Genomic DNA, 56565 nt, shown 5'->3' with positions numbered 1-56565 from the left:
CGTCTTCCGCCCGGCGTCGATCAGCTCGCCGTCCGGGGTCATGATCTCGAAGTCGCCGCGCACCAGCAGCGGGCCGTCCTCGTAGGGCACGATGCGTGCTGCGTGATCTTCCATGTGGAACCGATTTCCCACTCCTGACCGGCGCAAACGGCCGATGCCCGGCACTCATCGACGCCGGGTGATGGGCGGATCGCCGACGGTCACACAGAACCCGATCGACGTTGTACGATCCGGCCATGACCTTCAGGGAACGGCAGGTCACCCTTGTCGGCCCGGACGGTGTCGCACCCGGCCGGCTCGCCTGGCTGTGGCGCGGCGAGGGCGATGTGGTGATGTCGCTGACCGGCCCGCCCGGCCACGCGGAGGTCACCGGACCCGACCTCTTCACCGCGCTGACGGCGCTGCGCCGCCACCTGGAACCGGCCGGCTGGTCGATCGCGGTCCAGGGCGCCCGTCGCGGCGCCCGTCCCAGCGACACCCACCCCACCCGGGTGTACGTGCCGGACTCCCCCGGTCATCCGCAGATGCTCGCCGACGCCGATCCCGCGCTGCTTAACAGCTAGGCGCCGACCGCCGGAGCCGACGTGACCGTCGTAACAATCATCCGCGGCGGGAAGATCCCGGAGCTGCGAGAACTTGCCAACACCGTGGCTCAGAACCCTACCGTGACCCCGCCCGCAGACGGCCTTCCTCCCGGAGAGTCGCTCCCGCTCGGGCGCCGCTTCCGGATCGTTCTCGTGCTCGGGTTCCTCACCGCGCTCGGCCCGCTGACGATCGACATGTACCTTCCGGCGCTGCCGACGATCACCACCGACCTGCAGACCAGCGCCGCGGCCGTCCAGCTGACGCTCACCGGCACGCTCGTCGGCCTGGCGTTCGGCCAGCTGCTGATCGGCCCGCTGTCCGACGCGGTCGGGCGGCGCTGGCCGCTACTTGCCGGCATCGCGGTTCACGTGCTCGCGTCCGCGCTCTGCGTGGTCGCGCCGAACCTGGTCACGCTCGGCACACTGCGCGTGCTGCAAGGTCTCGGCGCCGCGGCCGCCGCAGTGGTGGCGACCGCCATGGTGCGCGACCTGTTCTCCGGCCTGGCGGCGGCCCGGCTGTTCTCCCGCCTGATGCTTGTCGTCGGCGTCGCGCCGATCCTCGCCCCGACGCTCGGCGGCTGGGTGCTCGGCCTGACCTCGTGGCGCGGCGTGTTCGTGGTGCTCGCCGTGGTCGGCCTGGCGATCATGGTGGCCTCCGCGGTGGTCCTGCCGGAGACGCTGCCGGTCGACCGGCGCCGCAACGGCGGGGTGGTCGGCACGGTCCGTGACTACGGGCGCCTGTTCACCGACCGGGTGTACGTGGGCCTGATCCTGGTAGCCGGCCTCGCGATGGCCGCGCTGTTCGCCTACGTTTCGGGCTCCTCCTTCGTTTTCCAAGATCAGTTCGGCATGAGCGAGCAGCAGTTCGCGTACGTCTTCGCCGGCGGCGCCGTGGGCCTGATCGGCGCCACCCAGTTCAATGTGCGGCTACTGCGCCGCTGGACGCCCCAGCAGATCATGAGCGCCGCGCTGCTGACCGGCATCGGCTTCGGCGTGATCCTGCTGGTCACCGCCGCGACCGGCTTCGGCGGCGTCGTCGGTGTGATCGTCCCGCTGTGGCTCGTGCTCGCCGCTGTCGGCCTGATCATGCCGAACGCACCCGCGCTGGCCCTGTCACGGCACGGCGAGGCGGCCGGCACCGCGGCCGCGCTGCTCGGCGCGGTCCAGTTCGGCGTGGGCGCGCTTGCCGCACCGCTTGTCGGCATGCTCGGCGTCGGCGCGGTCCCGATGGCCGTCGTCGTCCTGGGCGGCATGCTCTCCGCGTCTGCGGTCTTCTTCCTGGTCGTCCAGCCCCACCGGCTCCCGTCCGAGCGGCTGGAACCGGCCATCGCGGTCGCCCACTAGGTCTCCCACAGCCCCCGCCGCGTTCCACGAGAACGCGACGGGGGCTGTTTCACGCGCTGCCACAGCCGGGCTGAACACCCGGGCGTCCCGGCAGGCCCATCTCACGCCGCGCCGCCGCCGGGCCGTCTCGCGCGGCCGTCTCACGCCGCGCCGGCGCCGGGCCGTCTCACGCCGCGTCGCCCCCGCGCCGCCCCACCCAGCCGTCTCACGTGGCGTCGCCGCCGGGCCACCTCACCCGGCCGTCTCATCCGGCCGCCTCACCCAGCGTCGCCGCCGAGCCGCCCCTCCCAGCCGTCTTACGCGGCGTCGCGCCGGGGGAACGTGACCGCGGCGACCACGGCGGCGGCCAGCGCCCAGACCAGGACGGCAACCCCCACATCTGCGGGGTTGCCGGGCAGCCAGTCCTTTTGGAGCAGCGGGCTTGCCACGTAATACACAAGCAGCAGCGACAGCACTGCAGGCACCGGATGGCGGAGCAGCATCGTGACCGCGCCCGCAAGCAGCGTGGTCGCCACCAGATAGCCGATCACCCGTCCACCCACGCCGCTGGTCAGCGCCGTCACCACCGCCACCGGCAGCACGGCGAGCGCGAGCGTCACCGCCTTCGCACCCAGCAGCGGCAGCCTCCGCGGCATGGCCAGCAGCGTGGTCCGGATCTGCCCGCCGCCGTCATGCTCCGACGACACGGCCAACACCCCGAAGATCAGGAAACCTGCCTGGGTGTACGTCAGCGGCAGCGCCCCGGCCTCCCCCACCGCCCATCGCAGCAGCCCGGTAGCGGCCAGCGTCAGCCCGGCCGTCCAGGCAAGCGACGGCAGCGAGACGAGTTTGAGCAGCTCAGCGCGCAGATACGTCATGCGTCGCGCCGCTGGAACAGGTAGCCGCCGATCGCCAGCAGCAGCACGATCCAGCCGGCCATGGTCACGCCCGCGGTCAGCGGCGACATCTCCATCTCGAACGCGCTGCCCCGGATGAACATCCGCGCACCCGCGATGTCCGGCAGGTAGTAGGCCAGATCGGTCACCTTGGTCAGCAGGTAGGAGACGGACACGAACGTGTTGTTGATGATCAGGATGGTAAGCGGCACGATGCCGTTCCGGGCGATCAGCGCGATCGCGAACGAGAACACCGCGAGCAGCACCCAGTAGAGCAGCACCGCCGCGATCCGGCCCGGCTCCAGCGGCGGCATGAACTCCCCGTGCAGCACCTCGTTCAGCGCGAGCACCGCGGCCGTCACCACGACCGCCTGCGCGAGCACCACAAGCGCCAGCGCGCCGAGCTTCGCTGCCAGCAGGCGCAGCCGGTCCGGCATCGCGGTGAGCGTCGCGTGCAGCTGCGTGACGCCGGGCGAGTGCTCACCGGTCGGCGTGTACTCGCTGCTGATCATGACCACGCCGAGCACCATCGGCCCGATCAGCGCGACGCCCAGATCCTGGATGCCCAGGTTGGACACGTCGCCGTAGCTGCCGTCCGCGAGCGCGGCGTGCGTGTACCTCGCGTTGATCAGCACGATCGCCGGGGCCAGCAGCACGCCGATCACCAGCCCGGCCCACGCGGTCGGCAATGCGAGCAGTTTGCGCAGCTCAGCGATCACCACGCCGCACCCGTACCGGCCGTCAGAGCAAAAAAGGCATCCTCAAGGGTACGGTGACCGTCAGTTACCTCGGCAAGCGAACCGGACACCACGACCCTCCCCTTGTCGATCACGACGACGTCGTCCACGGTCTCGGCCAACTCGCCCATCAGGTGGCTGGACAGCAGCACCGTCCGTCCCTCCGCCGCGCTGTCCCGCAGGAAGCCGCGCATCCAGCGGATGCCTGACGGATCCAGCCCGTTGATCGGCTCGTCCAGGATCAGCACCTCCGGATCGCCGAGCAGCGCCGCCGCCAGACCCAGCCGGCGGCTCATCCCGAGCGAGAACCTCCCGGACCTCTTCCGGGCGTCGCCGGTCAGGCCGACCGTCTCCAGCACCTCGTCCGCCCGCGACGCCGCAAGGCCGTTACTCGCCGCCACCCAGCGCAGGTGCGCGCGGGCGGTCCGGGCCCGGTGGGCACCGCTGCCGTCCAGCAGTGCGCCGACCCGGGTGAGCGGCCGGCGCAGATCCCGGTAGCGGGCGCCGCAGACCAGCGCGGTCCCGCCGTCCGGGCGGTCCAGGCCGAGCAGTACACGCAACGTCGACGTCTTGCCGGCCCCGTTCGGGCCGAGGAAGCCGGTTACCCGGCCGGGGCGGGCTTCGAAGCTCACGTCGTACAAAATGCGGCTCTTGCCCTTGCTCTTGTCGAGCCGATCGATGGCGATCATGCATCGAGTCAACCGGCGCGCGGCCACGCGCACATCGGACCGGGATCCGAATCGTCGCCGCGTCTCAGACCTGGGTCTGAGAACTACAGTCGATGCGGTGAGACCCCGCCGCACCCAGTCCCCCGCGCTGATCGTCGCGGCCGTGACCGTGAGCGTGCTGGTCATGGCGATGTGCACGGTCGGCGTCCAGGGCCCGGCCGTCTACGTGATCCCGCCGCTGATCGTCGGCGGCGCGGTCGGCGCCGCCATCTGGACCATCCGGCGGGCCCGCGCCGACCGGGCCGCCTACGAGGCACGGCTGACCGCCTGGGCCGCGACCGAGGCGGTGCTCGCCGAGCGGCTGCACATCGCCCGCGACCTGCACGACATCGTCTCGCACGGCCTCGGCCTGATCACCGTGCGCGCCGCCTCCACCCGGCACCTGCCGAAGTCCGCCGAGGTGACGTCCGCGCTCACCGACATCGAGGAGACCAGCCGCCAGGCGACCGCGGAACTGCGCCGCATGCTTGCCGTGCTGCGCTCCCCGGCCACGCACGCGCCCGTGGACGGCCTCGACGACCTGCCCGGCATCGTCGACAACGCGGCCCGTGCCGGGCTGCGGCCGACCCTTACCGTCGACGCGCTGGGCACTGTGACGCCCGGCGTGCAGGTGGCCGTCGCGCGGACCGTACGCGAGGCGCTCAGCAACACCGCCCGCCATGCCGGCCCGACCGACGTGCGCGTGCACGTCTACCGGGACGGGCCGCACGTGGTGACGACTGTCGCCGATGCCGGACCCGCCCCCGGCTGGCGCGCCGACCCGGGCGCCGGCCACGGTCTGATCGGCCTGCGCGAACGCATCACAAGCCTCGGCGGCGCTCTGACCGCCTCCCCCGTCGACGCCGGCTTCCGCCTGACCGCCCGCATCCCGGACGCCCCATGACCCGCACCGCGCTCGTCGGCGACGCGCGCATCACGGAGGCCGCATGACCCGGGTCCTGCTCGTCGACGACCAGCCGCTGCTCCGCCGCAGCCTCGCGATGATCATCGATAACGAGCCCGCGCTTGAGGTCGTCGGTGAGGCCGCGGACGGGGCACAGGCCGTCGCCCGCGCCCGCGCCACCCGGCCGGACGTGGTCCTGATGGACGTGCGCATGCCGCACCTCGACGGGCTCGAGGCCACCCGCCGGATCTGCGCCGACCCGGTCCTGAACGCCACCCGCGTGCTTGTGCTGAGCATGTTCGAACTCGACGAGTACGTCTACGAGGCACTGCACGCGGGCGCGTCCGGCTTCCTGCTCAAGGACGCCCGGCCGGCCGACCTGATCGATGCGATCCACCGCACGCACGCGGGCGAGGCCCTCTTCGCGCCGTCGATCCTCACCCGGCTGGTCGCGCACTATGTCGGCGCGCCCCGGCCCGGACGCCCGGTTCCGGCGCTGCGCGCGCTCACCGCCCGCGAGGTCGAGGTGCTGACGCTGATCGGCGGCGGCCTCTCCAACGACGAGGTGGCCACCGCGCTCGTCATCTCCGTCAAGACGGTCAAGACCCACATCACCCACCTGCTCGCGAAGCTGGCCGCGCGCGACCGCGCCCAACTGGTGATCGCCGCCTTCAACGCCGGCCTGGTCCGCCCCCGCCCCTGACCCCCGTCGCGATCGGGGTTCCTCAGGCCTGGCAACCGGGTCGCACCTGGGACGCAACCCGGCTGCCACCGAAAGGGCGGAGGGTGTGGGTTCGCAGCAGACCGCGAAACGGAGAATGCATGAGCGTCAGGCGACGGGTGGCGGTGTTCGGCGCCGCCATGCTGTTGGCGCTGCCCGTTGCCGTGGGTCTGGCCGGCGTCGCCGTCGCGGTGCCGGCGGCGCCGAAGTCGTTCGCGGCGGTACGGGCCGGGGCGACGCCGAAGCAGATCGCGCTCACCTGGAAAGCGGTGCCGGACGCGGATCACTACGTGGTGGACGTGCTGCGAAACGACGTGGCGCAGACGCCGGTGTCGCTGCCGGCCGGGACCACGGGACACGTGGTGGACGGATCGGATCCGTGCGTGACCTACAAGGTGCGGGTGAGCGCGGTCGACGCGCTGGGCGGCGGGACCGGGACCGGCTATGTCACGGTCAAGACGCTGGCGCCCGGGGTGGTGCCGGGGATGACCACCGGCCGGTCCGACGCGACGACCGGCACGGTCTACTGGCGCGAGCCTTCGCATCCGGGCTATTCGGCGGTCACCGGGTACCGGCTGCACCTGACCCGGGACTCAGACGACGCGGTGGTGTCCGATCAGGCGGTGACTGAGCTGTCGCACAGTCTGCCGGGGTTGGATCCGGCGCGGACGTACACGCTGCAGGTCACGTCCGTGAACGACTGGGGCGCATGCGCGACGGCCACATCGCCGATCGGGCGGTGGCGTCCGGCGGATCCGGCCGGGCTGACCGCGGTCCGGCGGGCGGGCGCGCCCGGAACTGTAGACGTGTCCTGGACGCCGGCCGCGAGTCAGCCGGCGGCGACCTATTTCCAGCTGGGGTACGGGGTGGGAACGCCGACAACGACCGTGCGGGTGGACGCGCCCGCGACGGCGGCGGTGCTGACACTCGACGCGAGCAAGGCGTGGGCGTTGCAGGTGCGCTCGTACAACGAGTACGGCGGAAGCGGGCTGGCGACAACGACGGTAGGGATGTACGTGGCGCCGCCCGTCTCGGCGTCACCGTCTGCTGTGGGGAGTCCGCCGGCCAGCGCCGGGCCGAGTCCTGAGCCGTCCGCGGGCGTCGTGCCGTCCGCGAGCCCGACGCCGTCGGGGAGCGTTACGCCGTCTGCCAGTCCGACGCCGTCGGAATACCCGGTGCCGTCGCCGTCCGAAAGCCCTGTCCCGTCCGGAAGCCCTGCGCCGTCCGAGAGCCCTGTGCCGTCCGAGAGCCCTGTGCCGTCGGAAAGCTCAACACCGTCCGCGGGCCCGGTGCCCTCGGAGAATCTGCCTTCTGTGATCCCGATGCCGCCGGGAGGTTCTGTGCCTTCTCCGAGCGTGACGCCGTCGGAGAGCCCTATGCCTGTGGACAGCGCTTCGCCGTCCCCGAGTCCCGTCCCCTCGATGAGCCCGGGTGCGCCGGAGACGTCTGCCCCGGCGCCCGCGGAAAGCCCCGCGCCCTCCACCGATCCCACGCCGTCGGTCAGCCCGACCCCCACACCCGTCGTCGGCCCGAGCCCGGCTCCCCCGGCCGACCCGAGCCCGTCGCCGTCCGAGGTTCCGAGCCCGACGCCGTCCGACGACCCGAGCCCTTCGCCGTCCGAAGATCCGAGCCCGACGCCGGCTCCCGGCCAGAACCCGACGCCGTCTGAGCCGAGCCCGGTCGTCTCGACGCCCACGTCCCCCGCCACTCCGTCCGCTGGCTCGAGTCCCGGGCCGAGCGCCACGCCCTCCGAGCCTGCTCCCACGCCCACGCGCGACCTGTCGCGGGACGACACTCCGCCGCAGATCACCGCGGCGCTCTTCCCCGCCCCCGGTGCGAACGGCTGGAACACCGCCCCCACGACCGTCCGGTTCAGCTGTGCCGACAGTGAGTCCGGGGTCGTCTGGTGCCCGGCTGACATCCCGGTCGCGACGGACGGGGCCGGCCAGTCCTTCTCCGGCGTCTCGATCGACCGGGCCGGCAACTCCGCGCTCGCCACGATCAGTGTCAGCCTGGACAGCACCGCGCCTACGCTCACCGCCACCGTCCTGGGTGCGCGGGCCGCGTCCGGCTGGTACACCGCTGCGCCCGTTGTCCACTTCACCTGCGACGATGGCGGTTCCGGCGTCGCCGTCTGCCCGCCCGACCGGCGGATAACCTCCGAGGGCGCGGCGATCACGGTCACCGCCTCCGCCACGGACCTGGCGGGCAACACCGTCACCACCACGATCCGCGACCTGAGGATCGATCTGACCGGCCCGCGGGTCACGGTCACCGGGCTCGCGCCGTTCGGTCCGTACCCCCGGCTGATCGGTGTTTCTCCGGCCTGTGTCACCACGGACACGGTCTCCGGCGTGGCCCGCCGCGCCACGCTCACCGTGACTCCGGGCCCGTCCGGCCGGCTCACCGCCACCTGCTCGGGCGCGGTCGACCGGGCCGGCCGTGCCGCACCCCCGGTCATCGTCACCTACGTCCAGCCGCGACCACGCGGGTAAAGCGACCACACTCGGAAGCCGGCCACGCGGCGAATACAGTGGCACGGTGACCGACACTGACACGCAGCCGCGCATCGGGTTCATGTTCGACAGGGATCGCGCGCCGGAGGAGTTGGCCGGGTTCGCCGCGACAGTCGAGGAGTTGGGCGCGGACGACCTGTGGGTGGTCGAGGATCTCGGCTGGACCGGTGCGATAAGTGCGGCGACAGTCGCGCTCGCCGCGACCCGCACACTGCGGGTCGGCATCGGCATCGCGCCGGTCGCGTTGCGGAACCCGGCTGTGCTCGCGATGGAGCTGGCCACGATCGCCCGCATCTATCCGGAGCGGCTGGTCGCCGGGCTCGGCCACGGGGTGACCGAGTGGATGCGCCAGGTCGGCGCCGCGCCCGCGTCCCCGCTGGCCCGGCTGGAGGAGTCGATCGTCGCCACCCGCGGGCTGCTCGCCGGTGAGACGGTGACGCTGCACGGGCGTGAGGTCACCATCGACGGCGTGCGGCTGGTCCACCCGCCGGCCGTGGTGCCGCCGATCGTCACCGGCGTGGTCAAGCCGAAGTCGCTTGCGCTCTCCGGCCGGGTGGCGGACGGGACGATCATCGCCGAGGGCAACGGACCGGCGGAGCTGGCGGCCGCCCGGGAGCACATCGAAGCGGGCCGCGCCATCGGCGACCGGCCGTCCCACGAGCTGATCGTCTTCGCCTACCTGCACGTGGGTGACGACCCGGGCCGCGCGGCCGCCGAGACCGGCGAGATGGTGTCCGGGCAGGCCGAGTGGCTCGGCGTCGCCCCCGCCGACCTCTTCACACTGATCGGCCCGGCCGCGGACATCCCGGCCAAGGTCGCCGCCCTGCACGCCGCCGGCGCCACGACTGTCGTTCTCCGGCCGCTCGGCTCCGATCCGGATTCGCAGGTCCGCACCGCGCTGGCGGCCCTCTCCGCACGCTGACCACAGATCCCGATTCGCAGAACCACAGCCGTTCGCGCTTCCGCGGTGGTCCGGCCCGGATGCTCCCGACTCTGTTGTCCATTCGCGTCCGGCCGTTTCGGGAACCACGATCGCAGAGCTGGGGCGGGTGAGTCGTTTCGGCTGATCGTTGTGCTTGCGGAGCGGGAGAGCAGCGCGGCTGTCGTCTCAGCTGCTGCGGCTGGGTGCGTGCAAGGACCGGCACCGAGGCCGCGAGTCCGCAGGTGTGCGGGCTGGTCGCGGCACTTCGGCAGGTCTCAGGGCCGAGCACCAATGCGGAACCACACCGGATCGGAATATGTCAGGACACCGCCCACGCTCATGACCCGCCTCGCTGAGGTCCGCGGTCACTGTCGGCGTTCGGGCGCTGCGCGCCCGACATTTCGTTATATAGGAGCCGCCCGGCGCATGGATCCTGACGCCGAAAGATCAAGTAGGGCTCACCTCAAGATCCTTGCGGCTCTGGTGGCCCTTATCCGAGCGCGATAAGGGCCACCAGAGCCGCAAGGATCTTGCATCCCGCCAGATGGACGCGAGATCCCGAACAGCGAACCCATCGCGGCGCGGAGCGTCCGAACTGCCGTGGACCTGGCGCGGCGATACACGAGAACCAAGATCAACTGGCCTTTCGGGCAAGCTCCCGGCTTCGGTGCCAGCCCTTGCCACCACCCAAGCCCAGATCAACCGCCCTCCCGCCAGCCCCCGGCCTCAGTGCCAGCCCTTGCGACCGCTCAAGCCGAGATCAACTGGCCCGCCTGCGACACCCGCTGCCTCGGCGCCGGGTCGTGCGACCGCCCAGACCGCAGCTGCCCTGACCAGCTGCCGCTTAGACGATGACCGCGCTGCCCCGGGCGCCGCGAGACCCCCGACCAGCTGGAACGACCCGCCATACTCCTGGCCGCGATGTCAGCCCTTCGATCGTCAAGCCCCAGACCACCGCACGCGAATGGGCAGCAGAGTCGCTCGCGCGGGCAAATCTCCGGAGGCCGGAGGCGGGGTCAGGACTGCAGCCATTCCTTGGCGAGGAGCTCGTACGAGCGGACCCGGGCAGCATGGTCGTGGGTGATTGTGGTGATCAGGAGTTCGTCGGCGGCGGTGGCATGGCGCAGGGTGTGCAGGCCGGCGGCGACCGTGTCGGGGGAACCGACGAACTGGGTGTCGAGGCGGTCGGCGACGAGCGCCCGGTCCTCGTCGCTCCAGGAGTGGGCGGCGGCCTCCGACGGGCTTGGGAACGGGATGGCGCCGCCTCCACCGCGGATGCTGCGCACCCACAGGCCGTACGGGGAGGCCAGCTCGCGGGCTTCGGCGTCGGTCGGGGCGACGACCACGTCTGCGGAGACGGAGACGTAGGGCGCGTCGAGCACGCCGGGCTTGAACGCGGCCCGGTAGCCCTCCACGGCCTCGAGCACGGTCGCCGGGCTGACGTGGTAGTTGGCCGCGAACGGCAGGCCGAACGCGCCGGCGACCTGGGCGCTCTGCCCGGCGCTGCTGCCGAGGATCCAGACCTGGAGGTCGGCGCCTTCGCCGGGGACCGCGTGCGCGTCGTAGCCGTCCGCGGACACGTACGTACCCCGGAGCAGGTGAAAAAGGTCGTCGACCTGCTCGGCGAAGTCGGGGGACTCCGCGCCGGGCTGCTGCAGCAGTGCGCCGAGGGCGGCGAACCGCGGTGACGCGAGCAGGTGGGAGAACGAGAACAGCTGCGGGATCAGCAGGCCGTCGACGACGCGCGCGCCGGTCGCGGCCGGCGGTGGACCGGCACCTTCCTTCCGTCGTTGCCCCGACCGGCCCAGCCCGAGGTCGATCCGGCCGGGGTAGAGCGCGTCGAGCGTCCCGAAGGCTTCGGCGACGGCGAGTGCGGTCTGGTGACCGACCTGCACGGCGCCGGACCCGACCCGGATGTGCCTGGTGGCGGCCGCGACCGCGCCGATAAGCACTGCGGTGGCGGAGCTGGCGACGCCTGCGGCGAAGTGGTGTTCGGCAAGCCAGTACCTGTGGTAGCCGAACGCCTCCACCTGCCGGGCCAGGTCGAGCGTGTTGCGCAGCGCGTCACCCACCCCGGCGCCGGAGGGTACGGGTGACAGGTCGAGGACTGACAGCTGTGTGCTCATGCGAGGCTCCCGGGGAACGGCCGGCTGGGGATTGATGCGCGCAGCGCGGGTGCGATGTCGCTCTGGAACAGTTCGAGCGTGGCCCGGTGCTGCTTCTCGGTGAGCCCGTCTCGGTCCGCGTGCAGGTGGATGACCTCGTGCCCGAACCGTTCGTGGTACCGCTGCACCTTCTCGATGATCTGTTGCGGGCTGCCGACGAGCGCGGAGCTGCGTTCCACCGCGTCCTCGACGGAGGTGAAGACCGGTGCGACGCCGAGCCGCTGGAACGCCGCCTGCCGGGCCTCGAAGATCGGCCGCCAGACCTCGACCGCCTCCTGTGAGGTCTTGGCCGCGTAGTAGCCCGCGGTTCCGGCGCCGACCAGGGCGTCCGCCGGATCGTGCCCGTAGCGGGCCCACTGTGCGCGGTAGTAGTCGATCAGCTCGGCGTACGGCTCGATCGGGTTGGACACGTTCGCGGAGAAGAGCGGGTCACCGAAGCGTGCGGCCAGGTCGACGGACTCGCGGCTGGTGGCGCTGCCGTGCCAGACGCGGATCGGCTGTTGCAGCGGCCGCGGCCAGGTCTCCGCGTTCTCGAGCGCCGGCCGGAACCGCCCGGACCAGGTCACCGAGTCGGAGCGCCACAGCTGCCGGAACAGCTCGTACGACTCGCGGTTGCGGTCCCACTGATCGTCCGGCGTGACGTGGTAGAGCGTGCGCTGGGCCGCGCCGTTCCCCTTGCCGATGATCAGTTCGAGGCGCCCGCCGGAGAGATGGTCGAGTGTGGAGTAGTCCTCGAAGGCACGCACCGGGTCGAGCAGCGCGAGCGTGGTGACGGCGGTGAAGAGCCGGATCCTGGACGTGCGGGCCGCGATGTGGCTGAGCACGACCGGCGGCGACGAGGAGATGAACGGCCGCTCGTGCCGCTCGCCCACGCCGTACCCGTCGAAGCCCAGTTCCTCGGCGAGCACCGCGTTGTCCACGACGTCCCGGAAGCGTTGCGTGGTCGACTGCCGTACGCCGGTCAGCGGGTCCGGCAGATGCGTAATGAGTGTTATAAGAAGAAATTTCATTACTTGTCGCCACCGTTCAGATAGGCGGAGACCGATGCGGGCGAGGTCTCCGGCAAGCCGAGAAGCGACCGCAATGTTGAGCCCCCGTCGGGGTAGGCAGTGCGGAAGACGCCGCGCTCCTGCAGCAGCGGCACCACCGAGTCGACGAAGTCGTCCAGGCCACCAGGTGTCAGGTGCGGCACCAGGATGAAACCGTCCGCCGCGTCCGACTGGACGAACTCGTTGACCGACTCCGCCACCGCGGCCGGTGTGCCGATGAACGACTGCCGACCGGTCACCTCGATGATCAGGTCCCGGATGCCGAGGCCCTTGGCCGCCGCCAGTTCCCGCCACCGATGCGCCGTGGCGACCGGGTCGTCGTGCAGCCGCGTCCGCCCCTGGGTGATCGACTCAGCGGACACGTCCGGGTCGAACGACGGCAGCGGCCCCTCCGGGTCAAGCGTGGACAGGTCCGCGTTCCACACCTGCTCCAGCAGCCGGATCGCGGTCTGCGGCGTGACCTGCTGCCGCCGGATGTGGTGTGCCTTCTCCTGCGCCTCCGCATCGGTGTCGCCGAGCACGTAGGTGACCGCGGGCAGGATCTTCAGCGACTCCGGCGTCCGCCCGTGCGCCGCCAGCCGCCCCTTCACGTCGGCGTAGAACGCCTGCCCGTCCTCAAGCGTGCTGTGCCGCGAGAAGATCGCGTCGGCCGACGCCGCGGCGAAGTTCCGCCCGGCCGCCGAGTCCCCGGCCTGAATGATGACCGGGTGCCGTTGCGGGCTGCGCGGCACAGTGAAACTGCCGGAGATATCGAACTGGGAACCGCTGAAGGCGAAGGAGCCCGGCGAGGGGGTACGCACGAAGGTGTCACCGGCGGCCACCAGGTCGGACGGCTCCCACGAGTCCCACAGCACCCGCGACGCCGCGATGAACTCCGCCGCCCGGGTGTAGCGGTCCTCGTAGTCGAGGAACCCGCCGCGCCGGAAGTTCTCCCCGGTGAACGCGTTCGGTGTCGTCACCACGTTCCACGCGGCCCGCCCGCCGGACAGATGGTCGAGCGACGCCAGCTGCCGTGCCAGCTCGTACGGCTCGTGGAACGTCGCGTTGAGCGTCCCGGCAAGCCCCAGCCGCGTGGTCACGGCCGCGATCGCCGCAAGCACGGTGAGCGTGTCCGGGCGCCCGACCACGTCCAGGTCGTAGATCTCACCACGCTGCTCCCGCAACCGCAGCCCCTCGGCCAGGAACAGGAAGTCGAACAGGCCCCGCTCAGCCGTCCGGGCCAGGTGCGCGAACGAGGAGAACTCGATCTGCGACCCGGCCGCCGGATCCGTCCACACGGTCGTGTTGTTCACGCCCGGGAAGTGCGCCGCCAGAATGATCTGCTTCGTCATGCCCGGCTCCGCGCATACCTGCTGACCGGCCGCTCAAGACCGAGCGTGGCCCGCAGCGTCGTCCCCGGATACTCACTACGGAACAGCCCTCGCGCACGCAGCTCGGCGGCCAGGTCACTCGCGATGACTGTCAGGTCGTCCGGAAGCACGCCCGGCCGCAACCTGAACCCCTCCAGCCCGGCCGCCTGCCACTCCACGAGCAGATCCGCCAGCTCCCCGGGCGTACCCGCGAAGATCTGGGCATCGGACTCGATCGCATCGAGGGCGTCCAGGCGCTCTCGACGCCGCGCAGCCTCCCCCGGCTTCGGATCAAGGAAAACCACAAGATCACCAAACACCTTCAGCGGTACGCCGTCGGGGCGCTCGGCCCGCACGAGCGCCCTCACCTCGGCAACGATCTCCGCGGCTTGGACGGCCGAGTGCGGCGTCACATAGAGCACGTCCGCCCCGCGCACTCCCAGCCGGTACGGCACGGTCGCGTGCCCGAGCACTGTCACAAGCGGCTGCCCCTGCGGCGGTCGCGGCACGATCGACGGCCCCTTGACGCTGAACCGCTCCCCCACGAAGTCGATGTAGTGAAGCTTCCTGTTGTCCACGAACCGGCCGGTGGCCACGTCCCGGATGATCGCGTCGTCCTCCCAGCTGTCCCAGAGCCGCCGCACCACCTCGATCGCGTCGGCCGCCTCGTCGAACAGCGGGCGGTAGGACTCCGGATCCGACGCGTCGACGGCCGGGACGTCCCGCCGGCCGACGTGCGCCGCCTCCCCGGCCCGCCCGGAAACCTGCGGACGCCACCCGGCCCGGCCCGTGCTGACGTAGTCGAGCGTGGCGATCGCGCTGGCGATGTGGAACGGCTCGGTGTGCGTGGTGGTCACCGTCGGCACGATCCCGATGTGGCTGGTCAGCGGCGCGACCCGGGCGGCGATGAGCGCCGCGTCAAGCCGCCCGCGCACCCGGTCGGTGCGTTCCACTGTCGCGAACGGCGACTCCGACTGCAACCCCAGGGAGTCCTCGATGGTCACGAAGTCGAGCAGCCCGCGCTCGGCAGTCGCGACCAGCCCGGCCCACCAGTCCGCGGTGAAGATCGGGGGTGCGGTGTCGTGCGCGCGCCAGGCGGCCGGATGCCAGCCCGCGCCGTCCAGGGCCACGGCCAGATGAATCATGGTTTACCTCCGGTGACGAGGGCCGGCAGCGCCGCGACCAGCGCCTTCGTGTAGTCGTGCTTCGGGTGGTGGAAGACGTCGCCAACAGGTCCCTGCTCGACGACCGCGCCGTCGTGCATGACCAGGACCCGGTCCGCGAGGTGGTGGACGACGCCGAGGTCGTGCGAGATGAACAGGTAGGCGGTGCCGTCCTGGGCGCGCAGCTCCGCGAGCAGGTCGAGCACCTGCGCCTGGACCGACACGTCGAGCGCGGAGACCGGCTCGTCGCAGATGATCAGAGCGGGCCGGGGTGCGAGCGCCCGCGCGATCGCGACCCGCTGGCGTTGCCCGCCGGACAGCTGCCGCGGATACCGGTCCAGGTGTTCCTCTCCCAGCCCGACCCGGTCGAGAAGCGTCAGCACCTCGGCCCGGCGCGCCCCACGGCCGGGCAGCGCCTCCGCGACGATCCGGCCGACCGGGTAACGCGGGTCGAAGGAGCTGAGCGGGTCCTGCGAGATCAGCTGCAGGCGCCTGCGGTGCGGGCGCCGACGGCGTTCCGGAACACCGGACCAGGGCCGCCCGCCGAACTCGATCGTCCCCGATTCCGGTGCCACAGTGCCGAACAGCAGCTGCGCGACAGTGGTCTTGCCCGATCCCGACTCACCGACCAGCCCGACGATCTCGCCACTGTGGATGGTGAGCGAGACGTCGTCGACGACCGTGCGGCCGCCGTACCGTTTCACAGCATTCTTGACCGTCACGACCTCCGTCGCGGCGACCTCCGGCGTCAGCGGCAGCGGCCCGCCCGGCGGTGCGAGGCGCCGGCCGCGGGAGGCGTCGGACGGGACCGCGTCGAGCAGCAGCCGGGTGTACGGATGGTTGGGCGCGCCGAGCAGCCGCGCGGTGGGTCCCTCCTCGACGATCCGGCCCTCGCGCATGACGAGCACCCGGTCCGCGAGCTGCGAGACGACCGCGAGATCGTGACTGATCAGCAGCAGCGTGTCCCGGCGCGCGGCGAGCAGGCGCAGGATCGCGGCCTGCACCGTCACGTCGAGCGCGGTGGTCGGCTCGTCCGCGATGAGCAGCCGGGGCGCGCCCGCGATCGCGGAGGCGATCAGCGCCCGCTGCCGCAGCCCGCCGGAGAGCTGGTGCGGGTACTGCCGGGCACGCCGGGCCGGCTCCGGCACGTGCACCTCGGTGAGCAGCTCCTCCACGCGCTCGTCGACGACGCGGCCGGGCACGATCCGGTGCGTGCGAAGCACCTCACCGATCTCGTCCCCGACCCGGCGCAGCGGATCCAGGGACACCAGCGCGTCCTGAAGCACGAGCCCGGCGGTGCGGCCCCGTACCCGCTGCCAGTCACGTTCGGTGAACGCGCGGGCGTCCCGCCCGTCGATCTCCAGCCTGGTGGCGCGCACTGTGGCGCGCGGCCCGGCGAGCCCGACAAGCGTGCGTGCGGTGACGCTCTTGCCGGATCCGGACTCGCCCACGATCGCGACCCGCTCGCCCTCCGCGATGCTGAAGCTGATCCCGCGTACCGCCTCGACATCGCCGAACGTGACGTGCAGGTCTTCGACGTGGACCATCCCGGTACCCGGCTCCGCACTCGCGGCGCGCCCTCGGGCTGCGGTCTCCGTGCTTGTCATCAGGCGTCCCGTCCTTCGAAGCGGGCCTGGAGACGGCGGCCGGTCACTGTCAGTGAGATGACTGTGAGCGTGACCGCGACGCCGGGCAGGATGCCTGACCACCAGGCGACGGAGAGGTAGTTGCGGCCCTCCGCGAGCATCGCGCCCCACTCCGGCGACGGCGGTTGCGGCCCCATGCCGAGGAAACTGAGCCCGGACGCGGCGAGCACCGACTCGCCGAGCCCGATGATCGCGACCACCGGGATCGGCCCGAGCACGTTCGGCAGCACGTGCCGCACCACGATCCGGGTCCGCGACCTGCCGAACGCGACCGCCTGCGTCACGTACCCCAGTTGCCGGATCTGCAGGGTCTGTGCCCTGACCACCCGCGCGTAGTGCGGAAGCGTGGCGATGCCGATCGCCACCGTGAGGCTCAGCGTGCCGGTCCCGGCGAGCGCGATGAACAGCAGCGCCAGCAGCAGCATCGGGAACGCGGACAGCGCGTCGAACGACCGGGCCAGCGCCTCGTCCGCCCACCTGTGCGCGAGCCCGGCGAGCAGCCCGAGCAGCACCCCGCTCGCCACCGCGATGAGCGTGGCGGTGACGCCGATGGTCAGCGAGTGCCGCGCCCCGTGCACCACCCGGTCGAACACGTCCCGCCCGAGCTGATCCGTGCCGAACCAGTGCGCCGCGCTCGGCGGCAGCAGCGCGTCGAGCGGGTTTGCCGCGAGCGGATCGCCCGCGCCGAGCAGCTGCGGAGCCACGATCGCGATCAGAATCAGCAGGAGGTACGCCCCGGAGGCCGCGACCGCCGGACCGGCTCGCCACGCCCTTCGTCTGTAGTCTCCCCCGACCCGCGCGGAGCCCAGCCGCCCACGTGAGGCACGGGCGACCAGAGTCGGCGCGGCCGGCGGCAGAAACGCTTTTCGTCTACCGGTGGACGTGTCGGCGCCGGGAGTGGCGCCGAGCCCGGAGGAGCGAAGCGACGACCAGGTCATCAAGCCCTCCGCAGTCTCGGGTCGATGATCAGGTAGGCGAGGTCCGCGAGCGTGTTCAGCGCGACGTAGACCGCGGCCGCGAGGATCACCACGGCGAGCACCACAGGCATGTCGCTGCTCGTCACGGCGTCGAGCGTGACGCGGCCGATGCCGGGACGGCCGAAGACCGACTCGACGATGACCGCGCTGCCAAGCAGCAGCCCGAACTGCCAACCCGCGAGCGTGACCGCTGGCAGCAGCGCGTGCCGGAGCGCGTGCCTGGTGAGGACCGCCCGGTCGCGCAGGCCACGGGCCCGGGCGGTGACCACGAACGGTTCGGCGAGCGCGCGGTCGAGGCCGTCCCGGAGCACCTGGGCGAGCAGCCCGGCGATCGGCAGCGCGAGCGTGACCGCGGGCAGCACCAGCGCGGCGATCCCGGCGTCCCCGGCGACCGGGAACAGGCCGAGCCGGAACGAGAGCGCGGTGAGAAGCACGATCCCGATCAGGAACGACGGCGTGGACACGATTGTCAGCTCGCCTGTGGACAGGATCCGGCGCAGCCACGGGCGCCGGTCGCCGGCACTGGCGATGGCCGCGAGCAGCGCGAGCGCGACGCCGAGCAGGGCGGCGAGCGCGGCCAGTTGCAGCGTGGGCAGGATCTGCTCGCCGATCACGTCCGCGACCGGGCGCTGCAGGATGTAGGAGCGGCCGAGGTCGCCGCGCGCGATCCGCCACAGGTAGTCGAGGTACTGCACGGCCTCGGGCCGGTTCAGCCCCCACTCGCGGATGATCTCGGCGCGGATCTCCGGCGTGTCCGCCCCGTCACCGATGATCTTGTCGACCACGTCGCCGGGTGCGAGCAGCAGCGCGACGTACGCCGCGGTGGCCGCCGCCCAGAGCACCACGATCCCGGCCCCGAGCCGCCGCAGCACGGCCGTCATCGCGCCAGCCAGACGTCGTAGGCGCTCGCCGGCACGCCCGCCGTGGGCTCGAACCCGGTCCCGCCGACCGTGGCTGCGGCCGCGAGCTGGTCCTGCGGGGCGTAGAGCGGCAGCACGACCGCCTGGTCCTGCACGACGTACCGCTGAATGTCCTGATAGATCTTCAGCCGTTGCGCCGGGTCCGCGGTGGCCTGGCCCTGGTCGAGGAGCGCGTCGAGTTCCGCGCTGTCCAGGTGGGTACGGTTGATCGCGCCCTGGGAGTGCAGCAGCAGGTTGAGCGCGGCCCCGGCGTCGGTGTCCGCACGCGAGTTGTCGAACACCTCGTACTCGCCGTCGTTGAGCGCGGCCGTGGCCGTCCCCTGGTCGACGAGCTGCACGTTCAGGTCGATGCCGGCCGACTGCTTGACCGCGGCCTGCACCGCCTGCGCGAGCACGTCCCGCCGGTCGCGGACGAACGGCGCGTTCTGCACCAGCCGCAGCGTGAGCCGCCTGCCGTCCTTGGTGCGGAAGCCCTCGGCGTCGCGGGTGGTCCAGCCGGCCTGGTCGAGCAGCGCGTTCGCCTTGGCCGCGTCACCGCCGTACGTACCCTCGAAGGCCTTGTCGTAGAAGCGCCCGGACGGGCTGACGATGCTCCAGGCGCGCGTCGCGGTCCCCCGGTAGACGGAGTCGAGCACCGCCTGCACGTCGACCGCCTCCCGGAACGCCTGCCGCACCCGGAGGTCGTCCAACGGCGCGTTGTCGACGTTGAGGTAGTACGCGTAGGCCGAGCCGGAGTTGAGACTGCGGTCCAGCCGCAGCTGCCTGTTCGCCGTGATCAGCGGCTCGTCGGTGGCCGGCACACCCTCGATCACCTGCACCTGGCCGGAAGTGAGGGCGCCGACCCGCACCGACGACTCCTTCAGGAACCGGTAGGTGACCGTGTCCAGATAGGCCGCACCGGTGTGCCCCGCGGTCGCCGGCGCCCAGTCGTAGGCCTGGTTCTTCCGGTAGACCACCTGCTGCCCCGCCGTGTACGACTCAAGGACGAACGGCCCGGTGCCCACCACGTCCACGCCGCCGGCCTTGAGGTTCTTCGCGTTCTTGAGCGACTTCGGCGAGATCTGCGCCCCCTGCGGCGTGGCAAGGAAGTCGAGGATCAGCACGTCCGGCCGGGTGAGGTTGATCCGCACCGTGCCCGGGTCCACCACCTCGACGTTCTTGAGGTTGCGCAGCTGCACCGCCTTGACCGCGGGCGCGTAGCCGTCCACGAGCAGCTGGTCGACGTTCGCCTTCACCGCGTTCGCGTCGAACGGCTCTCCATCGTGGAACGTCACGCCGGTCCGCAGCGTGATGGTGTAGCTCAGCCCGTCCGGCGCGGCCTCGTACCCGGTCGCCAGCCAGGGCACGTAGTCGCCCTTGTCGTCGTGGGTGAACAGCGCCTCGAACGAGTTCCAGACCAACAGGCGCGCCTTCGCCTGCGAGTACTGGTGCGGGTTGAACGTCAGCGGCTCGGTCTCGACCGCCCAGATGAGGTCGCCGCCGGCTCTCGGCTCGCCCGCGCCGGCCGCCGGGGCGGGGCTTCCGCCGCAGCCCGCGGTGAGGGCAAGCAGGCTTACGGCAAGCAATGCACGTCTTCTCATGGGTTCTCCTGTACCTAGGCATGGCTTCGCCCGGGCTCGGCATCGAGCCCGTTCATCGGGTGAGGGGGAAGGTCAGGCCGGACAGGACGCGGACCACACACGACCGAAGTCGATGTGGCCGCGGATGGTGAGCCGCAGCGTGCCGCACATGCGATCAGTCCAGCGTGCTCCTGGCCGCAGTGTCAACGAAACCCGGCCCGCCTGTCGGCTATCGCACGTGAGCGGCTCAAACCGTTGACCTATTCATATCATGCAGATAGGGTTAGTTGGTCTTGTGTCCCGCCGGATCTTGTGCCTGCCGGATTTCTGTCGGAGGGTCCGGGCACAATCCTGCCGACTTCAACGGCTGAGCGGACTCGGCGCGCCGGGCCGGGTGACCGGCGCGCTCAACATCCCGGAGATGGCATCGGAGAGGAAGTCGCCGGCCTCGATCCAGCGGGGCGCCGCGCCGTCCCGCTCCGCGCGGGCCTCGATCTCCGCGGTGGCGGTCGTGACGACGAACGCGATCATCGTCGAGCGGCCCGCCACCACGCCCTGGTCCAGGTGAGCCAGACGGCCCTTCAGTGACCGGCGCAGCGCGACAGTCGCCGGCAGGCCGGCCAGCGCCTCCCGGACCAGGTCGCGCAGCGCCGGGTCCTGCAACGCAAGCGCGATGAAACGGGCCCGCCAGCTCGGCCGGGGCAGCGCGGCCAGCACCTCCATCGACGGGAGCACCAGGCCGCGGATGTCGCCGAGCACCGAGTCCGACGGCTCGGCCCACCGCGCGCCCCGCTCCCCCACCTCCCGCACGTGCCTGTCGATCAGCGCGCGCAGCAGCCCGTCCCGGCCGCCGAAGTAGTAGCGCACCGCGGAGTGGTTGGTGTTGCCGGCCACCTCGGCCACCCGGCGGTCGGAGACCTGCGCGATCCCGTGCTCCGCGAAGAGCCGCTCGGCCGTGTCCAACAGCGCGACCCGGGCCGCATCCGACCGCGCCATGAGCGGCTCCTTCCCCGAGGTCACCCGAGTGTGACCGATCGCATCACGGAAGATCTACCCGGCGCCTCGTACCCCCTCGTGATCTTGATCTATCTACGCGGTGACGATGTTGAGCGTGCGGGCCCGGTCCTCGGGGCCGCCGAACGGCATCAGGATCAGATCGGTGACGCCGGCGTCCCGGAACCGGTCAAGCGCCCGCGCGATCGTCTCCTCGTCGCCGGCGACCACGGTGTCCGCGATGCCGATCCCGGCCCGGCCGAGCGACGCCTTGTAGGCAGGCGACTCCCCCGCCATCGCGAAATCCCGGGCCAGGCGCTCGCGGGCGGCGTCCGGATCGGTGGTCAGCACGGTCAGCAGGCTCGCCACGATCCTGGCCCCCTCGGGCTGGCTCGGGACCAGGCGTTCCGCGACCATCTCCGGGGTGACCCAGGTCGCCACCACGCCGTCGGCCAACTCCCCGGCCAGCGCGAGCATCTTGGGGCCGAGCGCGGCCAGGAGCACTGATGGTGGCTTTCCGGCGGCGGTCTCCAGCGCGGTGTCGACGGTGACGAACTCGCCGGACCGCCGCACGTGCTCGCCGCGCAGCAGCGGCCGGAGCGCGTCCAGGTACTCCCGGGTGTGCCGCAGCGGCGAGGTGTACGGGATGCCGAGCTGCTGTTCGACGTACCAGGCGTGGCTCGTCCCGACGCCCAGGACAAGCCCGCCGCCGGCCGCGTTGAGCGTCAGTGCCTCCGCCGCCATCGTCACCGGGTGCCGCGGAAAGGTGGGGACGATCCCGGTCCCGATCTCCGCCGGGCGTTCCCGGAGCAGGCCGAGGAGCATGAGCGGGTCCCAGCCACCCGGCATCTGGTTGGTCCAGAAGCTGTCCAGCCCACGCCGGGCAGCATCGGCAGCGGCCTCGACGACTGCGGCGGGCGTGGGCGCGATGATCTGGGCGGTTCCGATTCGCATGGGTCCATCCCAGCGAGGTTCCGGCCGGTGGTCGATGGTCACGTTCACTGGGCAGCGATCACATTCCGTGATAGATCAGGAGGGTGGAACTCAGGTCGCTGCGCTACTTCGTCACCGTCGCCGAGGAGCTGCACTTCGGCCGCGCCGCCGACCGCCTCCGCATCGTGCAGCCCGCGGTAAGCCAGCAGATCGCCCGCCTCGAACGCGAACTCGGCGTCCAACTCCTGGACCGCACCTCCCGCCGGGTGCGACTCACACCGGCCGGCACCCGGGTGCTCGACGCGGCCCGGGAGACGCTCGCCGCCGCGGCCCGGGTCCGGGTGGTCGCGGAGGGACCCGCGGCAGTGCTCCGCGTCGGCATCACCTCCGGGCTGACCGACCGGCTGGAACGCGCGGTGAGCCGGCTGGCCGGGCGCTCCGCACCGCCGACGCTCGTCGAGCTGCCTGTGGCGGCGCGCCTCGAGGCGGTCCGCGCCGGGGACCTGGACCTCGCGCTGGTCCGCGGCACGATCGGCACCTCGGCCGTGACAGCGGTCCGGGCCTGGACAGAGCCGCTGCACGCGATCGTCTCGCTCGACCATCCGGGCGTGCCGGGTGCGTCGGTCACACTGCCCGACCTCGACCCGCACGGCCTACGACTCGCGGCCCGGGACACCGACCCGGCCCTGCACGACGCGCTTGTGGCCGCGTTGCCGTTCAGCCCGCCGCGGGCCGCCCAGGGAGACCTGCTCAACGCGGTCTTCGAGGTCGCCACGGATCCGCACGCCTGGACACTGCTCCCCGCCGAACAAACCATCACCTCCTCGCGGGTACGCCGGGTGCCGCTCGACCCTCCACTCACGATCGACGGGCACGTGGTGACGTCACACATCACGCCGGCGTCCTGCATGGCCTCGTTCGTGGCCGCCTTCGCGGACTGACATGGCAGCCTTCGCGGACTGACATGGCAGCCTTCGCGGACTGACATGGCAGCGTTCGCGGACTGACATGGCAGCGTTCGCGGGCCGCTAGATCACCTGCGAGGCCCCGCTGAAACGATTTGCGGCGACGACATCGACATCGCCGGCGCCTCGGCAGCAGCCACCGCGCGCGTTGATCCCCGCAGGTGGAGGCCGGGAATGAGCCCCGGTGCGGCACGATTGCCCGGCCGCAGACGACGGGCGGCGAGGTCCGGTGGGGCGGGCGTCGCGCCGAGATGGCAGGTGACAGCGATCGATATCACCCGTACATTGAAACGTGCAAATGCGTAACCCTCCCCCCACCGAGGAGCACCGCATGGCATGGAAACACGTCCTGACCTCCGCTCTCCTGATCGCGGGCGCGCTACCGGGCCCGCAGCACGCAGACCCGCTCGACGCCGCCGATTGGATCTGGTTCAACGAAGGCAACCCGGCGCAGAGCGTGCCGGCGGCCACCCGCTACCTGCGCCGCACGTTCACGGCACCGGCGGGGCCGTTCAGCACGGCGCACCTGACGGTCGCGGGCGACGACACCGCGGACGTCTGGCTCAACGACACGTACCTGGCCGGGTCCGCGCGGGTCACCGACTCGTGGAAGCAGTCGCAGAGGATCGATCTGGCGGCGGCGCTGCGGCCGGGTGCGGAGAACACGCTGCTGATCGCGGCGCGCAACGCGGTCGCCGGGCCGGCGGGCGTGCTCGGGCGCGTCGAGATCACCGGCAGCGGCGGCACGCTGAACCTGGTCACCGACGCGTCGTGGCAGGCGGCGGCGAGCGTGCCGCAGACCTGGTCGCCGGCGCGGGTGGCCGGGCGTTACGGCGTCGCGCCGTGGAACCGTGAGGTGCTCCCGCCCCGGGACGGCAGCCCGGCGAGCGTGAGCGGACTGACCACCGAGCGCCGCGACGACCCGCTCGGCGTGGACTCCCGGAAGCCACGGTTCGGCTGGCAGCTGGCCGGCGTGCAGAAGCAGGCCAGGTACCGGATCACGGTCGGCACCACGCCGGCGGCGACAGGCGTGTGGGACAGCGGTGAGGTCGCATCAGGCGACAGCGTCGACGTGACCTACGGCGGCCCGGCGCTGACGAGCAACACCACCTACCACTGGCGGGTACGGGTCTGGGACACCCAGGGCCGGTCCGCGGAGAGCACTGTCGCGCGGTTCGACACCGGGCTGTTCGCCCCGGGCACCGAGTGGCAGGCCGACTTCATCGGCGGCCCGGCGGGCGCGAACGTCGACGGCGCGTCGTGGATCTGGTACCCGGAGGGCGATCCGGCGGCCGGGGTTCCGGCAGGCGACCGCTTCTTCCGCAAGACCGTGGAGATCGCGGGCCCGGCCACGCTCTCGGTCACCGGCGACGACACCGCGGACGTCTGGGTCAACGGCGTCCGGGTCTCGTCCTCGCGGCGTACCGCCGATTCGTGGAAGCGTGCGACCACAGTCGACATCGGCGCATACCTCACGGACGGCCCGGACACGATCGCGATCGCGGCCACGAACACCAGCGCCGGACCGGCCGGCCTGCTTGCGAAGCTGAGCAACGGAACAGTCAGCGACGCGAGCTGGAAGACCTCGCAGACCGGCCCGGCCGGCTGGGAGCAGCCCGGGTTCGACGACGGCGGCTGGGCTGCGGCGCGCGCGGCAGCTGTCTACGGCGCCGGGCCCTGGGGCGCCCAGGTCACCGTGCCGACCCCGGCGCCGTTGCTGAGCAAGGGCTTCGACGTGAGCAAGCCGGTCGCCCGCGCCCGGTTGTTCGTGACCGCGCTCGGCCTGCACGACACCTACATCAACGGGACGAAGGTCGGCCCGGAGCGGCTCGCGCCCGGCTGGACCGACTACACCAAGCGCGTCCCCTACCGCGTCTACGACCTGACCGGTCAGCTGAGGAGCGGCGCGAACACGCTCGGCGCGCTGGTCGGCAACGGCTGGTACTCCGGGAACATCGGCTTCGCCGGCAGCCAGCGGTACGGCACCCGGCCGTGGTACTCCGCGCAGCTGGCGATCGAGCACCCGGACGGGACGCGCACTGACATCCGTACCGGCGGGGACTGGTCATCTCAGCCGAGCACGATCACGGCCGACGACCTCTATCACGGCGAGGACCAGGACGCCCGGGTCACCGGCGGGGCGCAGCCGGTGATGGTGCGCACCGGTGCCAAGCCGCCGCTTGTCGCGCAGGTCGACCCGGGTGTGACCGTGCAGCAGGAGTTCCGGCCGGTCGCGATCACCCAGCCCAGGCCGGGTGTCTGGGTGGCGGACCTCGGCCAGAACTTCGCCGGCTGGAACCGGCTGACCGCGACCGGCCCGGCCGGCACCCGGATCACGCTGCGGCACGCGGAGATCCTGAACACGGACGGCACGATCTACACCGCGAACCTGCGTGCGGCGCAGGCCACCGACACGTTCACGTTGAAGGGCACCGGCGGCGCGGAGACGTTCGAGCCGCACTTCACAGTGCACGGCTACCGGTACGTGGAGATCACCGGGTTCCCGGGTACGCCTACCGCCGACTCGATAACCGGCCGCGCGGCCTGGACGGACGGGGCGCAGAGCGGCACGTTCACCACAAGCGACCCGATGATCAACCAGGTGCAGCACAACATCCTGTGGGGCACCCGGTCGAACATGCTGTCGGTCCCGACCGACTGCCCGCAGCGGGACGAGCGGCTCGGCTGGACCGGCGACATCGCGGCCTTCGCGTCCACCTCCGCGTTCAATGTGGACGGTCACGGGCTGCTGACGAAGTTCGCCGACGATCTGGTCGACGCGCAGCGGGCGGACGGCGCGTTCACCGACGTGGCGCCCGCGGTGATCACGGACGCGGGCCGGGCCGGCTGGGGCGACGCGGGCGTCATCGTGCCGTACACGCTGTGGCAGCGCTACGGCGACCTGCGCGCGGCCGACACGCACTTCGACGCGATGGCCCGCTGGGTCGACTACCTGCGGTCCACATCCGGGCCGAACCTGATCCGCGACCAGTGGACGCACGGCGACTGGCTCAACGTGCAGGACCCGACCGCGCAGGACGTGACAAGCACCGCGTTCTTCGCCTGGTCCGCCCGGCTGGTCTCCCGGATGGCGGCGGCGACCGGCCGGGACGCGCAGGCGGCCTCCTACGGGCAGCTCGCCGATCAGGTCGCGGCTGCGTTCACCGCGCGGTTCGTGGCCGCGGACGGCACGGTCGGCAGCAACAGCCAGACCGGCTACGTGCTCGCGCTCGCGTTCGGCCTGGTCCCGCCGGACCGGGAGCAGGCGGTCGCGGACAAGCTCGCCGCCGCCGTCGACGCCCGCAACGGGCACCTGTCCGTCGGTTTCATGGGCGTGGAGAACCTGCTGCCGGTCCTGGCCTCGCACGGCCACCTGGACACCGCCTACCGGATCCTGCAGCAGCCGGACTACCCCGGCTGGGGCTACATGAACTCCCGCGGCGCGACCACCATCTGGGAGCGCTGGGACGGCATCCGGCCGGACGGCACGCTGCAGACGCCGGACATGAACTCGTTCAACCACTACGGTCTCGGCTCGGTCGGCGACTGGCTCTACCGGTCGGTCGGCGGCCTCGCCCCGTCTGCGCCTGGCTATCGGCAGATCCTGATCGCGCCGCAGCCCGGTGGCACGCTGACGTCCGCGTCCTCAGCGCTCGACACGCCCTACGGCCGCGCCTCCTCGTCGTGGCGCAAGGCCGGCGGCCGGCTCACGCTCGACGTGGTCATTCCCCCAAACACCAGCGCCACGGTACGCCTCGCGGGTGCGACCACCGTGCCGCCGCAAGCGGTGGCCTGGGGTCAGGGTGAGTACCGGCTGCCACCGGGGACGTACACGTTCACTGTGTGAGAGTCAGGGGCGGCCGTCGATCATCGACGGCCGCCCCTTCAGCGAAGAGTCCCGGCGCCCGGTGCTCTCACGCCCGCGGTGAGGTGCACCTCGGCGTGAACCGCCTGCTGGTACGCCGCACGGCGGGGCAACCGCTGCGGGCCGTCGCCGCCACCGATCATCGGAGCATGGAGACGATCCAGACCGAGGCCGGCCGCCGCGATCCCCGCCGCGACGCGATAACCGGGCTTGCGGCTAGGGCAGGCGGTTCCCGAATCGACGTGCGGTCGTGACCGGGATGCCGGCACGCGAGATCGCCACCTGGGCCCGGGCGCTGCCGCCCTCGGCCGGCCACGCTCGCGTCATCGCGATCGAGGGACGATCCGGCGCCGGGAAGACCCACCTCGCAGGTGCGGTCGCCACGGAGCTGGCCGCGCCGCTGATCAGGATGGACGACCTCTACCCGGGCTGGGACGGGCTGCTCGGCGGGGTGGCGGCGCTGCGGGAGTGGATCCTGGTGCCGCTTGCCGCGGGTGAGCAGGTGCGGTGGCGGCGGTGGGACTGGGCGGGCGGCGCCTACGGCGCTCCGGAAGAGCTGACCGTCACCACCGACCTGGTCATCGAGGGAGTCGGCTCCGGCGCGTCGGAGCTCCGGCCGTACCGCAGCGCCGTGATCTGGATCGAGGCTTCTGAGGCTGTGCGGAAGCAGCGGGCGCTGGCGCGCGACGGCGAGACCTATGCGCCGCACTGGGAGCGCTGGGCGCGGCAGGAGGACGCGTTCTACGCGCTGCACCGGGTGCGGGAGAACGCAGACAGGATCATCGACAACACCGGGGGTACGGCGTGAGTGGCTGCTCGTGGCGTTCGGTGGACTGTCGCATGTGGCACGAGGCCGCATCGGGGGTGGTGTCGATCATGCAGGTGGGGAATCAGGCGAGCGTCTGAACGGTCACCGTCCAGCGCCGGCCACGCGGAGACGATCCCGCAGTACGTGGCCGGCGCCGGAGGATCTGAGTCGTCTCAGGCGACCAAGAAGTTGCCGTTCATGTAGATGATCAGCAGGGCGGCGTGCAGTGCCATGCCAATGGTGAGCATGACCCGGTCCGCCGTCGGCCTGGCGCCTATCCGCCCCATCACCAGGAAGATCGCTATCGCCTCCATCGCGTAGCGGGGCGCCGACTGCAGCGCGCGACCGCCCACCTCCGTCGACAGCACCAGAAGGACGCAGATCGCCGAGTACGCCACCAGGTAGGCCTGGTCGAGCCGGAAGCGGTACGGGCCGACCACGCACAGAATCATCAGCACCACGACGACAAGCATCGAGCCGGCGTCGATGATCGAGCCGAGGGTCTGCGGGCCCAGCCACCCGTCCGACTGCCCGGCCGAGATCACCCACGCCCCACCCGGGATCGTGTACTGGCGGCTCCACTGGTCCTGGGCGGCGCTGAACGCCATCGGGCTGCCCAGTTCCCGCCAGCAGTAGATGCTGTAGGCGACCACGCCCATCGGCACCAGCGCTATCCCGAGCACGTCCAGCCGGATCCGGCGCGGTTGCCAGCCGGCATGGCGCAGGTACTCGATCGCCAGCGGCAGCATGAGCAGCACGCCGAACAGCCGGGTGGCCGACGACAGCGCGCCGAGGCTGCCGGCCACCCACCAGTGGCCCTTGCGGGCGGCGTAAAGGGCGCCGATCGACAGCATCAGGAACAGCGACTCGTTGTAGCCGACGAACAGGAAGAAACCCATCGGCGACGCGGTCAGGAACCAGACTGCCCGCTGGGCCGTCAACGGGTCGGTCTCATGCTCGGCCAGCCGGTGCAGCAGCGCCAGCGCGCCGATCGCACTCAGGTTGGCGATCACCAATGCGCTGGCTATGCCACCGCCCGGCAGGATCGGGTCGGCGAGACGGATCAGCAGCGGATAGAGCGGGAAGAAGGCCGGATAGCTCGGCCCGCCCACGTGGTACCCGGCCTCGGCGATGCGCACGTAGAGCACCGCGTCCCACTGCACCCAGTCCATGACGCCATGCGGGGTCAACGCCGTGATCGCGAGACGTATGGCCGTGGCGGCCGACCAGGCGGCGATCGCCACGATGAACGCGGCTCGCCATGGCGAGCGGATGCCGGTTCGTTCCTGGGGCAGCTCGAGATCGGCGGTGGCGAGCTGGGTCACCGGTTCGCCACCGTCTCCGAGTCGAAGCTGACCACGTACGCGGGCCGGTTCTGGAGGGCGGTGAAGATCCGCGCCACGTACTCGCCGAGCAGGCCCAGGCACAGCAGTTGCAGCGCGCCGAGGAAGACCATCACCACAAGCAGCGACGACCAGCCGGGCACCACATGACCGCGCAGGTAGGCGGCCAGCCCCCCGGCGCCAAGCAGCGCGCACACCACGACGCCGGCGCAGCCGAGCCAGGTCGCGACGCGCAGTGGCGCGGACGAGAAGCCGGTGACGCTGTCGAGGGCGAGTCGCACCATCTTGCTCACCGGGTATTTGGACTGGCCGGCGGCGCGCGCCTGCCGGACGTAGGTCACCTCACCGGTGGGCAGGCCCAGCCACGGGACGAGCAGGCGGTAGACCGGCTTGTGCTCCTTCAGTCCGGTGAGCGCGTCCACCGCCCGGCGGCTGAGCAGCCGGAAGTCGCCGGCCTCGGCGGGCACCTCGGCGCCGACCACGCGCCGGACGACCCGGTAGTACAGCCCGGCGGTCCAGCGTTTGAACGGGGTGTCGCTGGTGCGGTCCGCCCGTATGCCGTACACCACGTCGAGCCCGGACGCCTCGGCGTGCCGCAGCATCTCGGCGATGGTCTCCGGCGGGTCCTGAAGGTCGACGTCGATGCTGGCCACGTATGCGCCGCGGGCGTGGTGCAGGCCGGCGGTGAGCGCATTCTGGTGTCCGGAGTTGCGCTGGAGTCGTATGAACCGCAACTGCGGCCACCGCTGGCGCATCTTCTGCAGGACGAGCGGGGTGGCGTCCCGGCTGCCGTCATCCACGGCGAGAACCTCGTACGGCACATCGAGTCCGTCGAGCACCGGTCTGAGCCGGTCCTCGAACAACGGCAGGACATCCTCCTCGTTAAACACGGGAACGACGACGGAAAGCAAGATCGACATAGCTCGCCATGGTAGGGGATGGGTCGATGAGAATGTGATCGGCCGAACGACCGTCGTTGGTCCCCATGCTGCCGTCCGGGCATCCCGGTGGCACGCGTTTCGCGGAAGCGCACTGACATTCATTTAATGGACATCCTGGTGCCGCTTGCCGCGGGTGAGCAGGTGTGGTGGCGGCGGTGGGACTGGGCGGGCGGCGCCTACGGCGCTCCGGAAGACCTGACCGTCACCACCGACCTGGTCATTGAGGGAGTCGGCTCCGGCGCGTCGGAGCTCCGGCCGTACCGCAGCGCCGTGATCTGGATCGAGGCTTCTGAGGCTGTGCGAAAGCAGCGGGCGCTGGCGCGCGACGGCGACACCTATGCGCCGCACTGGGAGCGCTGGGCGGGACTGTCGCATGTGGCACGATGCCGCACCGGGGGTGGTGTCGATCATGCAGGTGGGGAATCAGGCGACCCGGGCACTCGTACTCGCGCGGGAAGCCGCCACGGCTGCCGGGGACGAGCAGCTCAGCAGCTATCACGTGCTGCTCGGCCTGGCGGACGGCGAGGGTGTCGCGCGGCATGCGCTGGGGCTGACCCCGCATCGCATCCGTGAGGCGGGGTCGACGCTCGCGGGTGCCGCGCCTCGGTTCCCCACAGGCCTGGAGGTCGTCAGGGCCGGCGCGGTGCACGCCGGGAAGGCAGACAGGGACAGGGTCACCACCGCCGACCTTCTCCTTGCCGTGCTGGGCCCTGAGAGCGACGACGGACCGGTGGCGCTGGTGCTGCGCGCCGCGGGCACCGATCCGGTAGCTGTCCGCGCGGCGCTGACCGGGACGCATCACACCGACTGCTGCCGGGAAGCCGGTTTCAGCCCTCTCCGGCCGGTCCTGGCAGCGATGGGTTCCCGCACGGACGGCCTGCCCGGACGTGCGCGGGCCGTGGCCGTCGCCGTAGCAGCGCTGACCCCCTTCGTTCTGGCCTACGCCGCGGTGCTCGCCGTCACCTGGGACACAGCCGGCCCCGAGCTGGTCCTGACCATGGGGCTGGGTCTACTGCTCTTCCTGCTGCCCGCGAGTCTGCTCTCCGTCCGGCGGCACCTGAGGAACGGCACCTCCTCGGCGACCAGGCTGGTCCTGCCCGGCGAGATGCAGCCGTTGCTTGACCGGCTCGGCCTGCGCCGGCTCGAGGTGCGGGTCACGAACGAGGTCCTCCACGACCGCTGTATCCGGTTCGGCGGGCGTGCCTCGCTCATCATGTCGAGCGACACCGAGGGCCATCCGGAGTACGCGGAGTTCGTGCTGTGGCACGAGATAGCGCACCTCGCCCACCGGGACACCGTCTCGTTCACGCTGCAAGGGCTGGTGGGCGCCAGCCTGTGCTTCGCGGCGGTGTTCAGCTTCGACCCGCGCTCGATCCCGGTCGCCATGGTGGCCGTGGTGGTCGCGAGCACCGGCATCCGGTGGTGGTCCGAGCTGGCGTGCGACCGGCTCGCGGTCCGGCGCGCCGGTGCGGATGCACTGCATGCCTGGGCCGCGAACCGCCGTGCGCTCGTCGCGTCCGCCGGCCGCTCGCGGGCCCTGGCCAGCCGTATGACGGGCCTGCTCACGCATCCGCCCCTCGCGCTCCGCACTGCGTTGCATCCGCGCTGAGCCCCGGTAAGGCATGCGCGTGCGCGTCGATCTCATCATCACCCGGTACTGATCGCGGTCACCTTGCCGCCGGGGCGGAGAGGGCCGGCGACCGCGCCGCCAGCAGTGCGCACACCGCGGACGCCGCGAGCATTCCCACACAGATCAGCAGCGCTCTGGCCGCCGCGCCGCGCTCGCTGCCGACCGCGGCCGTCAGGTAGACGCCGCTGACCAGCCCGAACGGCACGTTGATGAAAAGTGAGGCCCGCCAGCCGAGGGCAGGGCCGAGGGCGGCGAGCAGCAGGCCGCCGGGCACCAGCGCCAGCCCGAAGGCGAGCGAGTACCCGGCGAGCAGCCACTGGATCTCCTGCGTGCCGGCGCCGAGCGAGTCGCGCAGCGCCGGCACGGCGACATTGAGGACCGACTGGTCGATCAGGGTGGTGAACCCGGCGGCCAGGCAGAGGAGCAGGACTCTCACTTCTTGCGGGGAAGACCCTGCGGGTTGACCTGGGAGGCCGGGATCGACTCGTTGGTCAGGCCCCAGCGGGCCAGCACCTCCGCGTACTTCCCGTTCTTGATCACCAGGTTGAGCGCGTCGGAGACCGGTTGCGCGAGCCCGTTGCCCTTGGCGGTCATCGCCGCGATCTGGGCCGCGATCTCGCCGCCGCCCTGGATCTGCCCGACGATCTTCGTCTTGCCGGAGACCGCGGCGTGATAGGCGGACGTGGGGTTCGGCCCGAGCCAGGCGGCGATGCGGCCGGATTCGAGCGCCAGGTAGTAGTCGGCCGGGTTCTGGTAGTACTGGATCTCGATCGGCTCCAGCCCGGCCGCCTTGTTCTGCTGGTCCCAGCCGAGCAGGATCTGCTCCTGGTTCGTGCCGGAGCCGACCGATACGGTCAGCCCGGCGATGTCGGCCGGCTTGGTGATCGTGGTCAGCTTCGAGTCGATAGGCACCTCCCACGCGACCGTGTCGACGCGGTAGGTGGCGAAGTCGTAGATGTCCTTGCGCTCCTCGGTAACGGTGATGTTGGAGAAGCCGGCGTCGTACTGCCCGGACCGGACCACCAGGAACAGGTTTTCCCAGGACGTCGCCTGGATGTCCAGCTCCAGCCCCAGCACGTCCGCGACCAGCTGCGCGACGTCCGTCTCCACGCCGATCACGGTCTTGTCGTCGCTCGCCCGGAACGACAGCGGCGGCACGCCGGACCCGGTGGTGCCGACCACAAGCTTCCCCTTCGACGCGATCGCGGCAGGCACCGCCGCGGCGATCGTCGCATCCTTCTCCGCCCGGATCCGTTGCTGGTCCGGGGAGGTGTTGATGGTCAGCACGCCCGGCTCGCCCGAGGCCGCACCCGCGGGCTGCGCCTTCAGGTCGTCCGGCGTTCCGCAGGCGGTGAGGGCGGCGGTGGCCGCGAGGAGAACGGCGGCCAGCACCCCACGACGATCAAGATAAACCATAAAAAAATCTCCTTAATGGGTACGACGGACCCGCCCGACGCCGTCGGCGAACGGGATATCAACAGCGCGTAGTGGCCCCGGGCTCAGAGAACCTTCGCGAGAAACGCCTTGGTCCGGGTGTGGCGCGGCGCGTCCAGCAGCTCGGACGGTGGCCCCTCCTCGACGATCAGGCCGGCGTCCATGAACACCACCCGGTCCGCGACCTCCCGAGCGAAGCCGATCTCGTGCGTGACGACGATCATCGTGGTGCCGCTGCGGGCGAGGTCGCGCATCACATCCAGCACCTCGCCGACCAGCTCCGGGTCGAGCGCGGACGTCGGCTCGTCGAAGAGCACCACCTTGGGCGCCAGCGCCAGCGCGCGGGCGATCGCCACCCGCTGTTGCTGCCCGCCGGAGAGCCGGCGCGGATAGACGTCCGCCTTCTCCGCCAGGCCGACGCGCGCGAGCAGCCGCCGCGCATCCTCCTGCGCCGCACGCCGAGGCCGGCCCTGCGCGGAGATCGGCGCCTCGGCCACGTTCTCCAGCGCGGTCAGGTGCGGGAACAGATTGAAATTCTGGAAGACGAACCCCACGTGGGTACGCTGCCGCAGCACCTCCCGCTCCTTCAGCTCCCGCAGCCGATTCCCGGTCCGCCGGTAGCCGACCAGGTCGCCGTCGATCTCGACGTACCCCCGGTTGAGCTTTTCGAGGTGGTTTATCGCGCGCAGCAGCGTGGACTTGCCCGACCCGGACGGACCGAGGATCACCACCACCTCGCCCGCGCGGACCGTCAGGTCGACGCCGCGCAGCACCTCCAGCGGCCCGAAGCTCTTGTGCACGCCGCGCACCGCCACCATCGGCGGCTCGCCTGACGGCCGTCCACCGTACGGTTCCGCGGGGGCCGGCACCGAGTTGACGGACTCACTCGCAAGCTCGCTCGTCATGCCCGCTGCCTCCGCGCCGCGGCGAACGTGTCCACCCGGGCCCGCAGCCGTTGCAGCGGCGTCGGCGGCAGCACGCGCACCGCGCCGCGTGCGTAGTAGCGCTCGATGTAGAACTGTGCGACGGACAGCACCGTGGTGAGGATCAGGTACCAGATCGCGGCGACCAGGAGCAGCGCGATCACCCGGCCGTTGCGCGCATAGATCACCTGAACCTGGTAGAACAGCTCCGGGATCGCCATGATGTAGACCACCGAGGTGCCCTTGACCAGGCCGATCAGCTCGTTGCCGGCGGTCGGGACGATGGTGCGCATGGCCTGCGGCAGGATGATCCGGGTGACCTGCCGCCGCCACGGGATGCCGAGCGCGGCCGCGGCCTCCTGCTGGCCGGCGTCGACGGAGAGCATGCCGGACCGGACGATCTCCGCGCAGTAGGCGGCCTGGTGCAGAATCAGGCCGAGCGCGGCCGCGGTCATCGGGCCGATCAGCGCGTTCGTCTCGAACTCCACAAACGACGGTCCGAACGGGACACCGAGCGAGATGCTGTCGTAGAGCAGCGCGAGGTTGAACCAGAAGAGCAGTTGCAGGATCAGCGGTACGGACCGGAAGACCCAGACATAGGCCCAGGCGACGCCGGACAGCAGCGGGCTGCCAGACAGCCGCATCAGTGCGAGCACGGTGCCGAGCGCGAAGCCGAACACGATGCCGAACGCGGTGAGCTGCAGCGTGATCCACACCGAGCGCAGCACCGTCTCGTAGAAGAGGTACTGCCCGACGATCGGCCAGTCCCACGCCGGATTGGTGATCAACGCGTGCAGCGCCATGGCCAGCAGCACCGCCACGGCCAGGGCGGCGACCCAGCGCCACGGGTGGCGGGCCGGAATCACGCGAAGCTGTTCCGGATCGAGTGGCGGGGAGAGCGTGCGTGTCGCGAGGTCCGCCACTGGCGTCTCCTAGACAGATGAGGGCGGGCCCTCCGTGGCCCGCCCTCAAAAGCCTACTTCACCTATAGGATTAGATCTAGACTCAGAACGCGGCGAGCACCGAGCCGTTGTACTTCTGGGCGATGAAGTCCTTGACCTGCGGGGAGTGCAGGAGCTTCTCCAGCTTGACGATGTTCTCGTTCGTCTCGTCGCCGGTGCGGACCACGAGCAGGTTGGCGTAGGGGTTGCCGGCGCCGGTCTCCAGCGCGAGCGCGTCCTTGGCCGGGGTGAGGCCGGTCTCGATGGCGTAGTTGCCGTTGATGACCGAGATCGCGGTGTCCTCCAGGCTGCGCGGCAGCTGGGCGGCCTCGAGCGCCTCGAACGTCAGGTTCTTCGGGTTGCCGGTGATGTCCTGCTCGGTGGCCTTGACGCCGACGCCGTCCTTCAGCGTGATCAGGCCGTTGGCGGCGAGCAGGCTCAGTGCGCGGCCCGAGTTGGACGGGTCGTTCGGGATCGCGACCACGCCGCCCACGGGCACGTCGGCGAGCGCCTTGACCGACTTGGAGTAGACGCCGAGCGGCTCGATGTGCACGGGCTTGAGCGGGGTGAACTTGTAGCCCTTGGAGGCGATCTCCTCCTCCAGGTACGGGATGTGCTGGAAGTAGTTCGCGTCCAGCTGCTTGTCCTGGAGGGCCGTGTTCGGCTGGATGTAGTCGTTGAACTCGACTATCTCGATCTTCAGGCCCTCGGCTGCGGCGAGGTTGTCGCTCACGTACTTCAGGATCTCGGCGTGCGGGACCGGGCTGACGCCGACGGTGAGGGTGCCGTCTGCCGCGACGCCCTCCTCGGAGTCGTTGCCGCAGGCCGCCAGGCCGATCAGGAGCGAAGCGGCGGCGGTGAGAGCGACGAGGGTACGACGCATCATCTTGACCTTTCTTGTCATAATATTTCGGGATAAAACCGCGCGGTGACGGCGGCGAGAAGGATGGCCCCAGGCCTGATCCGGGGTGGTGGATCACTCGTGGGTGGCCCGGGGCCAGGTATCTACCGGTGGGAGAGGCGGCGCACCACGAGATCGCCGAGGCTCTGCACGAGTTGCACGAACAGCACGAGCACCACCACCGTCGCGACCATGACCTCGGTCTCGAAGCGCTGGTAGCCGTACCGGATGGCCAGGTCGCCGAGCCCGCCGCCGCCCACGGTCCCGGCCATCGCGGAGTAGCCGACGAGCGCGATCACCGTGATCGTCAGCCCGGCGGCCAGGCCGGGACGCGCCTCGCGCAGCAGCACCTTGTATACAAGCTGCCAGCGGGACGCGCCGGCCGCGATCGCGGCGTTCACCACGTCGCGTGGCACCTCGCGGATCGCGGTCTCCACGATGCGCGCGAAGAACGGGATCGCGCCGATTGTCAGCGGCACGATCGCGGCGTCGGTGCCGATCGTGGTGCCGACGATCGCGCGGGTGAACGGGATGACCGCGACAAGAAGGATGATGAACGGCAGCGACCGGCCGACGTTGACGATCAGGCCGAGCGCCAGGTTCACCGGCCAGGCGGAGAGCAGGCCGCCGCGTTCGGTGAGCACAAGCAGCACGCCGATCAGCAGCCCGCCGAGCGCGGTGATCGCTGTGGAGATCCCGACCATGTAGACGGTCTCCCACAGCCCTTCACCGAGCAGCGGCCAGATGTCTTCCCAGGTCATGCCGGACTCCCCGTGATGGTACGGACCTGTCGACGCCGGCGGCTCATGGCGCCGCCTCGGTCGGGATGCCGGCCTCGCGCAGCCAGGTGAGGACCGGTTCGTTTGTGGCGCGCTCGCCGGGCAGGACCAGGCGCAGGCGCCCGGCGCGGGTGGCGGCGAGCTGTTCGACAGTGCCGCCGAGGATTCGCACGTCCACATCGAAGCGGCGGGCCAGCTCCGCGATCAGCGGCCGTTCCGCCTGGTCGCCGCTGACCGTCACGTCCAGGATCGTCTCGCCGGGCAGGTGCGGCGCCGGGCCGAGGCGCAGCAACTCCGCGGCCAGCTCGGAGCCGGGCCGGGCCAGCACCTCTTCGATCCGGCCGGACTCGGTGAACCGCCCGTCGCGCATGATCGCGGCGGAGTGGCAGATGCGCTTCACCACGTCCATCTCGTGCGTGATCAGCAGGATGGTCAGGCCGAGCCGCCGGTTGAGGTCGGCGAGCAGTTCCAGGATCGAGCCGGTCGTCTCCGGGTCCAGCGCGGACGTGGCCTCGTCGGAGAGCAGCACGGCCGGGTCGCCGGCCAGCGCCCGTGCGATGCCGACGCGCTGCTTCTGCCCGCCGGACAGCTGCGCCGGATACGCGTCCGCGCGCCCTTCCAGCCCGACAAGCTCCAGTAGCTCCGCGACGCGGCGGGTGCGCTCACCGCGGGACGTGCCGGTGACCTCAAGCGGAAAAGCCACATTCCCCGCCACGGTACGGGAGCTGAGCAGCGCGAAATGCTGGTGGATCATGCCGATCCGCTGGCGTTCCCGGCGCAGTCGCCGCTCCGGCAACGACGTGAGTTCCACGCCGCCGACGGTCACGGTGCCGGAGTCGGGGCGCTCAAGCAGGTTCACGCTGCGCAGCAACGTGCTCTTGCCGGCACCGCTGCGCCCGAGCACGCCGTAGATCTCGCCCTCCGGGACGTCCAGGCTGACGCCGTCGAGCGCGGTCACCGGACCGCCCCGGGAGCGGTAGACCTTGCGCAGGTCGTTGAGGCTGATCACAAGCAGAGTCCTGGTGGGCTGGGGGTGAGTGGGAGCGCGGCGCGGCGTAATCACCGGCCGCGCTCGGCAACCTCACACTACCAACCCGATAGGCTTTACCGGTTTTCAGCGCATCGTGAGCGCGGTCTCACCACAAGCATGGCGATCCAGGGCATGGCGATCCGGGGCATGGCGATCCGGGGCATGGCGATCCGGGGCATGGCGATCCGGGGCATGGCGATCCGGGTAGGTGCGTCCCGCGACAGTCACCGTGCCGGAGTCGTCAGGAGCGTCTCCGCGATGACGCCGAAGAGATGATCGACCCGGGAGGCGAGCGCGGGCTGGTCACCGACCCAGGCCAGCGCGCCGCCAAGCGCATAGAGGTCGGTCGGGTCGACGTCGGTACGCGCCACGCCCTCCGCCTGGGCGCGGGTGAGGAGTCGCGCGCCGGCCGCCTTCATCCCGACGCACGAGGCGTGCAGCGCGGAGTCCGGGTCCTCGATCGCGGCCACCATCGAATCGATCGCGCCCTTGAAGCGGTGCGCGCACGAGACGAACTCGCGCAGCCACGTCACGAGCGCCTCCCCCGACGAGTCCGCCTGCTCAAGCACGGCCGCCTGCGCCGCCAGGTCGTCGAAACCGGTCCGGAGCAGCGCCTCCAGCAGCGCCTCCCGGGTCGGGAAGTGCCGGTACAGCGTGCCCAGGCCCACACCGGCCCGGCGCGCGATGTCCCGCAGCGACGCGTCCGCGCCCTGCTCGGCCACGACATCGCGCGCGACCGCGAGCAACTGCTCGTAGTTCTTCCGTGCATCAGCCCGCATGAACCCCACCTTGACAATCGGAGCAGTGCTCCATATATATTCGGAGCAGTGCCCCGCTAAGGGCATCTTAGCCATACCGAGAACGAGGACGCGATGACACCGAACACGATGAAGGCCGTCCGGCTGCACGGATTCGGCGGCCCGGACGTGCTGCGGTACGAGGACACCCCGGTCCCCGAGCCGAAGCCCGGCGAGGTGCTCGTCCGGGTGCACGCGGTGGGCGTCAACCCGCCGGACTGGTACGTGCGCGACGGACTGACAGTGATGCCGCCGGAGATGCGGCCGCCCCTCCGTCTGCCGTTGATCCCGGGGACGGACGTGTCAGGCGTGGTGGAGGCGGTCGGCGCGGAGGCCGACGGCTTCGCGCCCGGCGACGAGGTCTTCAGCATGGTCCGTTTTCCCAGCTTCGACGCCCGCGCCTACGCCGAGTACGTGACAGTGCCCGTGACGGACCTCGCGCTCAAGCCGGCCGGCATCGACCATGTGGCGGCCGCCGCCGTGCCGATGGCCGGGCTCACCGCGTGGCAGTTCCTGATAGCGCTCGGGCACGACCACCCGTCCCCGTTCCAGACCACCCGGCATGCCCCCGTGCCGCTCGGCCCCGGCACGACAGTGCTCGTCAACGGCGCGGCCGGCGGCGTGGGCCATCTCGCCGTGCAGCTGGCGAAATGGAAGGGCGCACACGTGATCGCGGTCGCCTCCGGCGGACACGAGTCGTTCCTGCGCACGCTCGGCGCCGACGAGTTCATCGACTACACCACGAACCGCCCGGAGGACATCGTGCGCGATGCCGATCTCGTCCTCGACGCGGTCGGCGGGCCGACGAGCAGCCGTTTCCTGCGGACCGTCAGGCGCGGCGGCGCGCTGTTCCCGGTCTTCTTCGGCGTGTTCGACCCCGAGGAGACCGCGCGGCTCGGCGTGACGGTCTCCAGCACCCAGGTCCGCGCGAACGGCCCGCAGCTCGCCGAGCTGGGCCGCCTCCTCGACGCGGGCACCGTACAGGTCGCCATCGACAGCACCTTCCCGCTCGCCGAGGCCCGCCAGGCCCACGAACGCGCGGCCCGCGGCCACATCCAGGGCAAGATCGTGCTGACAGTTGCCTGACGACCGGCCGCCAACGCCGAGTAGCGCCCGCGCGGTTTTCCCGGCCACCCACGGATCCGGTGGCCGCGGGAGCATGCGGGTCCCGGCCACCGCGGAGGCGGGAAAGCAAAGGTTTCGGTCTCTGTCTGTGCGTGTTTGAATACATCATGGTCGATGCGGGCTGGGGCGGGCGGATCGGTGCGGCGCTTGTGGTGGCCGCGATGGGGTCGATTGCCGCGCCGGTGGCGACGTCGCCGCTGTACCCGCCGGTCGGGGCCGGGACCGCGTTTCTCGATCACGGGGCGTTGCTCGGCGACGTGCCGGAGCCGGGGTGGTACGAGGCGAACATCCCGTTCGTCGATCTGCCGGACCAGGAGATCGAGGAGACGTACTACTACAGGTGGCGCACGTTCAAGGAGGCGTTGAAGTACACCGGGCCCCGGGACGGGTGGATCGTGACCGAGTTCCTGGGGCCGGTGGGCTATTCGGCGCCGTTCGGCGGGATCAACGCGGCGGCCGGGCACCACCTCTACGAGGGCCGCTGGCTGCGGGACCGGCGTTACCTCGACGACTATGTGGACTACTGGCTGCGCGGCTCGGGGTCGGGCGCGAAACCGGCGACCGAAGGGCTCAACAAGAACACCACGGACTGGGCTCATCAGTACTCGTTCTGGGCCGTCGACGCGGCCGTGGCCCGGGCCGAGGTGAGCGGCGACTGGCGCTATCTGCTGGACCGGCTGCCGCAGCTGGTGAAGCAGTACGAGGGCTGGAAGGCGAGCAACTTCGACGCGACGCGCGGGCTGTACTGGCAGACGCCGGTGTGGGACGCGATGGAGTACACGGCGGGGTCCTATCAGACGGACGATCCCTACCACGGTGGCGACGGTTTCCGGCCTACGCTCAACGCCTACCAGTACGGCGACGCGCGTGCGCTGGCGTCGTTGCTGCGGCGGGCGGGCGACCCGCAGGCTGCGGCGCGCTACGAGCGGGAGGCTGCGGCGCTGAAGGCGCAGACCGAGCGGCAGCTCTGGGACGGCGACTTCTACAAGCACGTGCAGCGCGACGAGACCGCGCCGATCGCGGACCGCGAGCTGATGGGTTACGTCCCCTGGTACTTCCACCTGCCGTCGGCGGATAACGCGGTGGCGTGGGCGCAGCTGACCGATCCGCAGGGGTTCGCGGCGTCGTTCGGCCCGACGACTGCGGAGCGGCGCAGCCCGTGGTTCATGCACGAGGCGCTGAGCGGGTGCTGCAGGTGGAACGGGCCGAGCTGGCCGTTCGCGACGAGTCAGACGCTTACCGGGCTGGCGAATCAGTTGCTCGACTACCCGGGACAGTCCTATGTGACCACTCAGGACTATCAGGAGCTGCTGCGGGCCTACGCGCTGACGCAGCGCCGGAACGACCGGCCGTACGTGGCGGAGGCGCACCACCCGGACGAGAACCGGTGGCTCTACGACGGGCGCGGGCACAGCGAGGACTACAACCACTCCACGTTCACCGACCTGGTGCTGTCCGGGCTGCTCGGGATCCGGCCGCAGCCTGGCGACACGGTACGCATCTCACCGCTCAACGACTACGACCACTTCGCGGTGGAGAACCTGGCCTATCACGGTCACAACCTGTCCGTGCTGTGGGACGCGGATGGCAGCGCGTACGGCCGGGGGCAGGGGTTCCGGGTGTGGGTGGACGGGCGGCAGGTGCTGCACCGGTCGGCGCCGGGCGATGTGACGGTGCGGGTCGCTTTCGATGCAGGCCCCGTACAGGAGCAGATCGACGACGCCGCAAACCCCGCCGGGACCGGCTATCCGGCCGCGCGCGCGTCGTACACCTGGTCCGGGGACAGCCCCGCGGACGCGATCGACGGCCAGGACTTCCACCTCGACGTGCCCTCCACCCGCTGGACCTCCTACGGTTCCCCGCACGGGGCCGACCACCTGGAGGTCGATCTGGGCGCCGCGACCGTGGTCTCGGACGTGCGCGCCGTGTTCTACGACGACGGCGGCGGCGTGCGCACTCCACCGTCGTTCACGCTGCACCATCAGGGCGCGGACGGCATCTGGCGCGAGGTGCCGGGCCAGACGCGCACTCCGGCGCAGCCCGCGGGCCGGACCGTCAACCGCGTCCTGATCGACCCGCCGCTGACCACCGACCGGCTGCGCATCTCGGCCCCCGGCGTCTTCGGCGTCACCGCGGTCCAACTCTGGCGCACCCCTGACCCACGGATCAGCCTGACGGTGCCGCCCACCACCGCGATAGACCCGGGAACCCCTTTCACGGTACGGGGAACGGTGTCCGCGTCCGCGGCCGTGCCGGAGGTCCGGGTGAGCCTTGAGGCGCCGCGCGGTTGGGCGGTCTCCCCCGTCACCGTGCCGCCCCGGGCGTTGCGGGCCGGAGCGGCCTACGACGTGGCCTGGCAGGTGAGCGTGCCCGCGGACGCCGACCCGTCCGCCGGTCTGCCGGTGCGCGCGCTGGCCCGTACCGCCGCGGGGGTGACGAGCGCGCTCACCACCACGACCTACGAGTTCGACCCGGCCGACTACCCGGTGACCGCCTGGGATGACGACTTCGACGACGAGCGGGCCTACCGGGTCGATCATCCGGTGGCCGAGCCCTCCCCCTCGCTGCGCATCGCGGACGGCGCACTTACCGCGAGCGCCTCCGCCCGCGCGTTCGCGGTGTTCGCCGCGCCGGTCGCCGCCTCCGGGGAGGGCACCGCCGTGATCGTCACACCGCGCGCGTTCTCCGGCGCCGCACCCGAGGACAGCCTGTTCCTAGGCCTCTCCGGCGGTTCCGGTGACGCCGCGCTGGCCTGGTACAACAACCATCACCGCAGTTCCGGCGCGGACGTGCAGACCGGCGGCCGCTCCCGCCCGGAGGCCACCGGCGGCTGCTGTGCCGAGGTCACCTGGGAGCCCGGCGACCGCTTCGCGATCCTGGTGCGCTGGGGACGCCTGACCACCTGGGTCGAGCACGACGGCCGCTGGGCGGCGGTGCACGACGCGCCGGTCTCCGCCGCGGTCGACGGCGCGACGCTGGCGTCCTGGTCCCCGGCGTTCGGGGTGCGGCTGGACGCCGGCCCGCTCTCCATCGACCGTGTCACGGTGCTGACCAGGTCGTGACCGCTCAGCTGAAGACCGGGATCTCCCGCGCCTGCGCCAGGTACGACGTGCCGTTGGTGTAGCCGGTCCCGCCGGTGTCGGTGCCGAGCATCCGGGTGGCGAGCCGGTAGTGGGTACGGCGCCAGGCGTCGATCGAGGCGGCGAAGTCGGCCATGGCCGCGCCCACGGCCGCGTGCTCCGCGAGGGTCAGGCGCGCCTCCCGGTAGGCCGCGTCCACAGACGGCAGGCCGAGCAGGACCTGCGCCTGGATCTCCGGCACGTTCTGGTAGGCGGCCGAGCCGAGGCGGGCGTCGTCGGGCCGGCGGGCCAGGCTCTCCATCAGCTTGTAGTGCCGGGACTGGATGGCGCTGGCGCCCTCGGTCCACTGCCGGAAGCGGCGGAACGACTCCACCCGCATGGTCGCCACCACGGACCACAGTGGACTGACCTCGCGCAACAAAGTGGCCGCGTGGCACAGCGCGTCCTCCGCACCGGCCGCGGCGCCCGCCGTGAGCGCGTCCACGGCCGCCTCGAGATCGCGGACCAGTTGGGCGAACGCGGTCTCGAACGTCTGCAGCACGCGGATGAACAGGTACTCGTCGTGGACCACGTCGACCGGCAGCACGCTGCAGCGGACCATGAGCTGCTGTGCGTCGCTCGCCTTCGCCGCGACCGTCTCGCACACCGCACGCGCCTCGGCCCGCACGCCCGGCTCCAGCACCGGAGTGGACCAGCCGAGCCGGTCCAGCGCCGGGCGGATCACCCGCAGCGCGTGCCGCAGCCGTTTCTCCACAAGCGCGTCCTCCGGCGGCATCACCGGCAGCGGCCCGGAGAGGTCGTCGCACGCGGCCGCCTCGAAGCGCATCAGGTCCGCGACAAGCAGCACGGTGAGCAGATCACGGTCGTCGAGGTAGGGCGTCAACACCGGCAGCGCCAGGTAGGACCGGTAGTCGTAGACGCCGTCGCGCTTGTCGAGCAACACATCCAGGAAGGAGAGCAGCTCGCCGCCCGCGTGCACGCGGGCATCGCACAGCGCGTCAAGCAGGTCGTCCGGGACCAGAGCCTTACCGCATCGGCGGTACGCGGTGAGCACGGACTGGTAGGGGAAGTCGCCGCCGTCCACGGTCCAGGTCCGCACGGCCACAGATTCAGCGCTCATGATCCGTACCCCTTGGTGATCTCGGTTCTGATCTGCCACAGCTTCGGGAAGAGCTTCTGCGCGATCAGTCGCGCGAGCGTGTCGACAGGTGTTCCCTGCGTGCCAAGCACCGCGTGCCCAATGATCCGGGTCGCGATCTTGTAGTGCTCCGTGCGCCAGAGCGCGATCCGCTCGTCAAGCGCGACAAGTGCCTCTGCCAGCCGGTACAGCGCGACGGTGGGATCCCCACGGTAGAGCGCGCCGAGCTCGACGCCGTCCGCTGCCAGTCGCGCGTCGAACTCGGCGCCGAGCCGGCGGGCCGCCCGGCGCAGCCCTTGCCAGCCCGGCGACTCGGCGCCGGAGCCGTTGCCAAGCGCGGGGCGGATGTGGTTGAAGTCGGCCGGGGTGAGGTGACGCAGGATGTCCAGCTGCTCGGTGATCAGGCGCAACGCCGTTGCCGCGCGCTGGACCAGCAGTTCGGCGTGCCCGGTCTCGCCGTCGGCCACGTGCGCGGCAGCGCGGTCGAGCTGGGCACCTGCAAGTTTGAGCCACAGCTCCGTGCTCTGGTGGGTGATCTGGAACAGCAGCTCGTCGGGGTGTACCCACTGGTCAGCGGTGCGTTGCAGAGCCAGGAGCTCGTCGGTGCGCATGTACCGGACGTAGTCGTTGATTCCCTCACCGGGTAGAACTGGTCTACTGTGCTCGGTCGTCACGAGCGAACAATATCGATCCCACGGCCACTTCAAAGCGTGATCTAGATATCACATGAAGCGATTTTCCCACGGCGCGCACAATGGGATCATGCGGGCGCTCACCCCACGCCTGGCCTGCGCTTTTGTCCTAATTGCGCAGATGACGGCCTTCGGCGGTGGCGGCGTGGGGTGCGGATGATCGTCGAGCGACTGTTTCAGGGCGCCCGAACGCGTCCTCCGGCGCGCAGACGGCGCCGGAGGACGGCAGGTGATCAGGCCTTCGCCGCGGTCCCCGCCTCAGGCTCGACCGCCGGAGGGTCCGCAACGGGCTCCGGATCCGCAAGCTGCTCGCGCACATACGTCCAGAAGACCGCGATCAGCGCCGCGATCGGCACCGCCAGCAGCGACCCGACGATCCCGGACACGCTGCCGCCAAGCGTCACCGCCAGCAGCACCACGCCCGCGTGCAGGCCCAGCCCGCGGCTCTGCACCATGGGCTGGAAGACGTTCCCCTCCAGCTGCTGCACGACCAGGATGATGATCAGCACGATGAGCGCGTCCCACGGGCCCTCGAAGACCAGCGCGATCAGCACCGCGACAAAGCCGGCGAAGAGCGCGCCGACGATCGGGATGAACGCGGTGATGAACGTCAGCACGGCCAACGGCAGCACCAGGGGCACTCCGACGATCCACAGGCCGAGGCCGATGAAGATCGCGTCGAGCAGGCCGACGAACGCCTGGGAGAGCACGAACGAGCCGAGCGTCTTCCAGCTGCGCGCCGCGATCTCCGGCACGTCACGGCTGAGCCGGCCCGGCAGCTGCTGGCTGAGCCACGGCAGGAACCTCGGCCCGTCCTTGAGGAAGAAGAACATCAGGAACAGCGCGAGCACGATGGTGATCAGGCCGTTGACGACCGCGCCGACGCCGGTGACCGTGTAGTTCACGATGCTGCCGACGCTCGACTGGATCTTGTCGACGGCAGTGTTGAACGCGCTGTCGACCTGCGCGTCCCCGATGTTCAGCGGCGGCCCGGAGGCCCAGTCGCGCAGTTGGGTGATGCCGTCTGCCACGCCGTCCGCGAGGGCCGGCCCCTGACTGGCGACCGGCACCGCGATGCCGACGATGATCCCGGCCGCGACAAGCAGGAACACCAGCGTGACCACGGACGCGGCGAGCGCCGGCGGCCAGCCGTGCCTGCGCAGGAACCGGGTCGGCGGCCAGGTGAGCGTGGTGAGCAGCAGCGCGACGGTCAGCGGCCAGATCACCGGCCACGCCCAGCCGAGCAGCTTCAGCAGCACGTAGCCGAACAGCATCAGGGCGAGCAGCTGCACGACGACGATCGCGGAGGTGCGCAGGGCGGATCGGCTCTTCGCCGCGTTCAAGACCTTCACAGGTCGTACCCTAGGTGATCCCGGCCGTTACCACCCGCTGGACTCGACGTGGAGCACGAGCGGCCGAAATGAGATGCGCACCGACGGGCACGGCTGTTGGATCTCGGAATGAGTCACGATCTCGTTCATCCCCGGAAGGCCCGCGCAGGGGATCACATCGCGGTCGTCTCGCCGTCCTTCGCCGCGGCGGGCGCCTACCCCGAGATTCACGAGCAGGCCATGCGACGGCTCGCCGACGTGACAGGCCTCGTCCCGGTCGAGTACCCGACCACCCGCGCCGTTGGTGCCCCACCGGAGGCGCGGGCGGCGGACATCAACGCTGCCTTCGCCGACCCCCGAGTCCGTGGCATTCTCGCTGTCGTCGGAGGCGAGGATCAGATCACCGTCGTCCCGCACCTGGACGCCGGCCTCGCCCGAGCCGATCCGAAGCCGTTCGTCGGCACCAGCGACAACACCAACCTGCATCACTGGCTCTGGGGACTTGGCATCTCCAGTTTCTACGGCGGATCGTCGCAGGTGCACCTCGGTCCCGGCCCGGCCGTGGACGACATCCACGCACGGTCGCTGCGGGCGGCGTTGGTCACCGGGGAGCGGTTGGAGATCACCGATCCGGGCGAGTCCGAGGACTACGGCATCGACTGGGCCGATCCGCTGGCGCTCGAGTCCCCGGGGGAACGCGAGCCTACCGAGCTGTGGAGCTGGTTCGGGCCGCGCCGCTCCGTCACCGGGGTCACCTGGGGCGGTTGCCTCGAAGTCATCCAGTGGATTCTGACGGCCGGGCGCTTCCCGTTCCCTCCGGAGGTCCTGGACGGCGGGGTGCTGATCATCGAGACCTCGGAGAAGCTGCTGCCCGCCCGCGAGGTCGGCTGGATCGTCCGTTCCCTCGGCGAGCGTGGCATTCTCGGCGCGGTTGATGCGGTCCTGGTCGCACGTCCGCCGGTCTCCGACCACGCCAGCCGCCCCGTCGCCGTGGATCGCGCGCGGTTGCGTGCGGAGCAGCGGGATGCCGTGGTCGACGTGGTGACTCGCTACAACCCGGAGGCGGTCGTCTGCGTGGGGGTGCCGTTCGGTCACACCAGGCCGCAGTGGATCCTGCCGCACGGCGGTCTGATCACCGTTGACGGTGCGGAGCGCCGAATCTTCGCCGACTATCGATAGGGAGTCGCCGCGATGGATCGGCCCGGGCGCGCTCTCAGAAGCCTGGATCCTCGTGGCCGAGCAGCCGCCGCAGACCGGCGTGCATGTTCACGACCTCGATCCGCGCGTCGAGGAACCCGCGCCGGTAGTCCGCGCCCGTGTCGGGATGCTCCGCCAGGCCCGCGTCGCGGCGGCCCTCCAGCGCATCGACGCGGCCGGCGTTGTAGGCCAGCAACGCGTCCTCCATGAGTCCTCCCCCGTGACCTGGCGTTTTGTGCATCTAACCCGACCGGGCGACCTGTGCCTGTCGCGCTGCTGACAGCACCGCCTCAGACCGTGGGCATCAGGCCGCCGTCGACCGCGAACTGCGTGCCGGTGAGGTACCCCGCACGCGGCGACGCCAGGAACGTGACCAACTCGGCCATCTCCTCGGCCGCGCCGAACCGGCCGAGCGGGATCTCGAAGCGCTCCGCGATCCGGCGGCGGATCTCCGGCACGTCGACGCCGTCCTGCTCCGCCATCCGGGCGAAGCGCCTGTAGGTGTCCGCCGTCTCGATCACGCCCGGGTTCACCGCGACGACCCGGATGCCGTGCGGCCCCATCGAGTTCGCCAGGCCCTTGCTGTAGGTGGCGAGCGCCGCCTTGGCCGAGGCATAGGCGATCGCGGCCGGCTGAGGCACCCGGGCCGCGCCTGACCCGATGTGAATGACCACGCCGGAGCGCTGCGCGACCATCCGCGGCAGCAAACGCCGGTCCAGGCGCACGGCCGCGAGCAGGTTGATGGCGAGGTCCTCGGTCCAGTCCTCGTCCGTCATGGCAAGCACGCCGTCCGGCACCCGGCGCTGGCCGCCCGCGTTGTTCACAATCACGTCGATGCCGCCGAGGAGCTCCAGCGCGTCCGCCGCGAGCCGGGCCGTGCCGTCCTCGGTGGCCAGGTCCGCGGCCACGAACGTGCCGTGCGTGTGTTCCCCCTCCGTGCGCGCGGCCACCACCACGGCCGAGCCGGCGGCCGTGAAGTGCTTCGCGATGGCCGCGCCGATGCCACGGGTGCCGCCGGTGACGAGGACGCGTTTGCCCTCCAGGCCGGTGGCGGGGGCGGTGACCGTCATACTGGTGACTCCCATGTTCGATGTTCGACGAAGTTCGAACATACAACCACGAGAGGGACCCCGTGCGTCAAGCGCTCCACCCGGACCTTGCGGACGTGACGCTCGCCCAGGCGCTTACCGCACTCGGCGACCCGATCCGCCTGTCGATCGTCCGCGTCCTCTCCGACGGCCGCGAACATCTCGGCGGCGACTTCCCCACCTCGGTAGCGAAGTCCACGCTCAGCCACCACATGAAAACGCTCCGCCAGGCAGGCGTCATCCACAGCCGTCCCGACGGCACCCGCTGCTGGAACTCACTCCGCCCCGACTTCGAGGCCCGCTTCCCCGGCCTGCTCGGCACGATCCTGAAGATCCCCGGCTGAGCGTCAGGGCACCAGACGCGCGGTCGACCCCTCGTCGAGGGCGACCCGCACGTTCTCGACCCCGGCACGGATCATGGCGCCGTAGGCGTCGTCCGGAAGCACGTCCAGCCCCGCCACCGCCGCGGCGAGATGCGGTCGCGCCTCATCCCGGTTCCCGGCACGCCGGTGCGCGTCGGCCAGGTTGAGATACAGCGACGGCAGGAACGCGCGCACCTGCAGCGAGTCGTGGAAGCGGCGCACCCGCTCGTCGCTGAGCGTGCTGACCGCGTCAAGCGCCCGCTCATCCCACGCCAACTCCTCCACCACCTCGTCCTGCAGGTCCGCGAGGTAGTGCGCGATGCTGCACCTGTGCAACGCGTCGCCTTCCGCACCGACGCGCGCCCACAGCGCGGCGAGCGCCTCCCGGGCACCCTGCGCATCGCCCGCGCGGCCCTGCTCGACCGCCGCCCCGATCGCCGCCATCACGTCATCAGTCCCCGTCACGCATCCTCCTTCGCCGGGCCCGGTCACCCGGGCCGTCCACCCGGCAAGGCTCGGCCCTCGACCAGGTCGAGAGTCAACGCGCACCGCCCGGTTCGACATGGCCGGCTACGCCGGGGCCGAGATGGAGGAGTGGGCCGAACGGCGGCTGACCTCGAGGGAGGACGCCGGGTGGCGGGTGACGCCGGCCGAGGTCACGCCAGCAGTTTCTCCCGCATGGTCTTGCCGGGGTTGAACTGGCCGACGATCTGCTGGCCGGTGGGGAGGTAGACGTCGATCGCGTTGTTGCGGCGCATCTGCTCGCGGACCGGCTGCGGCAGCGGGGGTTCCTGCGGCATGGCGGAGCGGATGTCGGTGGCGGAGACGATCAGGCGGTCGGCGAGCATCGCGGAGTCGGCGTCGACGCGCACCCGGCCGAACTCCCAGCCGCAGAGGAGCAGGTCGAGCGCCTCGAACAGGTGGGTGAGGGTGGCGTACGAGTCGGCGACGTCGACGTAGCGGCCGGCGTTGCGCCCGATTGTGGTGGCCGCGGCCTGCACGTGGATGTAGGGGTGGAAGCCGCACGGGAGCGCGAACAGCGGCCACTGCAGCGCGTGCCCGGCCTCCTTCCACAGCGGCCGGTAGTTGCGCCTGTCGACCATCATCCGGTGGCCGGTGCGCCGGTAGAGGTCCGCGCACTGGGCGGCGAGCGCGTCGTTGGCCGTGTCCGCGAACTCGCGCAGGATCGTGCCGGCGACAAGCAGCCCGTCGTCGCCCTGCAGGAACGGGGTGACGCCGGCGGCCTGGTCCGGGTACCGGCCCTGGACGTGCGCGCCGAAACCCTCGCGGACCTGCGCGAGCAGCGCGGCCTGCTGGCTCGGATCGTGCTGCACCTTCCGCTTACCCAGTCCGAAAAGTCGCATCTGCCCTCGTTTCGACCACCGTAAGCGAACTCGGCAATGCTAACGAAGATCATGGCCGCCGCTCGTCGAGGGGCATATCACCGGGACCAGGGTGATATTGGTTTATTGACACCTATCAACCCCGATGCGAGGGTACGGCTCGGCGGCCCACCCCGAGCCGCCGCCTCGCGGAAGGGATCCTTCATGCAGCTTCGACGGGCACTCGCCACCGTAGCGGCCGCCGCGGCCGCGGCTGTCCTTCTTGGACAACCGGCCTCTGCGGCCCCGGCTCCGGCGATCCAGGCGGCCACGCTGGCGTCGACCATCTCGCTCTCCAACTGCTCGGCGTCGCTTGTGCGGTACCCCACCTCGGTCAGCACGGACCGGGCGATGATGCTTACCAACGGGCACTGCTACGAGCGCGGCTTCATCGCCGCCGGCACCGTGCTGCGCAACGTCTCGAGCACCCGCAGCGGCACGCTGCTCAACGCGTCGGGCGGCGCGCTCGGCACGGTCCGCGCGGATCGGGTCCTCTACGCCACGATGACCGGCACCGACGTCACGCTCTACCGGCTCAACACCACGTTCGCGTCGCTGCAGAGCACGTACGGCGCCACCGCGCTCACGCTCTCGTCGAGCCGCCCGAGCGCCGGCACCTCGATGTCGATCCCGTCCGGGTACTGGAAGCGCGTCTGGAACTGCGCGATCGACGGCTTCGTGCCCACGCTTCGTGAGGACGAATGGTCGTGGACGGACTCGATCCGCTACAACGCCGGCTGCGACACGATCGGCGGCACGTCCGGCTCCCCGATCGTGAGCTCGGCCACCGGACAGGTGATCGGCATCAACAACACAGGCAATGAGGACGGCGGGCGCTGCACGCTCAACAACCCGTGCGAGGTCGCGGCCGACGGTACGGTCTCGGTGCTGTCCGGGCGGGGCTACGGCGAGCAGACGTACTGGTTCACCACCTGCCTGACCTCGGCACGCGTCATCGATCTGACGCTCTCCGGGTGCCTGCTGCCGGACTGATCCACCGGGCGGCCGGGTCGTCCCCGGTCGCCCGTTTCAGCGAACGTTGCTGAAGATCAGCCAAACCGTGTTAGTGTTCTTCTCGTTGCAGTTTTGATTCCGTAGACGTTGTGTTGCATGAATGACAGCGCCTGGTGGGTATCCGGACCCTTCGGGCGCTTTTTTCATATTTCGTCTTTTCCGGACGGGCGATCAAACGCGGCAACGAGAGGTTCGCGCAGTGCGGACCTCCCACAGCTCGCGAAGGAGAAGACATGGCCACCGGCACCGTCAAGTGGTTCAACGCGGACAAGGGCTTCGGCTTCATCGTTCAGGATGAGGGTGGCGCCGACGTGTTCGCCCACTTCTCGGCGATCGCCTCCAGCGGTTTCCGCAGCCTGGAGGAGAACCAGCGGGTCGAGTTCGACATCACCCCTGGCCAGAAGGGCCCGCAGGCGGCCAACATCCGCCCGCTCTGATTTTCCACCGGGTGGTGGCGTGACCGATTCGGCGCGCCGCCACCCGGGCCTTTTTTCTTTGCCATATCACCTCGGTTCGTTTCCATCGATGCCTCCTGTCACGGTGCGGTGCGCGCCGTGTCCAAGAAAGGCATCTGCAGACATATGACCGCAGGTACTGTGTCCTCCCCCCGGCGTGGCCGTCGGCGCCCGCCGCGCAAGCCCATCGAGGCTTCCGCTCCGCCCGCCCAGGTTGTCGTCACGACCCCGATGCCCACCGGCGCCGGCACGTTCGCCGACCTGCCGCTGGCACCCGGTCTCGCCAAGGCGTTGCACCGCAACGGGCTCACCACCCCGTTCCCCATACAGTCCGCAGTGCTGGCCGATGCGCTGGCCGGCCGGGATGTGCTCGGCCGTGGCCGTACCGGTTCGGGCAAGACGCTCGCCTTCGGGCTTCCGCTGCTCACGCTGCTCGACGGCAAGAAGGCCGTCAGCCGTGCGCCGCTGGCGCTCATCCTGGCGCCGACCCGCGAGCTGGCCCAGCAGGTGACCGCGTCGCTGACCCCCTACGCGTCCGCACTGCGGCTGCGGATGGCCACAGTGGTCGGCGGTCTCTCCGCCGCCGCGCAGGCGCAGACGCTTGCGCGTGGCGTCGAGATCGTGGTCGCCACCCCGGGTCGCCTCGCCGACCTGGTGAAGGCCGGTCAGTGCCGCCTCGACCAGGTGACCACGACGGTCATCGACGAGGCCGACCAGATGTCCGACATCGGCTTCCTGCCGCAGGTCAGCGCGCTGCTCGACCAGACCCCGCGGAACGGGCAGCGCATGCTGTTCTCCGCCACGCTCGACAAGGCCGTGGACCGGCTGGTCAGGCGGTTCCTCACCGAGCCGGTCACGCACGGCGTCGACCCGCCCACCGGCAGCGTCACCACGATGCGGCACCACCTGCTCGAGGTGGCGGCCGGAGACAAGCTGGCGATCGCGGCAGACATCGCGGCCCGCAACCCGCGGTCGATCATGTTCGTCGCGACCAAGCGGGCTGCGGACCGGCTGGCCACCCGGCTGAGCGCGACAGGCCTCCCGGCGGTCGCGCTGCACGGCGGACGCTCGCAGAACCAGCGCACCCGCGCGCTTGAGCAGTTCCGCGCCGGCACCGCGACAATCCTGGTGGCGACGAACGTGGCGGCGCGCGGCATCCACATCGACGAGCTCGACCTCGTCGTGAACGTGGATCCGCCCGCGGACGGCAAGGACTACCTGCACCGGGGCGGCCGCACCGCGCGCGCCGGCCGGTCCGGCACGGTCTTCACGCTCGTCTTCCCGGAGCAGCGCCGCGAGGTGCACCGGCTGCTCACCCAGGCCGGCATCCGCCCGGACTTCGACGCGGTCACGCCCGGTCACCCGGCGCTGATCCCCGCCTAGAAACCACCGAGCACACAAACTCTGCGGGGGTACGGGCCGCGGCCCGTACCCCCGCAGAGTTTTTTGTTCCTCAGGCCGTCGTCAGGATGCCTTCCACGCCGAGCAGGAACGTCTCACAGACCGACTGCGGGTCGTTGAGGCAGCCGGACGCCATCGCGCCGTCGCGCAACAGCACGAAGTGCCGGGCCGCGGGCTCGGGAAGCAGCTCCGAGACCGTGTCCAGGAACCACTGCCGGTGCACGAGCACGGCCTGATGCACCGGGTGGGCGGGGTCGGGATATTCGCTTGCCGCGTTCAGGAACGCGCAGCCGCGGAAACCGGGCGTGCGGATGTCGTCCGCGATGCCGTGCGCTATCGCCCGTGCCACCTCCACGGGCGTCAGCCCGTCCGCCCGCGCCCGCTCCACGTGGGCGCGGATGGCCTGGTCGGCCTCGGTCAGGTACGCGACGACCAGGTCCTCCTTGCCGGGGAAGTGCCGGTAGAGCGTGGCCCGGGTGATCTGCGCCTCGGCCACGATCCGGTCGATGCCGACGGAGTGGATGCCCTCGGTGTAGAAGATCCGGGTCGCGGTGGCGAGCAGCCGGGCACGCGCCTCGGACGTCCTGGGTTCCCTCATCCGGCCATCATACCGGATAGAACGTTCGGTCTTTCACGGCCGTCACTGAGCGCCCCAGCGGTCGGTGTGGCGGGCCAGGGACAGCGGGCGGCGGGTACGCCAGCCGTGTCGCTCCAGGTCCGGCACGTCGTGCAGGCGGGTGACCGGACCGAGGCACAGCCACGCGACCGGGCGGATCCCGGCCGGGATGCCGAGCAGCTCCCGCACGAACTCCTCCCGGTAGAACGACACCCAGCCGACGCCGAGTCGCTCCGCGGTCGCGGCCAGCCACAGATTCTGAATGGCCAGGCAGGAGGAGTAGAGCCCGGCGTCCGCGATCGCATGCCTGCCCAACACCGCCGGGCCGCCACGCTCGGCGTCGTACGTGACCACAATGGATAGCGTCGACTCCAGCACCCCGTCGATCCTGATCCGGGCGAACCGGCCCGCCGCCTCCCCGTCAAGCGTCGCCGCGAACACCTCACGCTCCCGCCGCACATGCGCGTGGAACGCCTCCCGCACCGGCCGGCTCCGGATCACCACGAAGTCCCACGGCTGCGACAGCCCGACGCTCGGCGCCGCGTGCGCCGCGGCCAGGATCCGGTCGAGCGTCGCCTCCGGCAGCGGCTCACCAGTGAACTCGCCCCGCACGTCCCGGCGACGGTGGATGATCTCGTACAGGTCATTGCTCATCACAGGCTCCCGCTGTGCTCCGGCCCCGAAGGGCCACCTCAGCGCGAGGCCGGTCTTCGGACTTCCGGATCGTCACCTCACCGCCCGCCTTCCCAGCCTCATCGGCCAGTGGCTGCGCTCTCACGCGTGGACGGCAGCTCCCCGGTCACCGCGGCGGGCCCGTGCCGGACTCGCACCGGCTTCCCAGATTCTCCCCCGCCGCGCACGGAAGGGGCACCTCGCAACAGATTCGTGCCACCGGCAGCCTACGTCAGGTCAGGATCACCAGCTGCCGGGTGGCACGCGTCATGGCGACATAGCGGTCCACGGCCGGCCAGGCCCCGGGGTCGATCAGGATCACTAGGTCGAACTCCAGGCCCTTGGCCAGCTCCGGCGTCAGGGCGCGCGCCCTCGGCGTACCCCCGTGGCCCTTGTGGAAGGTTTCGCTCGCGATGACGGCGGCGATGCCGTCCTCGTGCAGGTGCATCTCAAGAACCAGATCAAGATCTTCGACCGCCGCGTGTACGACCGGGAGGCCGCTGCTGCGAATCGAGTTCGGCACGTTCGCGTCCGGCAGGGCCGCGCGGATGACCGGCTCAGCCTCGGCCATGATCTCGGCCGGCGTGCGGTAGTTGACGTTCAGCTCGGCGATCGAGATCCGGTGCAGGCCCACCCGGGTGAGCCGCTCCTGCCAGGACTCGGTGAACGGGCGGCGGGCCTGGGCACGGTCGCCGACGATGGTCAGACTGCGGGACGGGCAGCGCAGCAACAGCATCTGCCACTCCGCGTCGGTCAACTCCTGCGCCTCGTCCACCACGACGTGGGCAAACGGGCCGGCCAGCGCGTCCCGATCCCCGCCGGGCAGCACGGCCCCGTCGACAAGCACCTCGTGCAGATCCTTCTGGACAAGCATCTTCATCAGGCCCTCGCCGTCGTCGTAGGCCGCGGAGTCGATCAGATCGTCGATGACCGTCGCCATCCGGGACCGCCGGGCCGCCACCGCCGCCCTCCGCAGCTGTTCCCGCCGGTCCGCCCCCGCGTCGCCAAGCCGCCGGCGGGCCGCGTCAAGCAGCGGCAGGTCGGCGGTGGTCCAGGTACGGTCCCGCCGTTGCAGCGTCGCCACCTCCTCGTGACTCAGCCAGGGTGCACACCGCCGCAGAAAGGCCGGGACCGACCACAGATCGGCCACCAGATCGGCGGCGTCGAGCATCGGCCAGGCCCGGTGCAGCGCGGCGCGCAGCTCCTCATCACGGCGAAGCTCGCCGGGGTCCGCGTCGTCGCGGTCGACCAGAATCGCGACCAGCTCGTCCCGGATCAGCTCGCGGGCCTCGTTGTGCGGCGTGCCGTCCGCGGCCTCGAACGCGGCCGCCCAGTCCTGCGGGGTGACATGCGGCCCGGCCGTCCCGGACCTCGGCGGCTCCTCGTAGAACCGGACCGCGTTCTCGACGGCCGTCAGCATCCCGGTGCCCGACTTCAGGCGCGCCACCTCCGGATCCGTCTCGACGACCGCCGCGGCACCCTCCGGGACCAGATCACGCAGCGTGCAGGTCTGCACGTCGTCCTCGCCGAGGCTCGGCAGCACGTCCGAGACGTACGCGAGGTACGGCTCGTGCGGGCCGACGAACAACACGCCGCCGCGGCGATTGCCAAGCCCGAGACGCGGATCGCTGTAGAGCAGATAGGCGGTCCGGTGCAACGCCACGACGGTCTTGCCGGTCCCGGGACCGCCGTCCACGACAAGCGCGCCGCCGGAGCCGGCCCGGATGATCGCGTCCTGGTCCGCCTGGATGGTGCCGAGCACGTCCCGCATGCGCGCCGAACGGCTTCCGCCGAGGCTGGCGATGAAAGCGGACTGGTCGTCGAGGGCGGCATGGCCGTCAAGGGCATCCGGGGTGAAGACCTCGTCCCAATAGTCGGTGATCCGGCCGCGCGTCCACCGGTAGCGGCGGCGACTCGCGAGGCCCATCGGGTTCTTGTGGGTACCACCGAAGAACGGCTCGGCAGCCGGCGAGCGCCAGTCGGTGAGCAGGCGACGCCCGGTGCCATCGGTCAGGCCGAGCCGGCCGATGTAGACGGCATCGATGTCGGCGGCATCGGTGTCGGCGGTGGCGGTGGCGGTGGCGTCGGCAGCGTCGGCAGCGTCGGCAGCGTCGGCAGCGTCGGCGTCGGCGATCATTCGGCCGAGGCAGAGGTCGAGGCTGTAGCGGCGGAGCGTGCGCAGGCGGGCGGTGAGGCGCTTGACCTCCTCGTCCCGGTCCACGGCCTGGCGGCCGCGGCCGGCGGCGTTCTTCCGCTCCGCGTCGAGGCGGGTGGAGAGGTCGTCGATCTGGGCGCTCATCGAGGCGGACATGGCGGCGAAGTGGCGCTCGTCGTCGGCGATCAGTGCGGGATCGGCCTTGGCCGAGAGGTGGTCGGGCAGCGCGAAGGCGCTGGCGGTGGTCTGCATGTGCACAATCCCCTCAAATGCCGTGTTCACGGCTTCGACAAGCGATTGTGCAGGAGGAATAGGGTCTTGCGGCAAGACCCCATCTCTGATATAAGTTAGAAATGGCGGATGAGGGTCTCCCTTCCGCCCTTTTTTATGCCCGGCAGTCGGCGATTCAGGGTTCAAACTGCTCGGCGACCAGACG

At 71.0% G+C, this 56565-nt stretch carries 52 protein-coding genes and 1 riboswitch (1 of these 53 cut by a window edge); of the genes, 18 read left to right on the top strand and 34 right to left on the bottom strand.

Features of this window, described 5'->3' with window-relative positions:
- Positions 1–114, bottom strand: partial view of a CDGSH iron-sulfur domain-containing protein gene (locus ACIA8K_RS19120; protein ID WP_396060664.1) — the 5' portion only. It extends 96 nt beyond the left edge of the window; only the first 114 of its 210 coding nucleotides appear in the window; the start codon lies at positions 112–114; its stop codon lies off the left edge, out of view.
- A 122-nt stretch (positions 115–236) separates the two neighbouring features.
- Between ACIA8K_RS19120 and ACIA8K_RS19115 the strand changes: the two genes are divergently transcribed.
- Both ACIA8K_RS19115 and ACIA8K_RS19110 read left to right on the top strand, forming a co-directional pair.
- Positions 237–563 carry a hypothetical protein gene (locus ACIA8K_RS19115; protein ID WP_396060661.1) on the top strand — a complete coding sequence of 109 codons (327 nt, stop codon included), beginning with the start codon at positions 237–239 and terminating at the stop codon, positions 561–563.
- An 84-nt stretch (positions 564–647) separates the two neighbouring features.
- Positions 648–1928 (top strand): multidrug effflux MFS transporter, encoded by a 1281-nt coding sequence (locus tag ACIA8K_RS19110; protein WP_396060776.1) that lies wholly within the window; start codon positions 648–650, stop codon positions 1926–1928.
- Positions 1929–2224: 296 nt separating this feature from the next.
- Here ACIA8K_RS19110 and ACIA8K_RS19105 read toward each other — a convergent pair whose 3' ends face one another.
- From ACIA8K_RS19105 to ACIA8K_RS19095, 3 genes are read right to left on the bottom strand one after another with little or no spacing between them, the layout of a single operon-like run.
- Positions 2225–2785: a hypothetical protein gene (locus ACIA8K_RS19105; protein ID WP_396060659.1), complete on the bottom strand. Its 561-nt coding sequence runs from the start codon at positions 2783–2785 to the stop codon at positions 2225–2227.
- A complete protein-coding gene (locus ACIA8K_RS19100) occupies positions 2782–3525 on the bottom strand; it encodes a hypothetical protein (RefSeq protein WP_396060656.1) in 744 nt (247 codons plus the stop codon). The genes ACIA8K_RS19105 and ACIA8K_RS19100 overlap by 4 nt, the downstream gene beginning before the upstream one ends.
- Positions 3519–4229, bottom strand: coding sequence for an ABC transporter ATP-binding protein (locus ACIA8K_RS19095; RefSeq protein ID WP_396060653.1), 711 nt, complete (start codon positions 4227–4229; stop codon positions 3519–3521). The genes ACIA8K_RS19100 and ACIA8K_RS19095 overlap by 7 nt, the downstream gene beginning before the upstream one ends.
- 97 nt (positions 4230–4326) lie before the next feature.
- Between ACIA8K_RS19095 and ACIA8K_RS19090 the strand changes: the two genes are divergently transcribed.
- The 4 genes from ACIA8K_RS19090 to ACIA8K_RS19075 all read left to right on the top strand — a co-directional run bounded on the left by ACIA8K_RS19090 (position 4327) and on the right by ACIA8K_RS19075 (position 9310).
- Positions 4327–5151: a sensor histidine kinase gene (locus ACIA8K_RS19090; RefSeq protein WP_396060651.1), complete on the top strand. Its 825-nt coding sequence runs from the start codon at positions 4327–4329 to the stop codon at positions 5149–5151.
- Positions 5152–5194: 43 nt separating this feature from the next.
- Positions 5195–5854: a response regulator gene (locus ACIA8K_RS19085; protein ID WP_396060648.1), complete on the top strand. Its 660-nt coding sequence runs from the start codon at positions 5195–5197 to the stop codon at positions 5852–5854.
- A gap of 119 nt (positions 5855–5973) precedes the next feature.
- Positions 5974–8367, top strand: a complete 2394-nt coding sequence (locus tag ACIA8K_RS19080; RefSeq protein ID WP_396060646.1) for a fibronectin type III domain-containing protein — start codon at positions 5974–5976, stop codon at positions 8365–8367.
- 46 nt (positions 8368–8413) lie between these two features.
- Positions 8414–9310: an LLM class flavin-dependent oxidoreductase gene (locus tag ACIA8K_RS19075; protein WP_396060645.1), complete on the top strand. Its 897-nt coding sequence runs from the start codon at positions 8414–8416 to the stop codon at positions 9308–9310.
- Positions 9311–10326: 1016 nt separating this feature from the next.
- Here ACIA8K_RS19075 and ACIA8K_RS19070 read toward each other — a convergent pair.
- From ACIA8K_RS19070 to ACIA8K_RS19025, 10 genes are all read right to left on the bottom strand, one after another.
- Complete coding sequence (locus tag ACIA8K_RS19070; RefSeq protein ID WP_396060643.1) at positions 10327–11436, bottom strand: LLM class flavin-dependent oxidoreductase; 1110 nt, start codon at positions 11434–11436, stop codon at positions 10327–10329.
- A complete protein-coding gene (locus ACIA8K_RS19065) occupies positions 11433–12485 on the bottom strand; it encodes an LLM class flavin-dependent oxidoreductase (RefSeq protein WP_396060641.1) in 1053 nt (350 codons plus the stop codon). Before ACIA8K_RS19065 ends, ACIA8K_RS19070 begins: the two co-directional genes overlap by 4 nt.
- Positions 12485–13855, bottom strand: coding sequence for an NtaA/DmoA family FMN-dependent monooxygenase (locus tag ACIA8K_RS19060; protein WP_396060638.1), 1371 nt, complete (start codon positions 13853–13855; stop codon positions 12485–12487). Before ACIA8K_RS19060 ends, ACIA8K_RS19065 begins: the two co-directional genes overlap by 1 nt.
- Entirely contained in the window at positions 13852–15018 is a 1167-nt protein-coding gene (locus ACIA8K_RS19055) for an LLM class flavin-dependent oxidoreductase (RefSeq protein WP_396060636.1), read from the bottom strand. Before ACIA8K_RS19055 ends, ACIA8K_RS19060 begins: the two co-directional genes overlap by 4 nt.
- Positions 15015–16643 carry a dipeptide ABC transporter ATP-binding protein gene (locus ACIA8K_RS19050; protein ID WP_396060633.1) on the bottom strand — a complete coding sequence of 543 codons (1629 nt, stop codon included), beginning with the start codon at positions 16641–16643 and terminating at the stop codon, positions 15015–15017. The genes ACIA8K_RS19055 and ACIA8K_RS19050 overlap by 4 nt, the downstream gene beginning before the upstream one ends.
- On the bottom strand, positions 16643–17386 hold the full coding sequence (locus tag ACIA8K_RS19045) for an ABC transporter permease (RefSeq protein ID WP_396060631.1): 744 nt from the start codon (positions 17384–17386) through the stop codon (positions 16643–16645). Before ACIA8K_RS19045 ends, ACIA8K_RS19050 begins: the two co-directional genes overlap by 1 nt.
- A 233-nt stretch (positions 17387–17619) precedes the next feature.
- Positions 17620–18540, bottom strand: coding sequence for an ABC transporter permease (locus ACIA8K_RS19040; RefSeq protein WP_396060628.1), 921 nt, complete (start codon positions 18538–18540; stop codon positions 17620–17622).
- A complete protein-coding gene (locus ACIA8K_RS19035; protein ID WP_396060625.1) occupies positions 18537–20159 on the bottom strand; it encodes an ABC transporter substrate-binding protein in 1623 nt (540 codons plus the stop codon). Before ACIA8K_RS19035 ends, ACIA8K_RS19040 begins: the two co-directional genes overlap by 4 nt.
- A 339-nt stretch (positions 20160–20498) precedes the next feature.
- Complete coding sequence (locus ACIA8K_RS19030) at positions 20499–21134, bottom strand: TetR/AcrR family transcriptional regulator (protein WP_396060622.1); 636 nt, start codon at positions 21132–21134, stop codon at positions 20499–20501.
- Between the two features lie 93 nt (positions 21135–21227).
- Positions 21228–22085, bottom strand: coding sequence for an LLM class flavin-dependent oxidoreductase (locus ACIA8K_RS19025; RefSeq protein WP_396060620.1), 858 nt, complete (start codon positions 22083–22085; stop codon positions 21228–21230).
- An 83-nt stretch (positions 22086–22168) separates the two neighbouring features.
- On the opposite strand from ACIA8K_RS19025, the gene ACIA8K_RS19020 reads away from it, so the two are divergent.
- The 4 genes from ACIA8K_RS19020 (at position 22169) to ACIA8K_RS19005 (ending at position 27702) form a co-directional block, all read left to right on the top strand.
- Positions 22169–23005 (top strand): LysR family transcriptional regulator, encoded by an 837-nt coding sequence (locus ACIA8K_RS19020; RefSeq protein WP_396060617.1) that lies wholly within the window; start codon positions 22169–22171, stop codon positions 23003–23005.
- A 355-nt stretch (positions 23006–23360) separates the two neighbouring features.
- Complete coding sequence (locus ACIA8K_RS19015; protein ID WP_396060615.1) at positions 23361–26876, top strand: family 78 glycoside hydrolase catalytic domain; 3516 nt, start codon at positions 23361–23363, stop codon at positions 26874–26876.
- Positions 26877–26971: 95 nt separating this feature from the next.
- Positions 26972–27148 (top strand): hypothetical protein, encoded by a 177-nt coding sequence (locus tag ACIA8K_RS19010; protein WP_396060613.1) that lies wholly within the window; start codon positions 26972–26974, stop codon positions 27146–27148.
- A gap of 5 nt (positions 27149–27153) precedes the next feature.
- Entirely contained in the window at positions 27154–27702 is a 549-nt protein-coding gene (locus ACIA8K_RS19005; protein ID WP_396060773.1) for a dephospho-CoA kinase, read from the top strand.
- A 173-nt stretch (positions 27703–27875) separates the two neighbouring features.
- Here the strand turns inward: ACIA8K_RS19005 and ACIA8K_RS19000 are convergent, their stop codons facing one another.
- Together ACIA8K_RS19000 and ACIA8K_RS18995 are read right to left on the bottom strand one after the other, a co-directional pair.
- The gene (locus ACIA8K_RS19000) at positions 27876–29027 is read right to left on the bottom strand and encodes a mannosyltransferase family protein (protein ID WP_396060610.1); all 1152 of its coding nucleotides are present in this window, start codon (positions 29025–29027) and stop codon (positions 27876–27878) included.
- Positions 29024–29965 (bottom strand): glycosyltransferase family 2 protein, encoded by a 942-nt coding sequence (locus ACIA8K_RS18995; protein WP_396060607.1) that lies wholly within the window; start codon positions 29963–29965, stop codon positions 29024–29026. The genes ACIA8K_RS19000 and ACIA8K_RS18995 overlap by 4 nt, the downstream gene beginning before the upstream one ends.
- Positions 29966–30395: 430 nt before the next feature.
- On the opposite strand from ACIA8K_RS18995, the gene ACIA8K_RS18990 reads away from it, so the two are divergent.
- Positions 30396–31595: a Clp protease N-terminal domain-containing protein gene (locus ACIA8K_RS18990; protein ID WP_396060604.1), complete on the top strand. Its 1200-nt coding sequence runs from the start codon at positions 30396–30398 to the stop codon at positions 31593–31595.
- Positions 31596–31653: 58 nt separating this feature from the next.
- Here ACIA8K_RS18990 and ACIA8K_RS18985 read toward each other — a convergent pair whose 3' ends face one another.
- From ACIA8K_RS18985 to ACIA8K_RS18950, 8 genes are all read right to left on the bottom strand, one after another.
- Positions 31654–32052 (bottom strand): hypothetical protein, encoded by a 399-nt coding sequence (locus ACIA8K_RS18985; RefSeq protein ID WP_396060602.1) that lies wholly within the window; start codon positions 32050–32052, stop codon positions 31654–31656.
- The gene (locus tag ACIA8K_RS18980; protein ID WP_396060600.1) at positions 32049–33032 is read right to left on the bottom strand and encodes an ABC transporter substrate-binding protein; all 984 of its coding nucleotides are present in this window, start codon (positions 33030–33032) and stop codon (positions 32049–32051) included. The genes ACIA8K_RS18985 and ACIA8K_RS18980 overlap by 4 nt, the downstream gene beginning before the upstream one ends.
- An 83-nt stretch (positions 33033–33115) precedes the next feature.
- A complete protein-coding gene (locus ACIA8K_RS18975; RefSeq protein ID WP_396060771.1) occupies positions 33116–33868 on the bottom strand; it encodes an amino acid ABC transporter ATP-binding protein in 753 nt (250 codons plus the stop codon).
- A gap of 83 nt (positions 33869–33951) precedes the next feature.
- Positions 33952–34896, bottom strand: coding sequence for an amino acid ABC transporter permease (locus ACIA8K_RS18970; RefSeq protein ID WP_396060597.1), 945 nt, complete (start codon positions 34894–34896; stop codon positions 33952–33954).
- Positions 34897–34978: 82 nt separating this feature from the next.
- Positions 34979–35797 (bottom strand): MetQ/NlpA family ABC transporter substrate-binding protein, encoded by an 819-nt coding sequence (locus ACIA8K_RS18965; protein WP_396060594.1) that lies wholly within the window; start codon positions 35795–35797, stop codon positions 34979–34981.
- Positions 35798–35919: 122 nt separating this feature from the next.
- Complete coding sequence (locus ACIA8K_RS18960; protein WP_396060592.1) at positions 35920–36576, bottom strand: methionine ABC transporter permease; 657 nt, start codon at positions 36574–36576, stop codon at positions 35920–35922.
- 43 nt (positions 36577–36619) lie between these two features.
- Positions 36620–37603 carry a methionine ABC transporter ATP-binding protein gene (locus ACIA8K_RS18955; protein ID WP_396060589.1) on the bottom strand — a complete coding sequence of 328 codons (984 nt, stop codon included), beginning with the start codon at positions 37601–37603 and terminating at the stop codon, positions 36620–36622.
- 245 nt (positions 37604–37848) lie between these two features.
- Positions 37849–38403, bottom strand: coding sequence for a TetR family transcriptional regulator (locus ACIA8K_RS18950; protein WP_396060587.1), 555 nt, complete (start codon positions 38401–38403; stop codon positions 37849–37851).
- Between the two features lie 93 nt (positions 38404–38496).
- On the opposite strand from ACIA8K_RS18950, the gene ACIA8K_RS18945 reads away from it, so the two are divergent.
- Positions 38497–39507 (top strand): NADP-dependent oxidoreductase, encoded by a 1011-nt coding sequence (locus ACIA8K_RS18945; protein ID WP_396060585.1) that lies wholly within the window; start codon positions 38497–38499, stop codon positions 39505–39507.
- 131 nt (positions 39508–39638) lie between these two features.
- Entirely contained in the window at positions 39639–42608 is a 2970-nt protein-coding gene (locus ACIA8K_RS18940; protein ID WP_396060581.1) for an MGH1-like glycoside hydrolase domain-containing protein, read from the top strand.
- 4 nt (positions 42609–42612) lie between these two features.
- Here the strand turns inward: ACIA8K_RS18940 and ACIA8K_RS18935 are convergent, their stop codons facing one another.
- The 3 genes from ACIA8K_RS18935 to ACIA8K_RS18925 all read right to left on the bottom strand — a co-directional run bounded on the left by ACIA8K_RS18935 (position 42613) and on the right by ACIA8K_RS18925 (position 45808).
- Positions 42613–43746: a tryptophan 2,3-dioxygenase family protein gene (locus ACIA8K_RS18935; RefSeq protein ID WP_396060578.1), complete on the bottom strand. Its 1134-nt coding sequence runs from the start codon at positions 43744–43746 to the stop codon at positions 42613–42615.
- Positions 43743–44438 (bottom strand): tryptophan 2,3-dioxygenase family protein, encoded by a 696-nt coding sequence (locus ACIA8K_RS18930; protein ID WP_396060575.1) that lies wholly within the window; start codon positions 44436–44438, stop codon positions 43743–43745. Before ACIA8K_RS18930 ends, ACIA8K_RS18935 begins: the two co-directional genes overlap by 4 nt.
- Before the next feature lie 251 nt (positions 44439–44689).
- Positions 44690–45808, bottom strand: a complete 1119-nt coding sequence (locus ACIA8K_RS18925; RefSeq protein WP_396060573.1) for an AI-2E family transporter — start codon at positions 45806–45808, stop codon at positions 44690–44692.
- Positions 45809–45916: 108 nt separating this feature from the next.
- On the opposite strand from ACIA8K_RS18925, the gene ACIA8K_RS18920 reads away from it, so the two are divergent.
- Complete coding sequence (locus ACIA8K_RS18920) at positions 45917–46966, top strand: S66 peptidase family protein (protein WP_396060570.1); 1050 nt, start codon at positions 45917–45919, stop codon at positions 46964–46966.
- A 34-nt stretch (positions 46967–47000) separates the two neighbouring features.
- Here ACIA8K_RS18920 and ACIA8K_RS18915 read toward each other — a convergent pair whose 3' ends face one another.
- On the bottom strand, positions 47001–47192 hold the full coding sequence (locus tag ACIA8K_RS18915; protein WP_396060567.1) for a hypothetical protein: 192 nt from the start codon (positions 47190–47192) through the stop codon (positions 47001–47003).
- Positions 47193–47274: 82 nt separating this feature from the next.
- Entirely contained in the window at positions 47275–48054 is a 780-nt protein-coding gene (locus ACIA8K_RS18910; RefSeq protein WP_396060564.1) for an oxidoreductase, read from the bottom strand.
- A gap of 62 nt (positions 48055–48116) precedes the next feature.
- On the opposite strand from ACIA8K_RS18910, the gene ACIA8K_RS18905 reads away from it, so the two are divergent.
- Positions 48117–48416 carry an ArsR/SmtB family transcription factor gene (locus ACIA8K_RS18905; RefSeq protein WP_396060562.1) on the top strand — a complete coding sequence of 100 codons (300 nt, stop codon included), beginning with the start codon at positions 48117–48119 and terminating at the stop codon, positions 48414–48416.
- 3 nt (positions 48417–48419) lie between these two features.
- Here ACIA8K_RS18905 and ACIA8K_RS18900 read toward each other — a convergent pair whose 3' ends face one another.
- Together ACIA8K_RS18900 and ACIA8K_RS18895 are read right to left on the bottom strand one after the other, a co-directional pair.
- Entirely contained in the window at positions 48420–48878 is a 459-nt protein-coding gene (locus ACIA8K_RS18900) for a hypothetical protein (RefSeq protein ID WP_396060769.1), read from the bottom strand.
- 212 nt (positions 48879–49090) lie between these two features.
- Positions 49091–49798 carry a hypothetical protein gene (locus ACIA8K_RS18895; protein WP_396060560.1) on the bottom strand — a complete coding sequence of 236 codons (708 nt, stop codon included), beginning with the start codon at positions 49796–49798 and terminating at the stop codon, positions 49091–49093.
- Positions 49799–49981: 183 nt separating this feature from the next.
- Between ACIA8K_RS18895 and ACIA8K_RS18890 the strand changes: the two genes are divergently transcribed.
- The 3 genes from ACIA8K_RS18890 (at position 49982) to ACIA8K_RS18880 (ending at position 52668) form a co-directional block, all read left to right on the top strand.
- A complete protein-coding gene (locus ACIA8K_RS18890) occupies positions 49982–50809 on the top strand; it encodes a serine protease (protein WP_396060558.1) in 828 nt (275 codons plus the stop codon).
- Positions 50810–51063: 254 nt separating this feature from the next.
- A complete protein-coding gene (locus ACIA8K_RS18885) occupies positions 51064–51267 on the top strand; it encodes a cold-shock protein (protein ID WP_033344340.1) in 204 nt (67 codons plus the stop codon).
- Positions 51268–51516: 249 nt separating this feature from the next.
- The gene (locus tag ACIA8K_RS18880) at positions 51517–52668 is read left to right on the top strand and encodes a DEAD/DEAH box helicase (protein WP_396060555.1); all 1152 of its coding nucleotides are present in this window, start codon (positions 51517–51519) and stop codon (positions 52666–52668) included.
- A gap of 70 nt (positions 52669–52738) precedes the next feature.
- On the opposite strand, the gene ACIA8K_RS18875 is transcribed toward ACIA8K_RS18880, so the two are convergent.
- The 3 genes from ACIA8K_RS18875 to helR form a co-directional block, all read right to left on the bottom strand.
- The gene (locus ACIA8K_RS18875) at positions 52739–53284 is read right to left on the bottom strand and encodes a TetR/AcrR family transcriptional regulator (RefSeq protein WP_396060552.1); all 546 of its coding nucleotides are present in this window, start codon (positions 53282–53284) and stop codon (positions 52739–52741) included.
- Positions 53285–53326: 42 nt separating this feature from the next.
- On the bottom strand, positions 53327–53956 hold the full coding sequence (gene bluB / locus ACIA8K_RS18870) for a 5,6-dimethylbenzimidazole synthase (protein WP_396060550.1): 630 nt from the start codon (positions 53954–53956) through the stop codon (positions 53327–53329).
- Positions 53957–53985: 29 nt separating this feature from the next.
- Positions 53986–54192, bottom strand: a riboswitch (cobalamin riboswitch).
- 14 nt (positions 54193–54206) lie between these two features.
- Positions 54207–56381, bottom strand: coding sequence for an RNA polymerase recycling motor ATPase HelR (gene helR, locus ACIA8K_RS18865; protein WP_396060547.1), 2175 nt, complete (start codon positions 56379–56381; stop codon positions 54207–54209).
- Positions 56382–56565: the final 184 nt, after the last annotated feature.

Source organism: Catenuloplanes sp. NPDC051500 (assembly GCF_044454585.1).
Taxonomy (GTDB): Bacteria; Actinomycetota; Actinomycetes; order Mycobacteriales; family Micromonosporaceae; genus Catenuloplanes.
The sequence above is the reverse complement of the archived record's forward strand: the minus strand, read 5'-3'. Positions and strand labels throughout refer to the sequence as shown.

What these genes read in the sequence shown, in the direction of transcription:
- ACIA8K_RS19115 (WP_396060661.1), top strand. Translation starts at nt 237, where the DNA reads ATGACCTTCAGGGAACGGCAGGTCACCCTTGTCGGCCCGGACGGTGTC.
- ACIA8K_RS19105 (WP_396060659.1), bottom strand. Translation starts at nt 2,785, where the DNA reads ATGACGTATCTGCGCGCTGAGCTGCTCAAACTCGTCTCGCTGCCGTCG.
- ACIA8K_RS19095 (WP_396060653.1), bottom strand. Translation starts at nt 4,229, where the DNA reads ATGATCGCCATCGATCGGCTCGACAAGAGCAAGGGCAAGAGCCGCATT.
- ACIA8K_RS19085 (WP_396060648.1), top strand. Translation starts at nt 5,195, where the DNA reads ATGACCCGGGTCCTGCTCGTCGACGACCAGCCGCTGCTCCGCCGCAGC.
- ACIA8K_RS19080 (WP_396060646.1), top strand. Translation starts at nt 5,974, where the DNA reads ATGAGCGTCAGGCGACGGGTGGCGGTGTTCGGCGCCGCCATGCTGTTG.
- ACIA8K_RS19070 (WP_396060643.1), bottom strand. Translation starts at nt 11,436, where the DNA reads ATGAGCACACAGCTGTCAGTCCTCGACCTGTCACCCGTACCCTCCGGC.
- ACIA8K_RS19065 (WP_396060641.1), bottom strand. Translation starts at nt 12,485, where the DNA reads ATGAAATTTCTTCTTATAACACTCATTACGCATCTGCCGGACCCGCTG.
- ACIA8K_RS19060 (WP_396060638.1), bottom strand. Translation starts at nt 13,855, where the DNA reads ATGACGAAGCAGATCATTCTGGCGGCGCACTTCCCGGGCGTGAACAAC.
- ACIA8K_RS19055 (WP_396060636.1), bottom strand. Translation starts at nt 15,018, where the DNA reads ATGATTCATCTGGCCGTGGCCCTGGACGGCGCGGGCTGGCATCCGGCC.
- ACIA8K_RS19050 (WP_396060633.1), bottom strand. Translation starts at nt 16,643, where the DNA reads ATGACAAGCACGGAGACCGCAGCCCGAGGGCGCGCCGCGAGTGCGGAG.
- ACIA8K_RS19040 (WP_396060628.1), bottom strand. Translation starts at nt 18,540, where the DNA reads ATGACGGCCGTGCTGCGGCGGCTCGGGGCCGGGATCGTGGTGCTCTGG.
- ACIA8K_RS19035 (WP_396060625.1), bottom strand. Translation starts at nt 20,159, where the DNA reads ATGAGAAGACGTGCATTGCTTGCCGTAAGCCTGCTTGCCCTCACCGCG.
- ACIA8K_RS19030 (WP_396060622.1), bottom strand. Translation starts at nt 21,134, where the DNA reads ATGGCGCGGTCGGATGCGGCCCGGGTCGCGCTGTTGGACACGGCCGAG.
- ACIA8K_RS19025 (WP_396060620.1), bottom strand. Translation starts at nt 22,085, where the DNA reads ATGCGAATCGGAACCGCCCAGATCATCGCGCCCACGCCCGCCGCAGTC.
- ACIA8K_RS19015 (WP_396060615.1), top strand. Translation starts at nt 23,361, where the DNA reads ATGGCATGGAAACACGTCCTGACCTCCGCTCTCCTGATCGCGGGCGCG.
- ACIA8K_RS19005 (WP_396060773.1), top strand. Translation starts at nt 27,154, where the DNA reads ATGCCGGCACGCGAGATCGCCACCTGGGCCCGGGCGCTGCCGCCCTCG.
- ACIA8K_RS18995 (WP_396060607.1), bottom strand. Translation starts at nt 29,965, where the DNA reads ATGTCGATCTTGCTTTCCGTCGTCGTTCCCGTGTTTAACGAGGAGGAT.
- ACIA8K_RS18990 (WP_396060604.1), top strand. Translation starts at nt 30,396, where the DNA reads ATGCAGGTGGGGAATCAGGCGACCCGGGCACTCGTACTCGCGCGGGAA.
- ACIA8K_RS18980 (WP_396060600.1), bottom strand. Translation starts at nt 33,032, where the DNA reads ATGGTTTATCTTGATCGTCGTGGGGTGCTGGCCGCCGTTCTCCTCGCG.
- ACIA8K_RS18975 (WP_396060771.1), bottom strand. Translation starts at nt 33,868, where the DNA reads ATGGTGGCGGTGCGCGGCGTGCACAAGAGCTTCGGGCCGCTGGAGGTG.
- ACIA8K_RS18965 (WP_396060594.1), bottom strand. Translation starts at nt 35,797, where the DNA reads ATGCGTCGTACCCTCGTCGCTCTCACCGCCGCCGCTTCGCTCCTGATC.
- ACIA8K_RS18960 (WP_396060592.1), bottom strand. Translation starts at nt 36,576, where the DNA reads ATGACCTGGGAAGACATCTGGCCGCTGCTCGGTGAAGGGCTGTGGGAG.
- ACIA8K_RS18950 (WP_396060587.1), bottom strand. Translation starts at nt 38,403, where the DNA reads ATGCGGGCTGATGCACGGAAGAACTACGAGCAGTTGCTCGCGGTCGCG.
- ACIA8K_RS18945 (WP_396060585.1), top strand. Translation starts at nt 38,497, where the DNA reads ATGACACCGAACACGATGAAGGCCGTCCGGCTGCACGGATTCGGCGGC.
- ACIA8K_RS18935 (WP_396060578.1), bottom strand. Translation starts at nt 43,746, where the DNA reads ATGAGCGCTGAATCTGTGGCCGTGCGGACCTGGACCGTGGACGGCGGC.
- ACIA8K_RS18920 (WP_396060570.1), top strand. Translation starts at nt 45,917, where the DNA reads ATGAGTCACGATCTCGTTCATCCCCGGAAGGCCCGCGCAGGGGATCAC.
- ACIA8K_RS18915 (WP_396060567.1), bottom strand. Translation starts at nt 47,192, where the DNA reads ATGGAGGACGCGTTGCTGGCCTACAACGCCGGCCGCGTCGATGCGCTG.
- ACIA8K_RS18910 (WP_396060564.1), bottom strand. Translation starts at nt 48,054, where the DNA reads ATGACGGTCACCGCCCCCGCCACCGGCCTGGAGGGCAAACGCGTCCTC.
- ACIA8K_RS18900 (WP_396060769.1), bottom strand. Translation starts at nt 48,878, where the DNA reads ATGGCGGCGATCGGGGCGGCGGTCGAGCAGGGCCGCGCGGGCGATGCG.
- ACIA8K_RS18895 (WP_396060560.1), bottom strand. Translation starts at nt 49,798, where the DNA reads ATGCGACTTTTCGGACTGGGTAAGCGGAAGGTGCAGCACGATCCGAGC.
- ACIA8K_RS18890 (WP_396060558.1), top strand. Translation starts at nt 49,982, where the DNA reads ATGCAGCTTCGACGGGCACTCGCCACCGTAGCGGCCGCCGCGGCCGCG.
- ACIA8K_RS18885 (WP_033344340.1), top strand. Translation starts at nt 51,064, where the DNA reads ATGGCCACCGGCACCGTCAAGTGGTTCAACGCGGACAAGGGCTTCGGC.
- ACIA8K_RS18880 (WP_396060555.1), top strand. Translation starts at nt 51,517, where the DNA reads ATGCCCACCGGCGCCGGCACGTTCGCCGACCTGCCGCTGGCACCCGGT.
- ACIA8K_RS18875 (WP_396060552.1), bottom strand. Translation starts at nt 53,284, where the DNA reads ATGAGGGAACCCAGGACGTCCGAGGCGCGTGCCCGGCTGCTCGCCACC.
- bluB (WP_396060550.1), bottom strand. Translation starts at nt 53,956, where the DNA reads ATGAGCAATGACCTGTACGAGATCATCCACCGTCGCCGGGACGTGCGG.
- helR (WP_396060547.1), bottom strand. Translation starts at nt 56,381, where the DNA reads ATGCAGACCACCGCCAGCGCCTTCGCGCTGCCCGACCACCTCTCGGCC.